This window comes from Kitasatospora fiedleri (genome assembly GCF_948472415.1).
In the GTDB taxonomy this organism is placed as follows: domain Bacteria; phylum Actinomycetota; class Actinomycetes; order Streptomycetales; family Streptomycetaceae; genus Kitasatospora; species Kitasatospora fiedleri.
Map to the genome: position 1 here is coordinate 342,847 of NZ_OX419519.1, position 49,913 is coordinate 392,759.

General features: G+C 72.0%; 84 protein-coding genes and 2 pseudogenes (2 of these 86 only partly in view). 78 read left to right on the plus strand and 8 right to left on the minus strand.

Annotation, left to right across the window (positions count from 1 at the left end):
- Both aceB and QMQ26_RS01715 read left to right on the plus strand, forming a co-directional pair.
- Positions 1-1,440, plus strand: partial view of a malate synthase A gene (aceB, locus tag QMQ26_RS01710; RefSeq protein WP_282204484.1) — the 3' portion only. The gene continues 222 nt to the left of window position 1, outside the view; 1,440 of the gene's 1,662 nt are visible here — the last part of the coding sequence; its start codon lies off the left edge, out of view; it ends in the stop codon at positions 1,438-1,440.
- The gene (locus tag QMQ26_RS01715; protein ID WP_282204485.1) at positions 1,437-2,306 is read left to right on the plus strand and encodes a 3-hydroxybutyryl-CoA dehydrogenase; all 870 of its coding nucleotides are present in this window, start codon (positions 1,437-1,439) and stop codon (positions 2,304-2,306) included. The genes aceB and QMQ26_RS01715 overlap by 4 nt, the downstream gene beginning before the upstream one ends.
- A gap of 83 nt (positions 2,307-2,389) precedes the next feature.
- Here the strand turns inward: QMQ26_RS01715 and QMQ26_RS01720 are convergent, their stop codons facing one another.
- The 3 genes from QMQ26_RS01720 to QMQ26_RS01730 form a co-directional block, all read right to left on the minus strand.
- Positions 2,390-3,655, minus strand: a complete 1,266-nt coding sequence (locus tag QMQ26_RS01720; RefSeq protein WP_282204486.1) for a tyrosine-type recombinase/integrase — start codon at positions 3,653-3,655, stop codon at positions 2,390-2,392.
- Positions 3,625-4,059, minus strand: a complete 435-nt coding sequence (locus tag QMQ26_RS01725) for an ImmA/IrrE family metallo-endopeptidase (protein ID WP_282204487.1) — start codon at positions 4,057-4,059, stop codon at positions 3,625-3,627. The genes QMQ26_RS01720 and QMQ26_RS01725 overlap by 31 nt, the downstream gene beginning before the upstream one ends.
- A 121-nt stretch (positions 4,060-4,180) precedes the next feature.
- Positions 4,181-4,768 carry a helix-turn-helix transcriptional regulator gene (locus QMQ26_RS01730; RefSeq protein ID WP_282204488.1) on the minus strand — a complete coding sequence of 196 codons (588 nt, stop codon included), beginning with the start codon at positions 4,766-4,768 and terminating at the stop codon, positions 4,181-4,183.
- 144 nt (positions 4,769-4,912) lie between these two features.
- On the opposite strand from QMQ26_RS01730, the gene QMQ26_RS01735 reads away from it, so the two are divergent.
- The 16 genes from QMQ26_RS01735 (at position 4,913) to QMQ26_RS01800 (ending at position 13,553) form a co-directional block, all read left to right on the plus strand.
- A complete protein-coding gene (locus tag QMQ26_RS01735; protein WP_282204489.1) occupies positions 4,913-5,140 on the plus strand; it encodes a helix-turn-helix domain-containing protein in 228 nt (75 codons plus the stop codon).
- Positions 5,141-5,156: 16 nt separating this feature from the next.
- Positions 5,157-6,383, plus strand: a complete 1,227-nt coding sequence (locus tag QMQ26_RS01740) for a phage antirepressor N-terminal domain-containing protein (protein WP_282204490.1) — start codon at positions 5,157-5,159, stop codon at positions 6,381-6,383.
- Positions 6,380-6,793 (plus strand): DUF6197 family protein, encoded by a 414-nt coding sequence (locus tag QMQ26_RS01745; protein WP_282204491.1) that lies wholly within the window; start codon positions 6,380-6,382, stop codon positions 6,791-6,793. The genes QMQ26_RS01740 and QMQ26_RS01745 overlap by 4 nt, the downstream gene beginning before the upstream one ends.
- On the plus strand, positions 6,790-6,948 hold the full coding sequence (locus QMQ26_RS01750; RefSeq protein ID WP_282204492.1) for a hypothetical protein: 159 nt from the start codon (positions 6,790-6,792) through the stop codon (positions 6,946-6,948). The genes QMQ26_RS01745 and QMQ26_RS01750 overlap by 4 nt, the downstream gene beginning before the upstream one ends.
- The gene (locus QMQ26_RS01755) at positions 6,945-7,106 is read left to right on the plus strand and encodes a hypothetical protein (protein WP_282204493.1); all 162 of its coding nucleotides are present in this window, start codon (positions 6,945-6,947) and stop codon (positions 7,104-7,106) included. Before QMQ26_RS01750 ends, QMQ26_RS01755 begins: the two co-directional genes overlap by 4 nt.
- A gap of 141 nt (positions 7,107-7,247) precedes the next feature.
- Complete coding sequence (locus QMQ26_RS01760; RefSeq protein WP_282204494.1) at positions 7,248-7,634, plus strand: hypothetical protein; 387 nt, start codon at positions 7,248-7,250, stop codon at positions 7,632-7,634.
- Positions 7,631-8,515, plus strand: coding sequence for a PD-(D/E)XK nuclease-like domain-containing protein (locus tag QMQ26_RS01765; protein WP_282204495.1), 885 nt, complete (start codon positions 7,631-7,633; stop codon positions 8,513-8,515). Before QMQ26_RS01760 ends, QMQ26_RS01765 begins: the two co-directional genes overlap by 4 nt.
- Positions 8,516-9,572: 1,057 nt before the next feature.
- Positions 9,573-9,728 carry a hypothetical protein gene (locus tag QMQ26_RS01770; protein WP_282204496.1) on the plus strand — a complete coding sequence of 52 codons (156 nt, stop codon included), beginning with the start codon at positions 9,573-9,575 and terminating at the stop codon, positions 9,726-9,728.
- Between the two features lie 414 nt (positions 9,729-10,142).
- Complete coding sequence (locus QMQ26_RS37845) at positions 10,143-10,385, plus strand: WhiB family transcriptional regulator (protein WP_404814036.1); 243 nt, start codon at positions 10,143-10,145, stop codon at positions 10,383-10,385.
- Entirely contained in the window at positions 10,334-10,468 is a 135-nt protein-coding gene (locus tag QMQ26_RS01775) for a hypothetical protein (RefSeq protein WP_282204497.1), read from the plus strand. Before QMQ26_RS37845 ends, QMQ26_RS01775 begins: the two co-directional genes overlap by 52 nt.
- A complete protein-coding gene (locus QMQ26_RS01780; protein ID WP_282204498.1) occupies positions 10,465-10,818 on the plus strand; it encodes a hypothetical protein in 354 nt (117 codons plus the stop codon). The genes QMQ26_RS01775 and QMQ26_RS01780 overlap by 4 nt, the downstream gene beginning before the upstream one ends.
- A gap of 1,251 nt (positions 10,819-12,069) precedes the next feature.
- Positions 12,070-12,471: an ATP-binding protein gene (locus tag QMQ26_RS01785; protein ID WP_282206388.1), complete on the plus strand. Its 402-nt coding sequence runs from the start codon at positions 12,070-12,072 to the stop codon at positions 12,469-12,471.
- Positions 12,472-12,582: 111 nt separating this feature from the next.
- Entirely contained in the window at positions 12,583-12,714 is a 132-nt protein-coding gene (locus QMQ26_RS38610) for a zinc finger domain-containing protein (RefSeq protein WP_449768975.1), read from the plus strand.
- Positions 12,715-12,726: 12 nt separating this feature from the next.
- Entirely contained in the window at positions 12,727-13,017 is a 291-nt protein-coding gene (locus QMQ26_RS01790) for a hypothetical protein (protein WP_282204499.1), read from the plus strand.
- On the plus strand, positions 12,948-13,286 hold the full coding sequence (locus QMQ26_RS01795) for a hypothetical protein (RefSeq protein WP_282204500.1): 339 nt from the start codon (positions 12,948-12,950) through the stop codon (positions 13,284-13,286). Before QMQ26_RS01790 ends, QMQ26_RS01795 begins: the two co-directional genes overlap by 70 nt.
- Positions 13,287-13,298: 12 nt before the next feature.
- A complete protein-coding gene (locus QMQ26_RS01800; protein WP_282204501.1) occupies positions 13,299-13,553 on the plus strand; it encodes a response regulator transcription factor in 255 nt (84 codons plus the stop codon).
- Between the two features lie 169 nt (positions 13,554-13,722).
- Here QMQ26_RS01800 and QMQ26_RS01805 read toward each other — a convergent pair whose 3' ends face one another.
- Positions 13,723-13,953: a type II toxin-antitoxin system prevent-host-death family antitoxin gene (locus tag QMQ26_RS01805; RefSeq protein WP_282204502.1), complete on the minus strand. Its 231-nt coding sequence runs from the start codon at positions 13,951-13,953 to the stop codon at positions 13,723-13,725.
- Between the two features lie 84 nt (positions 13,954-14,037).
- Here QMQ26_RS01805 and QMQ26_RS01810 point away from each other — a divergent pair, with 84 nt between their 5' ends.
- The 16 genes and pseudogenes from QMQ26_RS01810 (at position 14,038) to QMQ26_RS01885 (ending at position 21,294) form a co-directional block, all read left to right on the plus strand.
- The gene (locus tag QMQ26_RS01810; protein ID WP_282204503.1) at positions 14,038-14,415 is read left to right on the plus strand and encodes a hypothetical protein; all 378 of its coding nucleotides are present in this window, start codon (positions 14,038-14,040) and stop codon (positions 14,413-14,415) included.
- A 224-nt stretch (positions 14,416-14,639) separates the two neighbouring features.
- Positions 14,640-14,906: a hypothetical protein gene (locus QMQ26_RS01815; protein ID WP_282204504.1), complete on the plus strand. Its 267-nt coding sequence runs from the start codon at positions 14,640-14,642 to the stop codon at positions 14,904-14,906.
- Positions 14,907-15,001: 95 nt separating this feature from the next.
- A complete protein-coding gene (locus tag QMQ26_RS01820; protein WP_282204505.1) occupies positions 15,002-15,259 on the plus strand; it encodes a hypothetical protein in 258 nt (85 codons plus the stop codon).
- Between the two features lie 335 nt (positions 15,260-15,594).
- On the plus strand, positions 15,595-15,825 hold the full coding sequence (locus QMQ26_RS01825; protein WP_282204506.1) for a hypothetical protein: 231 nt from the start codon (positions 15,595-15,597) through the stop codon (positions 15,823-15,825).
- Position 15,826: 1 nt separating this feature from the next.
- Positions 15,827-16,078: a hypothetical protein gene (locus QMQ26_RS01830; RefSeq protein ID WP_282203947.1), complete on the plus strand. Its 252-nt coding sequence runs from the start codon at positions 15,827-15,829 to the stop codon at positions 16,076-16,078.
- 3 nt (positions 16,079-16,081) lie between these two features.
- Positions 16,082-16,348, plus strand: coding sequence for a hypothetical protein (locus QMQ26_RS01835; RefSeq protein ID WP_282203948.1), 267 nt, complete (start codon positions 16,082-16,084; stop codon positions 16,346-16,348).
- Positions 16,349-16,541: 193 nt separating this feature from the next.
- The gene (locus QMQ26_RS01840) at positions 16,542-17,330 is read left to right on the plus strand and encodes a hypothetical protein (RefSeq protein WP_282204507.1); all 789 of its coding nucleotides are present in this window, start codon (positions 16,542-16,544) and stop codon (positions 17,328-17,330) included.
- Positions 17,331-17,352: 22 nt separating this feature from the next.
- On the plus strand, positions 17,353-17,811 hold the full coding sequence (locus tag QMQ26_RS01845) for a hypothetical protein (RefSeq protein ID WP_282204508.1): 459 nt from the start codon (positions 17,353-17,355) through the stop codon (positions 17,809-17,811).
- 235 nt (positions 17,812-18,046) lie between these two features.
- Positions 18,047-18,097: pseudogene (locus tag QMQ26_RS37850) on the plus strand (hypothetical protein); the annotation flags it as partial.
- A 541-nt stretch (positions 18,098-18,638) separates the two neighbouring features.
- Complete coding sequence (locus tag QMQ26_RS01855) at positions 18,639-18,854, plus strand: hypothetical protein (protein WP_282204509.1); 216 nt, start codon at positions 18,639-18,641, stop codon at positions 18,852-18,854.
- 232 nt (positions 18,855-19,086) lie between these two features.
- Positions 19,087-19,272, plus strand: a complete 186-nt coding sequence (locus QMQ26_RS01860) for a hypothetical protein (RefSeq protein WP_282204510.1) — start codon at positions 19,087-19,089, stop codon at positions 19,270-19,272.
- On the plus strand, positions 19,269-19,466 hold the full coding sequence (locus QMQ26_RS01865; protein ID WP_282204511.1) for a hypothetical protein: 198 nt from the start codon (positions 19,269-19,271) through the stop codon (positions 19,464-19,466). The genes QMQ26_RS01860 and QMQ26_RS01865 overlap by 4 nt, the downstream gene beginning before the upstream one ends.
- A complete protein-coding gene (locus QMQ26_RS01870) occupies positions 19,463-19,954 on the plus strand; it encodes a hypothetical protein (RefSeq protein WP_282204512.1) in 492 nt (163 codons plus the stop codon). The genes QMQ26_RS01865 and QMQ26_RS01870 overlap by 4 nt, the downstream gene beginning before the upstream one ends.
- Positions 19,951-20,118 carry a hypothetical protein gene (locus QMQ26_RS01875; RefSeq protein ID WP_282204513.1) on the plus strand — a complete coding sequence of 56 codons (168 nt, stop codon included), beginning with the start codon at positions 19,951-19,953 and terminating at the stop codon, positions 20,116-20,118. Before QMQ26_RS01870 ends, QMQ26_RS01875 begins: the two co-directional genes overlap by 4 nt.
- Before the next feature lie 100 nt (positions 20,119-20,218).
- Entirely contained in the window at positions 20,219-20,956 is a 738-nt protein-coding gene (locus tag QMQ26_RS01880) for a hypothetical protein (protein WP_282204514.1), read from the plus strand.
- Between the two features lie 68 nt (positions 20,957-21,024).
- Positions 21,025-21,294: a hypothetical protein gene (locus QMQ26_RS01885; RefSeq protein WP_282204515.1), complete on the plus strand. Its 270-nt coding sequence runs from the start codon at positions 21,025-21,027 to the stop codon at positions 21,292-21,294.
- A 62-nt stretch (positions 21,295-21,356) separates the two neighbouring features.
- Here QMQ26_RS01885 and QMQ26_RS01890 read toward each other — a convergent pair whose 3' ends face one another.
- The gene (locus tag QMQ26_RS01890) at positions 21,357-21,656 is read right to left on the minus strand and encodes a helix-turn-helix domain-containing protein (protein ID WP_282204516.1); all 300 of its coding nucleotides are present in this window, start codon (positions 21,654-21,656) and stop codon (positions 21,357-21,359) included.
- A gap of 174 nt (positions 21,657-21,830) precedes the next feature.
- Here QMQ26_RS01890 and QMQ26_RS01895 point away from each other — a divergent pair, with 174 nt between their 5' ends.
- The 16 genes from QMQ26_RS01895 (at position 21,831) to QMQ26_RS01970 (ending at position 31,431) form a co-directional block, all read left to right on the plus strand.
- Entirely contained in the window at positions 21,831-21,965 is a 135-nt protein-coding gene (locus QMQ26_RS01895) for a hypothetical protein (protein ID WP_282204517.1), read from the plus strand.
- Positions 21,965-22,129, plus strand: coding sequence for a hypothetical protein (locus QMQ26_RS01900; protein ID WP_282204518.1), 165 nt, complete (start codon positions 21,965-21,967; stop codon positions 22,127-22,129). Before QMQ26_RS01895 ends, QMQ26_RS01900 begins: the two co-directional genes overlap by 1 nt.
- 96 nt (positions 22,130-22,225) lie before the next feature.
- Positions 22,226-23,281: a protein transporter Sec31 gene (locus QMQ26_RS01905; RefSeq protein WP_282204519.1), complete on the plus strand. Its 1,056-nt coding sequence runs from the start codon at positions 22,226-22,228 to the stop codon at positions 23,279-23,281.
- A gap of 11 nt (positions 23,282-23,292) precedes the next feature.
- Positions 23,293-23,442: a hypothetical protein gene (locus QMQ26_RS01910; RefSeq protein WP_282204520.1), complete on the plus strand. Its 150-nt coding sequence runs from the start codon at positions 23,293-23,295 to the stop codon at positions 23,440-23,442.
- A gap of 2 nt (positions 23,443-23,444) precedes the next feature.
- Positions 23,445-23,609: a hypothetical protein gene (locus QMQ26_RS01915; protein WP_282204521.1), complete on the plus strand. Its 165-nt coding sequence runs from the start codon at positions 23,445-23,447 to the stop codon at positions 23,607-23,609.
- Complete coding sequence (locus QMQ26_RS01920; protein WP_282204522.1) at positions 23,606-23,926, plus strand: hypothetical protein; 321 nt, start codon at positions 23,606-23,608, stop codon at positions 23,924-23,926. Before QMQ26_RS01915 ends, QMQ26_RS01920 begins: the two co-directional genes overlap by 4 nt.
- The gene (locus QMQ26_RS01925; RefSeq protein ID WP_282204523.1) at positions 23,923-24,471 is read left to right on the plus strand and encodes a hypothetical protein; all 549 of its coding nucleotides are present in this window, start codon (positions 23,923-23,925) and stop codon (positions 24,469-24,471) included. Before QMQ26_RS01920 ends, QMQ26_RS01925 begins: the two co-directional genes overlap by 4 nt.
- Complete coding sequence (locus QMQ26_RS01930; RefSeq protein WP_282204524.1) at positions 24,468-25,145, plus strand: hypothetical protein; 678 nt, start codon at positions 24,468-24,470, stop codon at positions 25,143-25,145. Before QMQ26_RS01925 ends, QMQ26_RS01930 begins: the two co-directional genes overlap by 4 nt.
- A 139-nt stretch (positions 25,146-25,284) precedes the next feature.
- Positions 25,285-25,443 (plus strand): hypothetical protein, encoded by a 159-nt coding sequence (locus tag QMQ26_RS01935; RefSeq protein ID WP_282204525.1) that lies wholly within the window; start codon positions 25,285-25,287, stop codon positions 25,441-25,443.
- Between the two features lie 60 nt (positions 25,444-25,503).
- Positions 25,504-25,995: a Pycsar system effector family protein gene (locus tag QMQ26_RS01940; protein WP_282204526.1), complete on the plus strand. Its 492-nt coding sequence runs from the start codon at positions 25,504-25,506 to the stop codon at positions 25,993-25,995.
- A gap of 57 nt (positions 25,996-26,052) precedes the next feature.
- The gene (locus QMQ26_RS01945; RefSeq protein ID WP_282204527.1) at positions 26,053-26,586 is read left to right on the plus strand and encodes a hypothetical protein; all 534 of its coding nucleotides are present in this window, start codon (positions 26,053-26,055) and stop codon (positions 26,584-26,586) included.
- Positions 26,587-26,590: 4 nt separating this feature from the next.
- Positions 26,591-26,800 (plus strand): hypothetical protein, encoded by a 210-nt coding sequence (locus QMQ26_RS01950; RefSeq protein WP_282204528.1) that lies wholly within the window; start codon positions 26,591-26,593, stop codon positions 26,798-26,800.
- Positions 26,801-26,974: 174 nt separating this feature from the next.
- Complete coding sequence (locus QMQ26_RS01955; protein WP_282204529.1) at positions 26,975-29,263, plus strand: hypothetical protein; 2,289 nt, start codon at positions 26,975-26,977, stop codon at positions 29,261-29,263.
- A gap of 23 nt (positions 29,264-29,286) precedes the next feature.
- Positions 29,287-29,601 (plus strand): hypothetical protein, encoded by a 315-nt coding sequence (locus QMQ26_RS01960; RefSeq protein WP_282204530.1) that lies wholly within the window; start codon positions 29,287-29,289, stop codon positions 29,599-29,601.
- Positions 29,602-29,619: 18 nt separating this feature from the next.
- Positions 29,620-30,186 carry a helix-turn-helix domain-containing protein gene (locus QMQ26_RS01965; protein ID WP_282204531.1) on the plus strand — a complete coding sequence of 189 codons (567 nt, stop codon included), beginning with the start codon at positions 29,620-29,622 and terminating at the stop codon, positions 30,184-30,186.
- Positions 30,187-30,513: 327 nt separating this feature from the next.
- A complete protein-coding gene (locus tag QMQ26_RS01970; RefSeq protein ID WP_282204532.1) occupies positions 30,514-31,431 on the plus strand; it encodes a PBSX family phage terminase large subunit in 918 nt (305 codons plus the stop codon).
- A 948-nt stretch (positions 31,432-32,379) separates the two neighbouring features.
- On the opposite strand, the gene QMQ26_RS37855 is transcribed toward QMQ26_RS01970, so the two are convergent.
- Positions 32,380-32,766, minus strand: coding sequence for a hypothetical protein (locus QMQ26_RS37855; RefSeq protein WP_404814039.1), 387 nt, complete (start codon positions 32,764-32,766; stop codon positions 32,380-32,382).
- 214 nt (positions 32,767-32,980) lie between these two features.
- Between QMQ26_RS37855 and QMQ26_RS01980 the strand changes: the two genes are divergently transcribed.
- The 16 genes and pseudogenes from QMQ26_RS01980 (at position 32,981) to QMQ26_RS02055 (ending at position 41,283) form a co-directional block, all read left to right on the plus strand.
- Entirely contained in the window at positions 32,981-34,111 is a 1,131-nt protein-coding gene (locus QMQ26_RS01980; protein ID WP_282204533.1) for a phage minor capsid protein, read from the plus strand.
- Between the two features lie 325 nt (positions 34,112-34,436).
- Complete coding sequence (locus QMQ26_RS01985; protein ID WP_282204534.1) at positions 34,437-35,207, plus strand: hypothetical protein; 771 nt, start codon at positions 34,437-34,439, stop codon at positions 35,205-35,207.
- 15 nt (positions 35,208-35,222) lie between these two features.
- Positions 35,223-35,885, plus strand: a complete 663-nt coding sequence (locus tag QMQ26_RS01990) for a P22 phage major capsid protein family protein (RefSeq protein ID WP_282204535.1) — start codon at positions 35,223-35,225, stop codon at positions 35,883-35,885.
- Positions 35,882-36,076 (plus strand): annotated as a pseudogene (locus tag QMQ26_RS01995) (P22 phage major capsid protein family protein); the annotation flags it as partial. The gene QMQ26_RS01990 and the pseudogene QMQ26_RS01995, both read left to right, overlap by 4 nt.
- A 151-nt stretch (positions 36,077-36,227) precedes the next feature.
- Positions 36,228-36,608, plus strand: coding sequence for a hypothetical protein (locus tag QMQ26_RS02000; protein ID WP_282206721.1), 381 nt, complete (start codon positions 36,228-36,230; stop codon positions 36,606-36,608).
- Positions 36,605-37,021, plus strand: coding sequence for a hypothetical protein (locus tag QMQ26_RS02005; protein WP_282206722.1), 417 nt, complete (start codon positions 36,605-36,607; stop codon positions 37,019-37,021). The genes QMQ26_RS02000 and QMQ26_RS02005 overlap by 4 nt, the downstream gene beginning before the upstream one ends.
- Complete coding sequence (locus QMQ26_RS02010) at positions 37,018-37,224, plus strand: hypothetical protein (protein ID WP_282204536.1); 207 nt, start codon at positions 37,018-37,020, stop codon at positions 37,222-37,224. The genes QMQ26_RS02005 and QMQ26_RS02010 overlap by 4 nt, the downstream gene beginning before the upstream one ends.
- A complete protein-coding gene (locus QMQ26_RS02015) occupies positions 37,224-37,580 on the plus strand; it encodes a hypothetical protein (RefSeq protein WP_282204537.1) in 357 nt (118 codons plus the stop codon). The genes QMQ26_RS02010 and QMQ26_RS02015 overlap by 1 nt, the downstream gene beginning before the upstream one ends.
- 261 nt (positions 37,581-37,841) lie before the next feature.
- Positions 37,842-37,994, plus strand: a complete 153-nt coding sequence (locus tag QMQ26_RS02020) for a hypothetical protein (protein WP_282204538.1) — start codon at positions 37,842-37,844, stop codon at positions 37,992-37,994.
- 1 nt (position 37,995) lies between these two features.
- Positions 37,996-38,313, plus strand: a complete 318-nt coding sequence (locus QMQ26_RS02025; protein ID WP_282204539.1) for a hypothetical protein — start codon at positions 37,996-37,998, stop codon at positions 38,311-38,313.
- Between the two features lie 11 nt (positions 38,314-38,324).
- Positions 38,325-38,681: a hypothetical protein gene (locus QMQ26_RS02030; RefSeq protein ID WP_282204540.1), complete on the plus strand. Its 357-nt coding sequence runs from the start codon at positions 38,325-38,327 to the stop codon at positions 38,679-38,681.
- Positions 38,674-39,099, plus strand: coding sequence for a minor capsid protein (locus tag QMQ26_RS02035; protein ID WP_282204541.1), 426 nt, complete (start codon positions 38,674-38,676; stop codon positions 39,097-39,099). The genes QMQ26_RS02030 and QMQ26_RS02035 overlap by 8 nt, the downstream gene beginning before the upstream one ends.
- A gap of 12 nt (positions 39,100-39,111) precedes the next feature.
- Entirely contained in the window at positions 39,112-39,564 is a 453-nt protein-coding gene (locus QMQ26_RS02040) for a phage tail tube protein (protein ID WP_282204542.1), read from the plus strand.
- On the plus strand, positions 39,561-40,073 hold the full coding sequence (locus tag QMQ26_RS02045) for a hypothetical protein (RefSeq protein WP_282204543.1): 513 nt from the start codon (positions 39,561-39,563) through the stop codon (positions 40,071-40,073). Before QMQ26_RS02040 ends, QMQ26_RS02045 begins: the two co-directional genes overlap by 4 nt.
- Positions 40,074-40,111: 38 nt before the next feature.
- Entirely contained in the window at positions 40,112-40,288 is a 177-nt protein-coding gene (locus QMQ26_RS02050; protein WP_282204544.1) for a hypothetical protein, read from the plus strand.
- 17 nt (positions 40,289-40,305) lie between these two features.
- Positions 40,306-41,283, plus strand: a complete 978-nt coding sequence (locus tag QMQ26_RS02055; RefSeq protein ID WP_282204545.1) for a hypothetical protein — start codon at positions 40,306-40,308, stop codon at positions 41,281-41,283.
- Here QMQ26_RS02055 and QMQ26_RS02060 read toward each other — a convergent pair.
- Positions 41,252-41,668, minus strand: a complete 417-nt coding sequence (locus QMQ26_RS02060; RefSeq protein WP_282204546.1) for a hypothetical protein — start codon at positions 41,666-41,668, stop codon at positions 41,252-41,254. The two genes, QMQ26_RS02055 and QMQ26_RS02060, sit on opposite strands and share 32 nt — an antisense overlap.
- A gap of 51 nt (positions 41,669-41,719) precedes the next feature.
- Between QMQ26_RS02060 and QMQ26_RS02065 the strand changes: the two genes are divergently transcribed.
- From QMQ26_RS02065 to QMQ26_RS02100, 8 genes are read left to right on the plus strand one after another with little or no spacing between them, the layout of a single operon-like run.
- Positions 41,720-43,594 (plus strand): phage tail protein, encoded by a 1,875-nt coding sequence (locus tag QMQ26_RS02065; protein ID WP_282204547.1) that lies wholly within the window; start codon positions 41,720-41,722, stop codon positions 43,592-43,594.
- A 4-nt stretch (positions 43,595-43,598) separates the two neighbouring features.
- Complete coding sequence (locus QMQ26_RS02070; RefSeq protein ID WP_282204548.1) at positions 43,599-43,823, plus strand: hypothetical protein; 225 nt, start codon at positions 43,599-43,601, stop codon at positions 43,821-43,823.
- Positions 43,823-44,530 (plus strand): phage distal tail protein, encoded by a 708-nt coding sequence (locus QMQ26_RS02075; protein ID WP_282204549.1) that lies wholly within the window; start codon positions 43,823-43,825, stop codon positions 44,528-44,530. Before QMQ26_RS02070 ends, QMQ26_RS02075 begins: the two co-directional genes overlap by 1 nt.
- A gap of 15 nt (positions 44,531-44,545) precedes the next feature.
- Positions 44,546-45,028, plus strand: a complete 483-nt coding sequence (locus QMQ26_RS02080) for a hypothetical protein (RefSeq protein WP_282204550.1) — start codon at positions 44,546-44,548, stop codon at positions 45,026-45,028.
- Positions 45,025-45,711 (plus strand): hypothetical protein, encoded by a 687-nt coding sequence (locus QMQ26_RS02085; protein WP_282204551.1) that lies wholly within the window; start codon positions 45,025-45,027, stop codon positions 45,709-45,711. The genes QMQ26_RS02080 and QMQ26_RS02085 overlap by 4 nt, the downstream gene beginning before the upstream one ends.
- Positions 45,708-46,637 carry a hypothetical protein gene (locus QMQ26_RS02090; RefSeq protein ID WP_282204552.1) on the plus strand — a complete coding sequence of 310 codons (930 nt, stop codon included), beginning with the start codon at positions 45,708-45,710 and terminating at the stop codon, positions 46,635-46,637. Before QMQ26_RS02085 ends, QMQ26_RS02090 begins: the two co-directional genes overlap by 4 nt.
- The gene (locus tag QMQ26_RS02095; protein WP_282204553.1) at positions 46,625-46,804 is read left to right on the plus strand and encodes a hypothetical protein; all 180 of its coding nucleotides are present in this window, start codon (positions 46,625-46,627) and stop codon (positions 46,802-46,804) included. The genes QMQ26_RS02090 and QMQ26_RS02095 overlap by 13 nt, the downstream gene beginning before the upstream one ends.
- Positions 46,804-47,544, plus strand: a complete 741-nt coding sequence (locus QMQ26_RS02100) for a hypothetical protein (RefSeq protein WP_282204554.1) — start codon at positions 46,804-46,806, stop codon at positions 47,542-47,544. Before QMQ26_RS02095 ends, QMQ26_RS02100 begins: the two co-directional genes overlap by 1 nt.
- Here the strand turns inward: QMQ26_RS02100 and QMQ26_RS02105 are convergent, their stop codons facing one another.
- A complete protein-coding gene (locus tag QMQ26_RS02105) occupies positions 47,545-48,015 on the minus strand; it encodes a hypothetical protein (RefSeq protein WP_282204555.1) in 471 nt (156 codons plus the stop codon).
- Positions 48,016-48,123: 108 nt separating this feature from the next.
- Between QMQ26_RS02105 and QMQ26_RS02110 the strand changes: the two genes are divergently transcribed.
- The 4 genes in view from QMQ26_RS02110 to QMQ26_RS02125 are tightly spaced (at most 16 nt apart) and all read left to right on the plus strand, a layout consistent with a single transcriptional unit that may run on beyond the window.
- Positions 48,124-48,951: an N-acetylmuramoyl-L-alanine amidase gene (locus QMQ26_RS02110; protein ID WP_282204556.1), complete on the plus strand. Its 828-nt coding sequence runs from the start codon at positions 48,124-48,126 to the stop codon at positions 48,949-48,951.
- A gap of 1 nt (position 48,952) precedes the next feature.
- On the plus strand, positions 48,953-49,333 hold the full coding sequence (locus tag QMQ26_RS02115) for a hypothetical protein (protein WP_282204557.1): 381 nt from the start codon (positions 48,953-48,955) through the stop codon (positions 49,331-49,333).
- Between the two features lie 16 nt (positions 49,334-49,349).
- Positions 49,350-49,805, plus strand: a complete 456-nt coding sequence (locus tag QMQ26_RS02120) for a DUF7620 family protein (RefSeq protein WP_282204558.1) — start codon at positions 49,350-49,352, stop codon at positions 49,803-49,805.
- Positions 49,805-49,913, plus strand: partial view of a putative phage holin gene (locus tag QMQ26_RS02125; RefSeq protein ID WP_282204559.1) — the 5' end (the start) only. The gene runs 218 nt beyond the window's last position; the window shows 109 of its 327 coding nt (coding positions 1-109); the start codon lies at positions 49,805-49,807; its stop codon lies off the right edge, out of view. The genes QMQ26_RS02120 and QMQ26_RS02125 overlap by 1 nt, the downstream gene beginning before the upstream one ends.

Here is a 49,913-nt window from a genome sequence, read left to right on the forward strand (position 1 = left end):
GCCGCCGTCCGGGCCGACGACAGTTGGCGGGTCGCTGGAGCCGGCCCCGGACTGACCGACCGCCGGGTGGAGATCACCGGCCCGCCCGAGCGCCGGATGGCCGTCAACGCGCTCAACTCCGGCGCGAAGGTGTGGCTGGCGGACTTCGAGGACGCCACCACCCCCACCTGGCACAACCTGGTCACCGGCCAACTCAACCTGATCGACGCGATCGAACGCCGGATCGACGACACCACCCCGGAGGGCAAGCGCTACCGGATCGGCGACGACCCGGCCACCGTCGTGGTCCGCCCGCGCGGCTGGCACCTGGAGGAGCACCACCTGCTGATCGACGGCCGGCCCGCCGTCGGTGCGCTGGTCGACTTCGGGCTGTACCTCTTCCACTGCGGGCAGCGGCAGATCGACCGCGGCCGGGGCCCGTACTTCTACCTGCCGAAGCTGGAAAACCACCTGGAAGCGCGGCTGTGGAACGACGTGTTCGCCTTCGCCCAGGCCGCCCTCGGCATCCCGTACGGGACGATCCGCGCCACCGTGCTGATCGAGACCATCACCGCCGCCTTCGAGATGGACGAGATCCTCTACGAACTGCGCGACCACGCCGCCGGGTTGAACGCCGGCCGGTGGGACTACCTGTTCTCGATGATCAAGAACTTCGCGCAGGCCGGGCCCCGGTTCGTGCTGCCCGACCGGGCCACCCTGACCATGACGCAGCCCTTCCTGCGCGCCTACACCGACCTGCTGGTGCGCACCTGCCACCGGCGCGGCGCGCACGCCATCGGCGGCATGGCCGCGGCTGTCCCGCAACGCGACCGGGCCGCCAACGAAGCCGCGCTGACCCGGGTCCGGATCGACAAGGAGCGGGAGGCCGGGGACGGCTTCGACGGCTCCTGGGTCGCGCACCCCGCCCTGGTCGACACCTGCCGCACCGCCTTCGACGCCGTCCTGGGCGAGCGCCCGCACCAGCTCGACCGCGCCCGCGAGGACGTCCAGGTCACCGCCGCCGACCTGCTCTCCGTCCACCGGCTCACCGCCGGACTGCCGACAGAGCAGGGCCTGCACGCCAACGTCTCCGTCGCGCTGCGCTACCTGACGGCCTGGCTCGGAGGAGCTGGCGCGGTCGCGGTGTTCGGCCTGATGGAGGATGTCGCCACCGCCGAGATCGCCCGCTGCCAGCTCTGGCAGTGGCAGCACCACCGTACCCGTCTCATCGGCGGCTCGCTCGCCACCCCCGACGCCGTCCGGCGGCTGGTCGACCGCGAACGCGCCGTGCTCATCGCCGAAGGCGCCGACCCGGGCCGGCTCGACGACGCGGTGCGGATCCTGGAGGAGACCGCGCTCGGCGCCGAGCTTCCCGCCTTCCTCACCACCGCCGCCTACGCCCGCCACTTGGTGCGCACCACCGTCCCGGTCGGCACCGGCCCGGACGGAGCGGTCGCATGAACGACATCCGCCGGGTCGCCGTCGTCGGCGCCGGACAGATGGGCTCCGGCATCGCCGAGGTCTTCGCCCGCGCCGGGCTCGACACCGTCGTCTGTGAGAACGGAGCAGCCGCGCTCCGGGCCGCCCGCCGCCGGATCGACCGCTCGCTGCACCGGGCCGCCGAACGCGGCCGGATCAGCGAGCAGCAGCGCACCGACGCCTGGGCGCACCTGCTGTTCGCCGACGACCTCGACGCCCTGGCGGACCGTCAGCTCGTCGTCGAGGCCGTGGTCGAGGACGAGCGGGCCAAGACCAGCGTCCTCGGCGCCCTGGACAAGGTGCTGTTCGCGGAGGACGCCGTGCTGGCCACCAACACCTCAGCCATCCCGGTGACCCGGCTCGGCATCGCCACCGGACGCGCCGCCCACGTCCTGGGCCTGCACTTCTTCAACCCGGCACCGGTGATGCCGCTGGTCGAACTGGTCTCCTCACTGCACACCGCGCCGGCCGTTCTGGACCGGGTGGAGTCCTTCGCCCGGGACGTGCTGGGCAAGCACGTCGTCCGCTCCCGCGACCGGGCCGGTTTCGTCGTCAACGCCCTGCTGGTCCCCTACCTGTTGTCCGCGATCCGGATGGCCGAGGCGGGCCACGCCGACCCGGCCGACATCGACGCCGCCATGGTCCACGGCTGCGCCCACCCGATGGGCCCGCTCGCCCTGGCCGACCTGATCGGCCTGGACACCGTCGAGGCGATCGCCCGCTCCATGTACGAGGAGTACAAGGAGCCGCTGTACGCGGCCCCGCCGCTGCTGTCCCGGATGGTCGACGCGGGCCTGCTGGGCCGCAAGTCCGGTCGCGGCTTCTACGACTACACCGCAGCTTCCTGATCTGCGATTTCCTGCCGGTCGGCCCGCTACGGGGGTGAGCCGACCGGCATCCCCGGCCTCGTGACGTTCGGTCACATCAACTGTCAGTGCGGCTCCTGGGGAGAATCTGGGGAGTTCTGCCGGCTCCCCGCGCTGAGCCAGTTGTCGACCGCCGCCCGACCGCGCTGAGCGTCCTCGGGGATGAAGTGGGCGTAGACCCTGAGCGTGATCTCCGGCGAGGCGTGGCCCATCCACTTCGACACCGCCACTGGGGCCTCGGTCCGGAGTTGGACGCTGGCGTAGGTGTGCCGGAAGCGGTGATACATCTCTTCCCGCGTCCCCGACCACCCCCACCCCTCTTCGCCCTTCGCCGGGATCAGGCCGGCTGCGGCGAGCGCCGGCTTGAGGATTCGCTGGTTGTATCCCGAGGGGTTCAGCCGGTGACGCCACTGCGTCGTCACCAGCAGATGGGCGGTGGCCGTCTCCCGCTTGCCGTTGCCGGGCCCCTCCCACGGCAACTTCGTCTCCACCGGCGGGAAGCGCTCCACGTGCTCCCGGATCAGCTGCAGCAGCCCGGGCGACAGCGGGATCAACCGCTCCTTCCGCCCCTTCGGCAGCTTGAAGTAGGGCCTCGTACCGTTCGCCCACAGCAGTTGACGCCGCAGGCGGATGACCATGGCGTCCTCGTCGATGTCGTCCAGGCCGATCCCGATCATCTCGGCCTGACGCAGGCCGGCGTGCAGCCCGAGGTCGGCGGTGATCCGGTAGCGCTCCCGCATCTGCTCCCGGATCTCGACGAACTCGCGGGCCGACCATGCGCGGGCCGTACTACTCCCCCCTCCGATCGGCCGCAGGTGACCGTGGGCCCGACACGGGTTGGCGGCCAGCCTCTTGCCGACCGTAGAGCCCAGGATCGACCCGAGGTGAATCCAGACCACCTCCAAGGTGCCTTCCCCCAGCTTTGCCTGCTCCCGCCGGCCCTTGAGCCACAGCCGCAGCACCTCTTCGTCGATCTGGCGAAGCTGCAGACCGCCGATCGGGTCGAGGATGTGGTTCCAAATCTTCGACTGCATCGGCCCGGCCGTGTTCGTCGGGTCGGACCGGCCGGGCCACCAGATCGTCTCGACGTACTCCCGCAACGTCATCTCTCCCTCCCGCGGGTCCATCCAGGTCAGACGGCGCGTGTCGGTCTCGGCCGTCGACTTCCACGTCTTGGCGTCCTCCAGCGTGGCGAAGCTGGCGTCGCGCACGCCGGGGATACCCGCGACCCGGTACCGCTTGCCCTTCCCGTAGCGCTCGGTCCGCTCGCGCTTGTTGGTCTCCGGGTTGGGCCGCTTGTTCAGCCAGCGATCTTCGATGTACCCAGCCACTGGGCACCCCCCTGCAGGTCGGCGTGGCGGGCCCTCAGGGCCCAGGTGGTGACGTTGAGTTCGGCGGCCAGCTCGTGCTCGTCGGCGGCCCACTGGCGGGCTCGGGCCCAGTCGGAGAGGGCTATGAGCTTGCGGGCGGCCCGGGTCTCGGCTCGGCGCTCGGCTTGCAGGCCCGCGGTGCCGCCGCAGCCGCTGTCGCCGGCGAGGACGTGTTCGAGTTCGTGCGCGAGGACGCACCGCTCTTCGATCGGGGTGAGGCCGTCGGCCACGACGACGGCGTGGCGCTCGGGGGACCAGATGCCCCACGTGTCCCGCAGCCAGCAGCGGAGGATGGGGATGCCCATCTCCTCCAGTTCGGCGGCAGGGTTGTACATCAGCCCGACGACACCAGCGGCGATGGGCATACGTCTCCCCCAGGTTCTGACAGGTGTGGGAGACGTGTCGGACCTTAAGTCTGGCATATGACCTGAGGAATTGTGAGGAGAAAAGCAAGTAGAGCGACGCGTGTCGCGTGCCGCTGGGGAGTTACTCGCCCTTGCCTCGGGCGTGCTCGTCGAGGGCCTGCCGGATGCGCTCGGCGTCGTCCTCGGGGATGCCGGGGTCGCCCTCGGCCCAGGCGTGCGGACGGTACGCGGCCAGGCCGTACGAGGACTGGTGCGCCGGGGACGGTTCGGTGCGGGCCGGCACCGACTGCAGCAGGCGGTCGGCCACGTCCTCCAGGAGATCACGCAGGCGCGGGTCCCCGCCGGCTGCCACCGCCGCCCGGGCGAACCGGCCAACCGCAGGGAACAGTTCGGCCGGACTCCCGCCGTGGAAGGGCGCCGCGGGCTGAGAAGCTGGCGCCGTCTGGGTGGGCGTGATCACTTCGCCGCCCGCAAGCACGCGGGCGAGAGTGCCGGCCGACCAGCCGAAGAACGTGGCGGCGGCGTAGTACCCGTCCGGAATTCGGCCAGGGGCTGGAACCCTGCCGTTTTCGTAGTGCCCGATCGTCTTGCGATCGAGCCCGAGTGCGTTGGCCAGCTGTTGCTGGCTCAGGCCGCGGGCGAGGCGTGCTCGGCGGATCTCCTCGCCAAGGTGTGCCCAGTCGAGCTCGGGCTCGGCGGACTTCCCCATGACTGCCCCTCGGCTCCCCCTGTTGGACAACGTTAGGCAACAGCATCGCAGATGCCGCATGACCGTGCACAGCCGGGTTCGCGCCATTCCCGCAGGTCGGACACCATTACCCATCGGTTTCCCTAGATAGCCTTGCCATTGCCCATGATTACCCATATCGTTGGTCATGTGAGAGCGCGAGGGCAGGACATTCGACGCAAGCGCGAACAGATGGGCTACGGCCTTCGACGGTTCGCAAGCCAAGTCGCCATCTCTCCCGCTCACTTGTCCCGGATCGAACGTGGCCAGAGAGGTGCCCAGCCCGAGGTGATCAAGAGGATCGCCGACAAGCTGCAGGTCACCATGCTGGACATCGCCGATCCCCTGGAATGAGAAACGAAGGGAAATCATGGACGCCATGCAGGTCCCCGTTCCGGCGGTGCTGACGCTGGAGCAGGCGGCGGCCTACATCGGCCGCACCCCGAAGGCTCTCCGCGGCCTCCGAGAGCGTCGCAGCGGCCCGGCCGGCTTCCGGGCTGGCGGCCGCGTGATGTACCGCATCGCGGCGCTCGACCGGTGGCTCGCCGAGCACGAGGCGCAGGACTCCCGGTCGAACCTCGAACTCGACCCCACCCGCCGGGCCCCGAGCCGCGCCGCGCGAAGACGCGCCCGCAGCCGCTCGCCGCCTGACGCACCCCCAAACGGGTCGGGCCCCCGCCCGGTAGCCGCCGGTCGAGAGCCCTACGGCCTGCCACCACACCACGAACTACCAGTACGAGAGGTGGAGACCTTGAGTCCCATCATGCCGCAGAAGGTCGTGACGATCGACCTCTCCGCCGGCCGACTCCACACCGTGGACGTCGACGGCACCCCCCACATCGTGCTCCGGCCCGCCATCGAGGCGCTCGGCCTGGACTACTCCACCCAGCTCCGCAAGCTCAAGGGCCGGTCGTGGGCCTGCGTGGGCCAGAAGACCACGCAGATGCCGGGCGACGACCAGGAGCGCACGGTCACCACGGTGACCACCGAGACCTTCCTGATGCTGCTGGCAACCGTGCACGAGGCGCGGGTCCCCGAGCAGATCAAGCCGGTGCTGGTCGCCTTCCAGAAGGAGTCGGCTGAGGCTCTGCGTAAGTACTGGACCGAGGGTGGCGCGGTGAACGAGCGCGCCTCGGTCGAGCAGGTCGCCGCGCTGCGGGCCGAGTTGGACGACGTGGAGCGCGCCTCCGTCGCCCGGGCCCGGCTGGACGCGATGGCCGTGGCCAAGCAGGCCGGCCTGGTGAACACCTCGTACATCGAGGGCATGGCCAAGCACGAGCTGGCTCGGATGCTGGGCCAGGAGCCGGAGTTGGACCCGCAGGAGATCACGATCACCTGCGACGAGTACCTGACGGACCGGGGTGTCGCGCAGGCGGACCTGGGGTCGGCGCGGACGCGGCTGGGCCGGACGGTCGCGGCGCTGTACCGGGCCCGGTACGGGCAGGACCCGCAGAAGGTGTCGCGTCCGATCCACGGGGTGCACCGCGAGGTGTCCGTATACACCCACCGGGACATCGACCTGTTCCACACGGCGTGGGCCGAGGTCGGCCGCCGCTACAACGTCCAGGGCGGCCTGGAGTTGGGCGGTGCGGCGTGAACGCCATCAAGGTGCGGGTGGGCCGTTCCCTGTTCGCTGGGGTGTCGCCGACGGTGATTCCGGCGGTGTCGTCGCCGCTGGCGCTGCCGGTGCGTGAGCGGGTGTCGGTCGAGCAGGTGCTGGAGCTGGCGGCGGCGTACATCGAGGTGCACGGCCACCACAAGGGCGACTTCGGGTCCGAGAAGGACCGGTCCGCGTGTGCGGTGGGTGCGATCCGGGCGATCGTCACGGGCCGCCGGGACGTGCAGCACCCGCTGGCGGACGCCGCAGTGCTGGCCCTGTCGCAGCAGCTGCCGGACGTCATGGCCGAGGTGCTGGAGAACGTCGCGGAGTGGAACGACGCGCTGGAGCGGACGGCTTCCGAGGTGGTTCGGGCTCTGCGGGCGGCTGCGTTGGCGGTGGCGGCGTGAGCGCCGGGTCCGCCTGCGGGCTGTGCGGGATCGCCCGCCGTGAGCACGACCGCCGCTGGGTGGACACGGTGCCGCACCGCTTCGTGCCGCCGACCGCCGCGCAGGTCCGCGCCCGCATGGAGCGGGCCAACTCCCGGAAGCAGGTGGCCCAGTGATCGACATCGCCATCATCCTCGCTGCGATCGCCGTGCTGGTGCTGATCGGGCTGGTCTCCGAGTGGCGGGCCCGTCGCCGGGTGCAGGCCGTCGAGGCCCGCACCGTCAGCCCCGAGGCCGTCCGCTACCTGATGACCCGCCGGGAGGACCGGCCGTGACGTTCCCCGCCTCCCGCGCCAGCGCCGCCGGCTGCCTCTGCGCCTGGTGCGCATCACCGACCCGATCCCCGCCCTGGAGCTCGTCCGGCCCGACGGCCGCGGCTGGCTGATCTGCCCGCTCAGGGCCCGCAAGGAGACCCGATGACCGACTACGCGCACTACGGCCCGCTGGTCCGGCTCGCGGCCGCGCACAGCACCGAGGTGGAGATGGACCAGTCCCTGTGGTCCTGCCTCTACGAGTACGACACCTCTGGCAAGGCCCCGGCCCCTGCGTCGATCGCCGAGATCACGCACCTGCGGGCCACCAGCCCGAAGGGCTGGAGCAGCACCGACATCGCACTGGTCGGCCGTCTCGCCGACGGGCGGTGGGTGACCTGCGTCGCCTGGTCCGACACCGCCGGGTTCGGCTGCCGGGAGCAGGTGGACTGGTGGGTCGGGGAGACCCGCGAGGACGCCATCAAGTTCGGCCTCGACGAGGAGTCGCGGCGCGCCCTCGGCTTCCCCTCGATCGCGGGGGAGACCCGATGACGATCACCGAGTTGCCGGGGTCGAGCGCCCCGGCCGCCGGGCCCATCATCACCGAGCCTGGCATCTACGACATCACCAACGAGCAGTACCACGCCGACCCCGTCCCGGGCGGTTCGCTGTCCTCCACCGGGGCCCGGAAGTTGCTGGCCCCGTCGTGCCCGGCCCTGTTCCGGCACGAGCAGCTGAACGGCCAGAAGCCGCGGCGGGTCTTCGACTTCGGCACCGCGGCCCACGGCCTGGTGACCGGCTCGGGCCCGAAGCTGGTGAAGATCGCCGCTGACAACTACCGCACGAAGGCCGCGCAGGAGCAGGCCGCCGGGGCCCGCGCCGATGGCGCTGTGCCGCTGCTGCCCTCCGAGTGGCAGCAGGTCCAGGAGATGGCGGCCGCGCTCCGCCAGCACCCGATTGCGTCCCGCCTGTTCGCTCCGGGCAGTGGCCTGCCGGAGCGGTCGCTGTTCTGGGTGGACCAGGCGACCGGCGTGTGGCGGCGGGCCCGCCCGGACTGGCTGCCGCACCCGACGGACGGCCGGCTGATCGTCCCGGACTACAAGACGTGCGTGTCCGCGGACCCGCGGGCCATCGAGAAGGCCGTGTACGACCACGGCTACTACCAGCAGGACCCCTGGTACATCGACGGGATTCGCGCGGTGCTCGGCGTCGAGAACGCCGTCATGGTGTTCGTCTTCCAGGAGAAGACGCCGCCGTACCTGATCCACGTGGTGCAGCTCGACCTGGCGGCGATCCGCGCCGGACGGCGCCGCAACCGTGAGGCGATCGCCGCCTACCAGCAGTGCACCCGCAGCGGCGAGTGGCCCGGCTACTCGGACCGTGTCGACATCGTCTCCCTGCCCGCGTGGGCCGAGAAGCAGGAGAACCAGTGAGCGTCGAGCAGTTCATGCCCGCGGCCCCGGCCCGGATCGGGCAGGGCACCGCGGTGGAGCAGTCCCGGGCGGTCGCCGAGGTGCAGGCCGCGATCGTCGTAGCCCAGCAGTGCCCGCGCAACATCCAGGCCGCGCTGGCCGAGATGCGCCAGTCGTGCCAGCAGACGGCCCTGGCTGAGCGGGCGTTCTTCCGATACTCCCGTGGCAGCGGCACGATCACCGGTCCGTCGGTTCACTTGGCCGCGCGAGCTGGCCAGATGCTGGGGCAACGTCCAGTACGGGCTGATCGAGCTGCGGCGCGACGACGAGTTCGGGCAGTCCGAGATGCAGGCGTTCGCCTGGGACGTGCAGACCAATTCCCGCAACAGCTCGACCTTCGTGGTCCCGCACCGCCGCGACACCCGCGACGGCGTCAAGGAGCTCAAGGACATGCGGGACATCTACGAGAACAACGCCAACAACGGGGCCCGCAGGGTCCGTGAGGCCATCTTCGCGATCCTGCCGCCGTGGTTCGTGGAGGAGGCGAAGGAGCTGTGCAACAAGACCTTGAAGGGCGGTGGCGGTCGGCCTCTGGCCCAGCGGATCGCGGACGCCATCCGGGCGTTCGGCAGCATCGGGATTTCCGAGGACCAGTTGCAGGACAAGCTCGGCCGGCCGTCGACGAAGTGGACGGAGCACGACACCGCACAGCTGCACGTGTCTTCCAGTCGATCCAGCGTGGCGAGGTGCGGGCGGACGAAGAGTTCCCTGCGCCGCGGGTCACCGCCGACGAACTCGCCGCCCCGGCGGTGCCGAGTGAGCTGGCACCTGGGGCCCCTGGCGGCCCTCGACTTGGAGACGACGGGCTTGGACCCGTTGTCGGCGGCGGTGATCGTGGTCCGCGGCCAGCGCGGCACGGTCGTGGAGGACGACCCGTCGCGCTGGCTGACGATGGACCGGTCGGGCTGGACGGTGTCGACGTGGAGATCCCGGCGGAGGCGACCGCGATCCACGGGATCACGCAGGAGCAGGCCGCGGCTGAGGGCCGGCCGGGCCAGTGGGTGGCGGGGCGGTCGGTGTGACGCTGGCGCGGATCGTCGAGCAGTGCATCCCGATCGTGATCATGAACGCGCCGTACGACCTGACGGTGCTGGACCGGGAGTTTTGGCGTCACGGCTGGCCGTCGCTGCCGCTGCGGGCGGGCCGGGAGCCGCTGGTGTTGGACCCGCAGTGATGGACCGGCACGTCGACCGGGTCCGCCAGCGGGCCCCGGAACCTGGGGGCCCTGGCGGCGCACTACCGGGTGCCGCACACCGCCCCGCACCAGGCCGCCGCGGACGCGCTCGCCGCGGTGCGCGTCGTCGACGCCATCGCCCGCCTCCACCCCGAGATCGCCGACATGCCGCTCGACGAGCTGCACCAGCGGCAGGGCATCTGGGCCCGGCGGCAGGCCTCGGAACGTGCCCGCCGGTACGAGGCCGAGGGCCGTGTCGAGCGCGTCAACGGCCAGTGCCGATCATCCCCCGCCCCAGGAACGGAGGCCCGCGATGACCACCAACGACTGGCGGGACGACGCGTCCTGCATCTACGTCGACCCGGAGCTGTTCTACCCGCTCACCTACAGCATCGAGCGCATCGCCGAGCCCTGATGGTCTGCAACGGCTGCCCGGTTGTCGCCCAGTGCCTGCGGGAGGCGATGAAGGTCGAGGGCGACGCCGGCGAGAAGACCCGCCACGGCATCCGTGGGGGCCTCTCCCCGAAGGGCCGCAAGAAGCTGGGACCGCACCCACCAGCGCGGCATGAGCCCCCGTCACCGCCTGGCCGCGTGACGTGCCGGCAGTGGCTGCCGCGGACGACGCGTACTGCGGGCAGCCCGCCCGGCCCTACCTGATCGGCGCCCGCTGCGTGCGCCACACCCCGGCCGCGCAGGCCGGCACCGACGAACCCCCCAGCACCCCCATGGAGCCCCGATGAGCACCGCCACCATCGACCACATCGTCCTGTGCCAGGCCGGCCCGGTCACCGTCGAAGCCCAGCCCGCCACTCCCGGCCTGTACGTCTACGAGGGGCCCGACGCGATCAGCGGCGGGGCCTGCCGGTGGCGGCTCGGCCACCACTCCGGGCTCCAGGTCGCCCGGTTCCAGACCAGCGAGGCGGCGCACGCCGTGGCCGCCGAGATCGCCGACTTCACTGACTGGACCGCCCCGGCCGCCGTCCTCAAGGCCGCCGCCACCGCCCGCAACCAGGCCGACCGGCTGGAGTTCCTGCGGATCGTCGAGGACGGCGGAGGCCACTTCGACACCTGCACCAACTGCCCGGCCTGACGGCCCGCCAGACCGCCCGGTGCGGGGGATGACCTCCCCGCCCCCGCACCGGGCCCCAACCCTCACCCCACCGAACTACCGGAAGGCCGATCGTGACCCTCGACGCCATGCACTGGGTGTGGAACCACTCCCAGACCCGCGGGAACTCGCGGCTGGCTGTGCTCGCGCGCGCGACGCGACAAGGTGCGGACTCCGGCGTGCGAGATCCGGGTGAGCTATCCGGAGTTCATGCAGGCGCTGAACGTGTCGTCCCGCACGGTGGTCCGCGACGCGATTCGGAAGGCGGAGGAGCTCGGCGAGTTGGCGACGCTCGAGGAGGGGAAGGGGACGCGTCCGGCTCTGTACCGGTTGCCGAAGGCGGTCGGGTGGCTGCGCGGGACGGACGCTAGCAGTACGGATTCCGGACCTCTAGACGCTGATTGCCCTGCCGGTAGCAGTCCAGATTCCGGACCTCTAGCGCCTGCTAGTGGTACGGATTCCGGACCTCTAGCCGAAGACCATGATCACGCTAGAGGTACGGATTCCGGACCTCAGAGGTACGGATTCCGGACCTCTAGAGGTACGGATTCCGGACCTCACTCTCCATCCCACTCTCCCAAGAGGGAGAGAGCGATCGACGCGGACGCTTTCCCCGCCTTCGCCCGGCCCCTCTCCGACCAACTCGGCCTCGCCGGCATCAACGTCCGCTGGCCCTTCACCGAGACCGAGTGGTTCAAGCTCGACGCCGCCATCAAGAAGTCCGGCATCCCCGCTCGTCGACTACGCCCGCCGCTCCTACGAGCGCCAGCACGGCCACATCGACTCCGCCCGCTACTTCCTCCGCGGCTGGATCGAACTCCCCCCGCTGCCCAGCCCCGACGCCGAACGCCCCCCGCTTCGCGCCGTCGCCGGCGGCCAGCCCGGCTGGCAGCCCTACGCAACCCCACCGACCACACCGTCTACAAGAACGGCTGGTGACCCCGATGCCCGAACCCGCCCGCCTCGGCGCCGCATCCGCCATGGCCGCCCTCCGCGCCCGCCTCGAACGGCGCGGCATCGTCCTCCCCCCCGGCCCCGTCGACGACGCTCCCAGCCCCGACCAGCCCGGCCACCCCGAATACCACCCGGGCCCGCGCCGAGTTCGCCCTCACCCGCTGGCACAACGCCGTTCCCTACCGGTACGCCGACGCCGCCCCCATCGCCGCCGACCCCCAGATCGGGGCCTGGGCCCAGCGCGTCGCCACCAAGCCCAGCGAAGCCAACTCGCTGCTGCTGACCGGCAGCACCGGCACCGGCAAGACCCACCAGGCGTGGGCCGCACTGCGGATGATCGCCGAAGCCGGGCCCGTCGACTACCAGGTGATCGCCACCACCGCCGCCGACCTGTACGGCCGGCTCCGCCCCGGCGGCTCCGACCAGGGCACCGAGCACGAACTCCGCCGCTACACCCGCGTCCCCATCCTCCTGCTCGACGACCTCGGCTCCGCCAAGGCCAGCGAGTGGGTGGAGGAGATCACCTACCGGCTGATCAACGAGCGGTACAACGCCTGCCGGCCGACGATCTTCACGTCGAACTACTCGACCCAGGCCCCCGTTCCGAGACCGGCCAGGTGCTCGGCCCCGGGCTCGACATCGTCCTCGGCGACCGCATCGTCAGCCGCCTCGCCGAGATGACCACCGTCGTCGTCATGGCCGGCCGCGACCGCCGCCGGGCCGCCTGATGGGCGCCCCGATGCCCGCCAAGCTCCGGGCCGCCCTCCAGCGCGAGCACCCCCGGAGTGGGCGATCGCCTGCCCCCTCGACTACTGCGCCGCCAAGCCCGGCACACCCTGCCGCAGCCCCCGCGGACGCGCCGTACCCCTCGGCGTCCACCCCAGCCGCGCCGACGCCTGGATCACCCACCAGCCTGCCGCCTGAACGGAGCCATCCATGACCGACCTGACCGCCGCCGCCACCCGCCTCAACGAGGACCTCGCCGAACTGTTCGAGGACTGGGAGATCCCCCGCGGAGCCAACCTCCGCGACCACCCGTACGCCATCGACAGGCTGGTCGAGATCCTCAACGACCACGCCGAGCGCATCGCCCCGCACCGGTACGTCGAAGGCGACCGCTACCCGGTCGTCATCACCACCACCCAGCGCTACATCGTGTGGGTCGAGGCCGAGACGCCAAGGACGCCGTCGCCAGCACCAAGGACAACTCGGAGTGGTACGAGCTGATCTCCGGCCAGACCGCGATCGACGCCGACTACGAGATCGAGGCCCCCGACCGCTGGAAGAACCACCTCGTCTACGAGCACCGGATGGGCCCCAACCAGGGCTGCCAGACCTGCAACGCGCCCCAGATCCAGGAGCAGGTCGTCCACACCGTCCTGCACACCGAGGCGTGCCCGATCGGCCAGGCCGAGCGCGCCGAACGCGAAGCCCGCTGGGAGCGCGAACGCCAGGAACGCCTCGCCGCACAGGCCGCGAAGCGCGCAACCGCCTGAACGGAGCCTCCGATGGAGATCACCGAACCCGCCGTCGCCAGCCGCGACCTGACCGACTACGAGCGCCGCCTGCTCCGCCACGTCGCCGCCGGCGGCACCAACCCGTCGATCGCCCGAAGGCTCAGCACGACGACCTGCACCGTCCAGTCCGCGCTCGCCTGCGTCTACCGCAAGCTCGGCGCCCGCAACCGGGCCCACGCCGTCGCGATCGCCGTCCACAACGGCTGGATCACCCTCGACCACGTGACGCCCGCCAGAGAGCCCTGACGGCCCGTCTGCGACCCGCGTCCGGTCCCGGTGGACTCCGCGCACCTGCCCCGCCCCTGCGCCCGCCCTAGACCCCCTGGAGCGATTCCGTGAACACCAGCTATCCGACCGCCCCCGGCAGCACGAAGAGCCGCGCGGCGTCGGCCGGCGGCTCGCGGAGCGGGGCGGGTCAGGAGGCGGGCGGCGCTTCGGCCAGGTAGTCGCGGAGGATCTGCGCGGCCCGGCCGGGCCCGCCGGCCTGGTCGACGAGTTCGCCGATGTCGACGGGCAGCAGGGCGGCGACCCGCTTGCTGCGGCTGGTCAGGTAGTAGCCGCGCCTCAGCAGGCGGACGGCGGACAGCAGTTCGCTGAGGTTGGCGCGGGCGTCGGCGATGGGGTGGTCGGTCTGGTCGGTGTCCATGGAGCCGAATTTACCAAAGCGCCTTGATGTACATAAGGCCGCGATGTACATTTTGAGAGTCGAGAACACCACCAAGGAGTCCTGATGCCGAACCTGACCGCCGACGAGTGCAGCAACTGCAACGGCTACGACAGCTCCACCTGCCCGGCCTGCCTCGGCACCGGCGAGCAGCCACCGCCAAGGACGCCACCCCCTGCGGCCTGGCCGGCCCGCACCTCGCGCACCGCGCCTGGACCCCCCGACGTCGGCGTCTGCCCCGGCATCCCCGCCACGACAGCGAGGACGCCGATGACCGACACCCAGCCCACCGCCGACGAACTGGACGAGCGCGAACGCCGCCTCCGTGCCGACTTCGAGGACGCCCGAACCACCCTCAACCGCGCCCGGGCCAACTTCGACCGGATCGCCGACGAACTCCGTGACATCCGGCTCCTGCGCCACGAGATGGAGAGCAACCAGTGAGCAACCAGCCCCAGCGCCCCGACCTCGACACCCTGCTCGCCGCCATCGACAAGCCCGGCGTGGACCATGAGCCGCCCGAACGCCGAACTCCTCGTCGCACGCATCCGAGAGCTGGAGACCGAACTCGACGGCCGCGACGAGGAAGCCCGCGAACGCTGGATCCAGAAGCAGCTCGACAGACCGGCATCCGCGCCATGGACTTCCGCAACGGTGCCACATGGACCTTGAGCCCGCCCGCGAACTCGTCGCCCACTGGGTCGCCGCCGCGCGCACCATGCTCGGCGACGCCCCGAACTACACCCGAGACCAGGCTGGAGTTCGACGTCAAGGTCGCCGAGTCGCCCGAGATATACACCCTCGTCGTCCAGCGGCACGCCCCCGGCGCGCTCACCCCGCACGAGGCCCGCCAGCGCGCCGAGGCCCGCGTCGCCGAGCTGGAGCGGGACCTCGCCGGCGCGCCGCTCGCCGACCCAGCCCGTGACGGCCGCTGACACCCGCGCCACCCGCCCACCAGGAGCCCCAGTGCAACCGCCGACTACCCGAGGACGCGCACCTCAGCTACGTCCGCCACACCGGCACCGGCACCGTGCACCTCGTAGCCGACCAGCCCGACAGCGACGACGACGGCCCGGCCATGTCCATCGCGGCCGGCCTCGCCGCCTGGGCCGCCGGTGCCCGACCGGTCATCGTCCGTTGCGGCCGGCCCACCTACCCCGTCATCACCCCGCGGTGGGAGCCCGTCGGCGAGTTCGCCGACGACGACCTCTGCCGGGCCTGCTACCGCACCCTCCACCCCGACGACCAGCACCGCGCCTTCGACCACCCCCAGCCCACCGCCGCCTGACACCCCGCCACCCGCCCACACCAGACCCGGAGAACACCACCATGACCGACCCGCTCACCGGCCGCACGCCACGCGAGGAGCTGTACCGCGCCGTCGCCACTGGCGGCACCCTCATCCGGCAGCCCGGCCAGGACCATGGCCAAGCCGCGAACGCCCCTGCTCGACGCCTACCGCGACCAGGTGCTCGCCGAGGCCGCCGAGATGCTGCGCTCCCGGCACGACGAGTTCTACGACGCTGCCGGTGGTGGCGTCGCGGCCGGGATCACCATCGCCGCGGACCTGCTGGACGCCGCCCGCACCAGCCAGGGGGCCCCGCCCCGGACGCGCCCGGCTACGTGTGCGACGTCTGCGAGGACGAGATGTGCGGACACTGCTCCGGGTGCGACTGCCCGGCGTGCACCGAGGTTCGCCAGATCTCGGCGGCGACGGTCTCCGCCGAGCAGCAGGTGCTGGCCGCCGCCCGGGCCCGGGTCGAGCAGCTACCGACCGCGAACGACGGCCAGCTGATCTGCGCGACCCGCGAGCAGATCCTCGACGCCATCACCCGCACCGGCCAGGAGAGCTGACATGACGACCAGCCCGCGGCCCTCCGCCCGCCAGCACCTCGCCTCGCTCCTGGACGACGTCGGCGTCGATCACGCCGTCGCGGACGCCGCGATCACCGCCGTGCTCGCCGAGATGATCAGCCTGTCCGCGCACACCCTCGAACTCGCCAACCCGGACCGCTCCCCGGAATTCAGCGACGGCGTCGACTGGGCCATCGACACCCTGCGCTCCGCCGCCGCCAAGCTCGCCGTCCGCACCGGCCAGGAGGACTGAGCGATGGGATACGCCCACTACGAAATCAGCCGCAACGGCCAGATCATCGAGGCCGGATACGCAGTCGAAGCCGAGTGCGAGACGGACTCCTGCGTCGCCCGGATCGATCGAGGGCTCGGCCACCTCTGCGGCGAGACGCCGGGCGGGACCGAGCACGGATGCGGCGGCTACTTCTGCGGCGAGCACCTGTACTCCGCGCTGCCCGGGCAGATCGGCTACCTGTGCGGCCCGTGCTGGGACGCCGTCGCCGAGCTGGCGGCCGCCCGGTGAGCGCGCCCGGGCAGCAGGCCGCCTGGCCCCCGCCCGTCGGCACCCGGGTTTCCGTCGAGGTCGCCTGCTGTGGCAGGACCACTGAGGTCCGCGTCACCTGGACTGGCGAGGAGCAGCCCGTCACCGTTCCCGGATGCCCAAACAGCACCCGGCTCCCGCACGAGCCGCGCATCACCTTCACCTGGAGCAAGTCGTGACCGAACAGCCCGCCGCGCCCGTGCAGCCCCCGGCCGACCTCCGCCAACCCATCGAGGCCGCCCTCCGCACCACCCCCATGCCCTGGCGCGGCGCGAGGCCGAGCCGACACGGCGGCCCGAACGGCCACCGGTACGACTCGGACTGCGCGCTCTGCCAGGCCGACGCCCCGGCCCTCGCCGACGCCGTGCTGGACGGGGTGGTGGAGCCCGAGCTGGCCGCCCTCCGCCAGCAACTCGCCGACCGCGACGCCGAGAACGCGCAACTCCGCGCCGACCTGGACGCGACCGACGACGAGCTGACCGCCCAGCACGAGCACAACGACGCCACCTGCGAGGCCGTTGTCGAACGCGACCAGCTCCGCCAGCAACTCGCCGACTCCCGCTGGGCCTGGCGGCGCGTCAAGAGCCGCCTCGTCGCCAGCTCCGACCGCCTCACCCCGCCGTTCACCAACTCCCCCGAAAGCCCCTGGACGCTCATCAAGCGCGAGGTGACCCGACTCGACAACGCCCTCAAGCCCACGACCACCCGACCACCACCCAGGAGCCCTGATGTCCGACTACCTCAGCATCCCCGCGATCCGTGCCCGCCACGAAGCCAGCACCCACCCCGACTGGCGCGCGCCAGCAGCGACATCGGCGTGCTGCTCGCCGAGATCGACCGGCTCAACCAGCAGCTCGCCGCCGTCGCCGAGTTCGCCGCGTCCGTCCTGCCGTGCGGGGTCTGCTGCGCGCACGCCCAGCAGACGATCCGCACCATCCTCACCCCGCCCACGCCGACCACCTGACCACCCGCCACCAAGGAGCGACATGACCGACCACCCGCACACCGCCTACCACGACGCCGTCACCGAGGCGCTCGGCGACCAGGCCCACGACTCCTGGACCGCCCGCGACGAGGACATCGAATGCCCCTGGGACGGCGGCCCGGACATCATCACGGTCACCGAGTCCGTGATCGAGCTGTACGCGCCCGACGACGACGAGGGCTACGTCCTGACGTGGCGCCAGTACACCGGCTGGACCTACTACCTCGCCGACGACGGCCGCAGCCTGATTACCGAGCCCGACCTGCTGCTCTACGGCGCCGTCCCCACCCCGCCGCCGTGGCCGCCGCCGTGCGCACCCTCTTGGCGGGCGGCACGCTGCCCGCCACCGGCGACGACACCCCGGCCGCCACCGGACCGCTGCCCAAGGTCATCCAGCGCGCCATCGAGGACTTCCCCGGGACCGTCGCGGCCCCAGCTCGCCCACTACGCCCGAACCTGACCACCCGCCGGCCGCCCCACCCCAAGGCGGCCCCGTCCGAAGGAGACACCGTGACCGACCAGCCCGAGACCATCCGCTACACCGCCGACGTCGTCTGCGTCCGCGACAACCACGTCCTGCTCATCGAACGCGGCTGGCCGCCCTACCAGGGCTCCCTCGCCCTGCCCGGCGGCCACGTCGACCCGGGCAGACCTCCCGGGAAGCCGCCGCCCGCGAACTCGAGGAGGAAACCGGCATCCGCGTCAACCCGAGCGACCTGGTGTTCGTCGGCCTCTACGACGCGCCCGAGAGGGACCCGCGCGGCCGGTACGTCAGCGCCGCCTACGCCCCGTCCAGGTCCCGCCCGGCACCGAGGCCGCCGCGGGGGACGATGCGGCCTCCGTGCAGTGGCTGCCGCTGTCCAGCTACCCGCACCTGGCGTTCGACCACCACTGGATCGTCGGCGACGCCTACCGGACCGTCCTCAACCGCTGACCCCGCCCCGGCCGCCGCCCCGCGCGGCGGCCCCCACCCACCCGGAGCACACGCCATGCGCCTACGCATCCCCTACGCCCCGGCCGCGCCATCAGCATCGGAGGCCACCCTCACCCCGGAGCCGTCCAGGTCCAGCTCGCCAAGCTCGGTCACCCGCCCCGCAGCCAGCCGCACAGCCTGGTCCGCGTCGCCTCCGCGCCGGCTGGATGGTGCTCCTCGTCCGCTACGACCGGAAGGCCGCCCGGTGATCGTCTTCCTCGCGGCCTCGCCACCGGCACCACCCTCGGCGCCACCGCCGCCGTCCTCCTCCTCGCCCTCTGCCGCGCCACCGCCCCGACCGAACAGGACCAGCCGTGACCCCCGCTGACCGCGAGCACATCGCAGCCGCCATCGCCTCCGCCGCCCGCACCGTCCCCCTCCAGTTCGGGCCAAACGCCATCGCGCTGGCATGGCACGGCGAGACCGTCGCCCTGTCCGCCATCGCCGCCGCCGAGGTCGGGCGGGTCGTCCTCGACACGCTCGAAGCGATGGGCGTCATCACCATCACCAGCCCGAAGGACCAGCCGTGACGCCCGAGCAGACCCTCACCGCCGCCGCCCAGAAACTCCGCGAGCACGCCACCGCAGCCGACGCCCAGCACCCGAACCCTGGCGCGCCCTGCCCCGGTTCCCCGAGCTCGCCGACGCCGGCAACCGCGCCCACAGCCTCCGCGACGCCAACGAAGGAAGGCTGCTCGGCGGCGGCGCGGCCCGCGGGCCCGGCCCGTTCCTCCTCGCCCCGACCGCCCGGTACATCGCCCTCATGCACCCCGGCGTCGGCCTCGCCATCGCCGACTGGCTCGACCGGGCCGCTGCCAGCGAGCGGGCCGCCGTTGCTGCCGTCGCCCGCGTCTACACCACCCCCGCCGAACAGAACGCCTGGCTCGACGACCACCGCGACCACCAGGCCCTCGCCGTCGCCCGCCAGATCCTCGGAGACCAGCCGTGACCCGCCCCCTCCAGCCCGACGAGACCCGCCTCCTCGACCAGCTCGCCGACGGCCACACCCTCGGCCAGCTCACCAGCCGCTCCCCGTCGGACGCCGCCGACATCCGTCGCACCGCCGCCCGGGCCCGCCGCGCACTCGGGGCCCGCACCCTCGACCACGCCGTCCAGATCCACCGCACCCAGGACCAGCCGTGACCGCGCCCGCAGACGACCCGCTGGCGGTCCTTGTCGACCGCGCCTGCCGCAGCGCCCTCAGCCCCGACGAAAGCGCCGCACTCCGCGCCGCCGTCGAAGAGCTGCGGCAGCAGCTCGCCGCACTCCACCAGGGCGAAGAACCGTACAACGACGAGCACGTCGTCCCGACCCCGGGCCAGTGGGTCTGGCAGTGGAACCGGGCCACGCCGGAGCAGCGCCTCGCCAAGGCCGCACAAGTCCTGGACATGCACGACCGGCTCGACCTCGTACGGCAAGCGCTGCTGTGCTACAGCGACCGACCCAACCTAGCCGGCGCCATGCGCGCCGCACTCGACGGCCGCAGCCCCGACGTCCAGGTGAAGCAGGCGTGCGACCACCGTGACCCGAACCGGCTCGGTATGCGCCCGCGGGACCTCGCGACGGTCTGCGTCTGCGGCCACGTGCTCTTCCCGCCGGTCCTCGGGCTGCGGTCGGACGGCCAATCGTGACCGGCCCGGACGCCGGCCTGTACGCCGAGCAGGCCCGCGCCGACGCCGAACTCGCCGGCGACGACTGGCCCGACCACGACACCCGCCGCCACCAACTCCGCCACGGACGGTGGAAGCCCATCGACGACCTCCCCGACATCAACGACTACCAGCCCGCCGCCTGACCCCCGACATGCAGCAGGGGCGCCCCCACAGCCTGCCAGCCAGGGACGCCCCACACGGTGCTCGCCACACTACCCCCAGCACACGCACAGGAGTACGACCGTGACCAGCACCCACACCAACCCCGCCACCACCGACCTCCAGCACATCGCCGACAACTGGCCGCTCCTGCGCGAGCTGCTCGCCGCCCGCACCCCCGCAACCTGGCCCCCCGCCGGCCGCATGGCCGACCACCAGCGCGACCTCGACGAAGCCAACGACGCCGACCCGATTGAGCAGCTGAACCAGCTCGCCGCCCTGGAATGGGCCGAGCGCAGCGACATCGCCCCCGGCCAGCGCCCCGTGCCCCTCCGCGTCGCCGTGTTCGACCTGCTCGCCGACCTCGACGCCGCACTCCTCGCCCTCGCCGACGAGATCGCCTCCGCCATTCAGCGCCCCGCGTTCAACACCCAGTTCCGCTCCGCCTCTCCGAACGACGACGTGGCCCGCTCCCTCGCCCTCATGGGCCTCAAGGACCAGCAGGATGGCCGCCGTTGGCGGTTCAACATGGCCGACCGCAACGGCGGCACCGCTGCCGCCTGGCTCGCCGACCGCATGACCACCACAGGCGGCCCGTTCGCGCCGATGTCCATCGAGCAGTCCGCGCGCATCGACCGTGTCGCCGCGCAGGCCCGGGGCCGCCTCGACCGCGTCCTCGGCGCCGACGGCCCCACCCGCACCCCCCTCGGCCAGACCTGCGGCTGCGGCGGCCAGCTGGAGATGCTCACCGGGCCCGCCGCGCCCGTCATCCGCTGCACCCGCTGCCCGGAGTACGCCGCGTTCCCCGGCGCCGTCGCCTGACGGGCCGCATCACCATCCGCCCGGGTGCGCCCTCCCGGGGTGGCCCGCCGTTCCGGGAGGATGCCCCAATGGACACGTCGTACAGGGATGAGGCGGAGCCCGAGCAGGGCCCGGACTGGTACTGGATGATCACCGGCACGTGGGGGGACAGCGCGACGACACAAACGATCACAAAAAGCGGGCTGTGCCAGTCCTACGTTGGCGACACCTACCAGGAGATCGCGCAGCGGGCGATAGGCCAGTACCAGTACGAGGTCGGAGCCCCGCGCCGGTTCATCGTGCTGATGCTCCACCTCGCGCCGAACACCGCAGTCCGGCAGGCGTCGGCCGCCGGCTGATTCGGCACACCACAACGGCCCCGCCCGAGCGATCGGGCGGGGCCGTGACGCGTGGCGGTGCGTCAGGCAGGAGGCTCGGCGGTCGACTTCTTCGGGCGAGCCGTCCCTGAGCCGGTGTAGCCGCGAAAGACGTCCTGCACTGTACTCAGCTTGATCTCCAGCCGCGCCGCGATCTCGCGGTACGACAGCCCGCCTTCGTGCAGCTGCTGGATCAGTTGCTTGCGCTCTTCGGCCCAGACCCGGTTTCGCCTGACCTGGTCAGCCATGATCCGGCTCTTCACCCGGACCCGTTGCTCCAGGTCTTCGATTCGCTCGACTACGTCGAGGGCTTCGGTCACCTGCTGCACCTCCTCGTCGCCCACTTCGGCCCCTTCCCTTCGGTGGGCCGCTTGCCATCATCGTAGGGGACCCCTACAGTGAGAGCAATGCGGCACCCACAGTGCTTGCAGCAACACAAAGGCCCCGGCCGGCGCTCGAACGCCACATGGCCGGGGCCAGTCCCACCCTCAAGCCGCTAAGCCGAGGAGAGCAGGACCATGCAGCAGAGTACCCATACCGCGACCAGCAGCAACAGCACGCCGCTGCCCCGCCGCAACCCCGGCGAGACCTTCCGCCAGCCGCCCGCCACCGTCGGCAAACCGCTCTCGGCCCCGCGGCCCAAGGCCGCGTGATGGACACCATCACCGTGCTGCACCGTGACGCCCCCGGCGCGCCGGCCCGCATCGCTGCCGCCGCCGACGAAGCCCAGGCCAACGGCTACCAGAACGTGCAGACCCACTACGAGCCGGCCACCGGCCTCCACACCGTCACGGGCGAGCCCCCCGCCGGCCAGTAGGCCGGCCCGCCGCCACGCTGCGCCCAACGCCGCCCGACCGCCCGGGCCGAGGTGAACACCAGCCCTCGGCCCGGCCCTCTTCCCCGGAGCCACACCGTGAGCCTGCTCACCCGCACCATCACCCGCACCCGCCTGGTGCCCTTCGCCCCCCACCCCGACGCGCCCGTCGAGATGGTCCCCGAGGAGTACACCGTCGAGGTGCCCCGCGACTGGGACCGAGCCGTCCTCGGCGCCGTCGCCGCCGGCACCGGCCTGCTCCTGGCGCTGGCCGTCACCTGGTCCACCGCCAGCATCGGCGGCCTGCTCGCCCTCAACGGCGTCATCGCCGGCGTCGCGTACGCCGTCGCCGCGGTCTTCGACCTCGCCTGGATCATCTGCATGGCCCTGGAGTGGGCCGCCCGCTACGACCCCCGCCGCGCCGCCGCACCCCGCCGCGCCGGGGCCGCCTTCCTGGCCGTCTCCATGGCCGCCATCGCCACCCGCGAGATCCTGCCGCACGGCAAGGCCGGCATCGCCCTCGGCGCGATCGGCGCCGCGGTGTCCCTCGTCGCCAAGGGCGTGTGGACGCTGGCGATCCGGGCCACCGCGCGGGACCTCACTCCGGTCGCCCAGCAGTACGTCGCCCGCCGCCAGGCCGCCGCCGGCGCCGAACTCGCCATGGCCCAGGTCGACCGCCAACTGGCCCGCATGCGCGGTCAGCTGGACGCCTACCGGCAGGCGTACGCCACCAGCACCGCCGTCACCCTCGACCGGCCCCAGCCCGACCCGGACCGGCCGGCCCGACAGCCCGACCGCGCCACCGCCACCGTCCGCTCCGCCGTCCGCGCCGCCCTCGCCACCACCCCCGGCGCCCGCACCGAAGAGCTGGTCGAGCAGCTCGCCCGCCTGGGCATCGACACCGACGCGAACACCGTCCGGACACTGTCCGAAGAGCTGTCCGGACAGCACCCGGACAGGACGGACAGCAGGTCAGCCACGGTGCTCGCCCTCGCGCCCCACGAGCCCGACGACACCATCACCGACACCGTCCGGGCCGCTGTCCGGACAGCCGGAGACGACCTCGACGCCGTCCTGGCCGCTGTCCGCCGCGTCCACGGCACCGGCGTCGAGCGCGACACCGTCCGCCGCCTCCTGTCGCGCGTCGCCGGTTGAAGGGGCGCCCGATGCCTGCCCTCCTCCTCGCGTGCACCGCCGCCGCCGCGTTCGCCGGCGCCTACCGCCTCGCCGACCACCCGGCCCGCCAGGCGCTGCGCACCGCCGGCACCGCCGCCCTCTGCACCACCCTCCTCGTCCTGATCCTCACCTGGAGCTGACCATGCGCCTCTTGGACCTGCTGACCGGCAGCAAGAGCACCGCACCCGCCACCGGCCGCACCCCGCGCGTTCGCGGCGGGCGCGAACGCGAGATCCGCAAGATCGACGCCGACACCAGCCGCTGGCTGCGCGGCGGCGGCCTCGCCCCGAAGCGGGGCCGGCGATGACCGCCCTCGCCGCCCTGCGGCCCGGCTACAACGGCACCGCGCTCGCCGCCGCGCTCGCCGCCGGCGCCCCCGCCTGGTCCCACCTGCTCACCAGCGTCGCCACCATCGGCGACGGCACCGGCCCCCTCGGCGCCACCGCCATCGGCCTGCTCGCCGCCGCGATCGCCGACCGGGCCGTGTGCTGGTACGACCGCGACGGCCAGCGCCACGACCTGTGGCTGCCCCGCGTCGCCCTCCTCTCCATCGCCACCGCCCCGCTCTACAACCACCACACCACCACCCTGCTGATCAACTTCCTCACCGGAGGCACCCCGTGAACACCACCGTCACCCTCGGCGGAGTCGTCGTCGGCACCGCCCTCCACATCCGCGAGTTCGCCCCCGCCGCCTGGGCCACCTTCGCCAAGAAGGCCGCCAGCAAGACCGACGGCGCCCCGCCCGCCGCGGCGGCCGCCAAGTTCAACCTGCGCGACCACGTCCCCTTCCTCGTCGGCGACGCCATCGGCATGCTCGCCATCTCCTGCCCCGGCGGCCTCATCGGCACCGCCGCCGGCAAAGTGCTCGGCTTCTCCAACACCATCGGCGACAAGGTCCTCTCGTCCGGCGTCGGCGGCAGCACCGTCGCCGCGACCCGGGACGCCGCCCACGCCATGGACCAGGGCGGCGCCGCCGTCGTCGTGCTGCTCGTCTTCACCGCCTTCGTGCTGCGCAAGACCATGCAGAAGCCGCAGAAGAAGGCGCTCGGCACGGGCATGTGGTCCGGCGCCACCCTCGGCCTGTCCTCCGCCGCCTCCGGCATCGCCGCAGCCGCCCTCGTCCCCGTCGCCGAGCAGCTCGGCCACACCCTCGGCGGCGCCCTGTGAAGCCGGGCTGGCGCATCCGCCGCCTCACCGACGGCTCCGCCACCGTCACCCGCCGCCTCGGGCGGTCCTTCGTGCCGCTCGACGCCGACGGCGAGACCCGCCTCATCGCCTCCGGCATCCGCATCGGCGCCGGCCTGCTGCTCGGCAACGGCCTGCTCACCCTCGCCCACCAGTCCCCGGCCTGGCTCATCGGCGGCACCTGCACCTGGTGCTGGGCGGCCTGGCGCGCCGGCGCCCCTACCCCCGCGGTCGCCCCCCAGCAGGCCGACGAGGACGGCCGGGACGGCGAGGACGTGGCCGTCGACGACCCGGGCGACGACGTCGAGGCGGAGCCGGAGCCGCTGACCCTCGCCCCGGCACTCCTGGCGGACTCCATCGAGCACATGGTCGCCACCCGCGCGCAGAGCGACGGCGGGGCGGGCAACGTCCTCCTCGCCGAAGCGCTCGCCGTGCTCCAGCGCCACGGCTGGTACCAGGGCTGCGACAGCCGGGCGTTCGGCGCCGCCGTTCGGGCCGCCGGAGTGCCCCCGAAGCCCTCGGTCGCGGTCGGCTCTGGGGCCGACCGGAAGACCTCCCCCGGGTGGTCGGTGGCCCACCTCCAGCAGGTCTTCGGGCGGCCACCTTCCCTGCCCCCGCAGGGGGCCGTCGACCGCACCCCCGTCGAAGCCGCCTGACCGCCGCCCGCCGGGCCCCTCCCCCGGGAGAGGCCCGGCCTCCTGTAGCCCGACTACAGACCAGACCTGACCTGCACAACTACCGACTACCGGCCCCGACTACAAGCCCGACTTCACCCCGACCCGAGAGGAGCCAGCCATGACCTACGCCTGGCCGAACAAGATCATCCACGAGTTCACCGACGACGAACTCGCCGACGCGATCGAGCGCAACGAGGCCGACCGAGACCCCGTGATCCGGGACCTGGTGCGCGACTGCACCCGCGAGTGGGAACGCCGCCGCGGCATCACCGCCTGACCCACCACCAGCCCGCCGCCCCGCGCACACCACGCGGGGCGGCCCCTTGAGGAGAACCCGATGACCACCCAGCCCGACACCACCACCGTCACCCCGGACGAAGCCACCACTGTCGACCCTGCCGTCGACCGGGCGCTCGACCGGGCTCAAGCCACCGTCGCGGCCGAGATGACCCGCACCGACGCCAAGGCCGCCGCCCTCCTGTCCGGCGGCGGCATCCTGGGCGCCGTACTCACCGTGCTCGCCGCCAGCGGCCGGGCCGAGCCCATCTCGACCGCGCTCGCCGGGCTGCTGCTGGCCGCCGCGCTGGTCGCCTCCGTCCTCGTCATCCGGCCCCGCCTCGGCGGCACCGACAAGGCCAGCTTCCCGCACTGGGCCACCCGCACCCCGCAGCAGCTGCGGGCCGACCTCGCCGAAGACCGGCGCGCCAACTGCGTGACCGCCCTGTCCGACCTTGCCGTCGACAAGATGACCGCGCTGCAGCGGGCCACCGACCTGACCATCGCCGCCGTGCTGGCCCTCGCCATCGCGGCGGTACTCGCCGCGACCTGACCGACCAACTGCCCCGACTGCCGGCGCGGGGCAGTCGCACTGCGAGAGGATGACCCCATGACAGCACGTTCCGAAGCCGTCGCCGCCGCGTCCTGGTGGGCCCTGCGGCTGGCCGAACCGAGCCACCAGAACGTCGGCCACCCCGACGCGAACACCCTGCTCGCCGCGCTCGCCAACACCAACGCCCGCGCGTACACGCCCGACCAGGTCGAGGCGTACCGCGTCGCCCTCACCGCCCGCATTGAGGCCCATCTCGCGCAGAGCGAGTGGTCCCTGGCCGAGCCGATCTTCGGGTCCGAAGTGCGGTGCCTGTACAACGACTACAGTCTCGACCCGGTCCTGACCGAGGCTGCCGCTACGGCGGGGATCGAAGTCGGAGTGGCCGACCTGCCACTCAAGACGGTGATGTGGATCGACCCGGGGAAGGTGTCGGTGCGCTCCGGGTACGGCAGTGAAGTGGAAACAGTCTGGGACTGGAGGTGGCCGTGGCCGCCGACCACCCCGGCGACCGGCGCGAATGGGCACCCGGAGCCTGACCAGTCACAGCTCGGCAACATCTCCGACACGCCACCCACACCACCGGCAGGGTAGCGACATGACCAAGACCACCGTCGTCACGAAGCGCGGCGCCAACCACGTCCTGCACATCGTCCTCACCATCTTGACCGGCGGACTGTGGGCGATCACCGGCTGGCCCATCGCCGCGATCATGGGCCGGAAGACCAAAACCGTCACCTACGCGGCCCCGCCGCCCGGCTACCAGCAGGGCCAGCAGCAGCCTCAGCAGCCCTGGCCGCCCCAGTAGTTGCCCCCAGCGATTACCTGTGGCATCCTGACCCCACGTCCGCCGTGCCCGGACACAACAGACACCGAGAGCCCCGCAGCCGAGCAGCCGCGGGGCTCTCGCCATTCCACAAACCAGCGGCCCGCCACCAACCCCCCTCGCGGCGGGCCGCTGCATATCCCGACGGAGGTGACCATGGCCTTCCCGCCCGGCATCCCCACCGTCACCCTGACCGGCCGCCTCCAGAACGTGGCCGGCCACACCGGCTACGGCATCGCCACCATCACCCCCGACGCGCCCATCCTCGCCTCCGCCACCGCCAACACGCTGTGGGCCGGCCCGGAGGCCGTCAGCATCGACCCGGCCACCGGCCAGTGGTCGATCGCCGTGATCCCGAACGACGCGGCCGGGGTGTCGCCGGCCGGCTGGACGCTGCACGTCGTAGTCGAGGCCAGTGGCGGCGTCGTGATCGACCGTCACGTCAGCATCCCCACGTCGCTCGGGCCGACCGTCGACCTGGCGGACCTGATCAGCGTCGGCCCCAACCCGGGCAGCATCGCGCTCGTCCCCGGACCGCCCGGGCCGCAGGGGCCGCAGGGGCCCGCCGGACCTGCCGGTGCGACAGGAACGACGGGAGCGACCGGGCCCGCCGGGGCCACCGGCCCGCAGGGACCGCAAGGGCAGACCGGCATCACCGGCGCTACCGGGCCCGCAGGACCGAAGGGCGACACCGGCGCCCAGGGGCCTACAGGGGCCGCCGGTGCGACCGGCCCTCAGCCGCCCCTCGGCGCGGCCGGCGCGGGCAGCACGATCGCGCTCCGGTCCGACGACCCCAGCACCACCAACTCCCGCACCCCTACCGCCCACGCGAGCAGCCACGCCACCGGCGGCAGCGACCCGATCACTCCGGCCAGCATCGGCGCGGTCGCCTCTTCGGGGCTCGACACCTCGGTGGCGTACCCGCCCGCGTACCGGCTGCCCCGCTACCCGCAGCCCGCGCAGATCCTCACCGAATGGCAGTCCGGGCACGGCTTCACCGTCCCCGGCGCGACCCTCGTCAACGACACCAGCACCTACGTTCGCGGGTCGCAGTGCGTGCGCCTCACCACCCCCGGCGACTCGCTGACCTACAGCATCACCGGGGCCACCCTCGTCACGGCCGACGCCACCGCCCGGGCGCTGCGAATCCTGGTGCGTGTCGACGACATCGCGACGCTGAACAGCCTCGTCGTCCAGCTCGGCACTGACAACACGTACGCCAACGGGTGGACGTGGACCGCGCAGACCGGCGCGACCGGCAGCAACTTCATCACCAGTGGCGACTGGGTCCTCATGACGCTGGGATTCGCCGACGCCACCGCACTGGGCACCGGCCCACGCACCGGCCTGACCTCCCTGCGCGTCCGCATCCGCGACACCGGAGCACCCGTCACCGTTCGGCTCCAGGCCGCCGAGCTGGTCGCCGACGGCTCGGCGGTGTTCCCGAACGGCTGCGTGATCATCACCGCTGACGACGGCTTCCAGTCGTTCGTCGACCTCGGCCGGCCGATCCTCGACCAGTACGGCGTCGTCGCCACCCTGTTCCTGATCATCGACCGTCTCGGCCTGTCTGGCCGCCTCACCCTCCAAGGTGCGCAGGACTTGCAGCGCGTCAGCGGCTGGGAGTTGGCCTGCCACGCCTACGCGGACTCGGTGCACGGTGCCACGTTCAACGGGGTCGCCGCCGCCCAGCTCGATGCGGACTGCCGCGCTTCCAAGGCGTACGCGGTCGCCAACCACTTCCGCGGCGCCGACATGATCGCCTACCCGAAGGGCCAGAACGGCAAGACCAGCGACGGCGCACAGATCAGCGACATCCTAGAGCGCTACTTCCACTCGGCGTTCACCACCGTCAACAAGACCCGCGAGACGTTCCCCCCGCCCCGCTACGACGGGATTCGCCGGATCTCCTCCATCAGCTCGTACACCGGCGGCTACGACCCGGCGCTGATCACCGGCGCGGGCGGAGACCTAGACAAGGTCAAGGCCGCCGGCGGCGTCCTCGTGCTGACGTTCCACCAGATCACCACCGGCACGCCCGGCGACACCGCGACCGTCAGCCAGACCGACTTCAACAGCATCATCTCCGGCATCGCGTCCCGCGGCATGACGGTCCTCACCGCCGGCGAGTATCTGCGCTACGCGCTCACCAGCGCCAGCAGCAGCGGGACCACGGTCGACAGCACCACGGTGCCGAAGAAGATCGGCACTCCGGCCGCCGCGGGCTCCTCGACGCTCGCGTCCCCGGCCGACCACATCCACCCGCGCGCTTACTGGGCGCCGGAGGACCACGGCCTGATCACCTGGACCCAGGACCCGGCGACCTGCGCGGGCGGCACCATCCTCGGCGCGGCGGGCACCCTCAACGTCGCCCGGGTGCACCTGCCCGTCGCGGCCACCGTCACCAACGTGGTCCTGTTCGTCTCCACCGCGGGGCGACCCTGACGAGCAGCCAGTGCTTCGCCGCGGTGTACACCGCCGCCGGATCGCTGATCGCCTCGACCGGCGACCAGTCCGCCGCCTGGACGTCCACCGGCACCAAGACCATGGCTCTCAGCAGCGCACAGGCCCTCGCGGCGGGCGACTACCTGATCGCCTGGTACGCCAACGGCACCACCCTGCCGACGTTCCTGCGCGGCCTCGGCCAGTCCGCCGTCAACCTCGGCCTCAACGCGGCTGGCTCCCGGTACGCCACAGCCGCGACCGGCCAGACCACCGCCATGCCCGCCAGCATCGGCACCCTAGCCGGCGCCTCCACCGCCTGGTGGGCCGGCCTGTCCTAACCTCGGGAGGAGGCAGCCATGGCCGCGAACATCCCGCGGAGACAGGAGGACTACGACGACGTCCGGCGCCTGCACGCCCAAGGGTTCGGCCGCAACGAGATCGCCGACCAGATCGGTCGATCCAGGCACCTCGTATCCATGCTCGCCGCCGAGATGGGCCTGGCGTTCGCCCGCGCGGGCGAGGTCGAGGTAGCGATGGAGACCCGGCGCGCACAGCTCGCCGACCGCCGCCTCACCCTCGCCGAGCAGCTGCAAACCGACGCCGAGAACCTGCGCGCGCAACTCTGGCAGCCCGCCACCGTGTTCGCGTTCGGGGGCAAGGACAACACCTACGAGGAGCACACCCTCGACGAGCCGCCGGCCGCCGACAAGAAGAACCTGATGGCCACGGCCGGGATGGCCCTCGACCGCTCCCTCAAGCTGGTCCCGCCGGTGGAGTCCAGCGGCATCGAGGAGGCCGGCACGATGCTCGGCAACCTGATGCTCGGTCTCAAGCGGGTCCATGACCAGGTCAAGGCCGACGCCGCCGGTAGCGGAGAGGCTGTCGACGATGCTGCAGGAGATGCCGATCCCGATCGGGCGTAAGCAGCTCGACTACGTGGTCAACTCGACGGCGTTCGTGAACCTCGCTGAAGGATCGATCCGGTCCGGGAAGACGCTGATCTCGCTGCTGCGGTGGCTGGTCTACGTGGCCACCGCGCCCCGTGGCGGGGAACTGGTTGTCGTCGGCCGTACAAGGGACTCGCTGTACCGAAACGTCTTCGCGCCACTCATGGACCCAGCTCTGTTCGGCGCGCTCGCCCGCCTCACCAGATACACCAACGGCGCTAGCACCGCGACCATCCTCGGCCGGACCGTGCACGTCCTCGGCGCGTCCGACGCCAAGGCCGAGAAGGTGCTGCGCGGCCTGACATGCGCGGCGCGTACGTCGACGAACTCACTGTCATCTCCGAGGAGTTCTTCCAGCAGCTCCTCGGCCGCTGCTCCGTCGACGGCTCGCAGATTTTCGCCACGACCAACCCCGACTCGCCGGCTCACTGGGTGCGCCGCCGGTTCCTCGACCGGCTCGGCCAGCTCACCGACTGGCGGGTCTGGCACTTCCAGCTCGACGACAACCCGGCCCTGTCCGACACCATCAAGGACAGGTACAAGCGGACCTACACCGGGCTCTGGTATCGGCGCTTCATCCTCGGCGAGTGGGTCGCCGCCGAGGGCGCCATCTTCGACATGTGGGACCCGGCCCGGCACGTCATCGGCTGGCACCAGATGCCGGCCATGCAACGGGTCCTCGCCCTCGGCGTCGACTACGGCACCACCAACCCCTCCACGGGCCTGCTGCTCGGCCTCGGCATAGACCGCCGCCTGTACCTGATGGACGAGTGGCGCCACGACCCGCAGCACTCCCAGCACCGCCTCACCGACGGACAGTTGTCCGCGTCGATGCGGGACTGGCTGCACACCACCGCCCACGCCCCGCACGCGGGCAGTCAACTTCCCGAGTGGGTGGTCGTCGACCCGGCCGCGGCCAGCTTCCGGACGCAGCTGCACTACGACGGGCTAACCGCAGCCGAAGCCGACAACGACGTCTCACGCGGGATCAGCCTGCTCGCGACCCTGCTGACCGAGGGCCAGCTCCTCGTAGCCGACCGCTGCGAGGGCTTCATCCGCGAGGCCCCCGGCTACTCGTGGGACCCGAAGGCCACCCTCGACGGCAAGGACAAGCCGATCAAGGTTGCCGACCACTCCCTGGACGGCGGCCGGTACGCCATCACCACCACCGAGACGCTGTGGCGCCCCCACATCATCACCCCGCTGGAGATGGCGGCCTGACCTGATCGGAGGTACGTCGTGCCCCTGCCCGACCGGGACATCCCCTGGCCGCCGCCGCCCATCCAGCCAGCGCTGCTGGCCATCAACGAGTGGGACACATGGTGGGCCGGCGATCCCGCCCGGCTCGCCGCCCTCTACGGCGGCAGCACCGGCGGCCTGCCCGACGCCAAGACATCGCAGTACCGCGGTGGTGTCGTCGGCCGCATGGCCCGCTGGTGGTGGGGCACCCCGCCCGCCCCCGGCGAACAGCGCTCCCACACCCACATCCCCATCGCCAGCGACATCTGCTCCGCCTCCGCGAACCTGCTGTTCTCCGAGCCGCCGCGGATTGTCATGCCCGACGGCAACGACGCCACAACGAAGCGCCTCACCGCGGTGGCCGGCGACCGCTTCCACGCCACACTGCTGCGCGCGGCCGAACTGGCCGCCGCCCTTGGCGGGATCTACCTGCGCCCCGTCGCGGACAAGGCGATCGCCGACGAGCCCTGGCTGGACGCCGTCCAACCCGACCGGGCGGTCCCGGAATTCACGTGGGGCCGACTGTCCGCGGTGACGTTCTGGCGGATCGTGGCCGAGCAGGACGGCCAGGTGTGGCGGCACCTGGAGCGGCACGAACCCGGGGTGACCCTGCACGGCCTCTACCAGGGCACCGCCGACAAGCTCGGCCGCCCGGTGCCGCTGCAAGACATGGACGAGACCGCGCCACTCGCAGGAAAGGTCGACGACCAGGGCCGCATCGAGATGGCCTACCCGAAGCTCGGCGTCGCGCACATCCCTAACCAGCCGACACGGAAGTGGCGGTCCCTGCCACTGCTGGCGAACCTCGGCCGTGCCGATCTCGACGGCGTCGAGAACCTGATGGACGACCTCGATCGCACCCACGCCTCGTGGATGACCGATGTCCGTCTGGCCAAGGCGCGGATCGTCGTTCCGCAGTCGATGCTCACCTCAAACGGCCCGGGCCGCGGCACGTCGTGGGTAGACCGCGAGGTCCTCGCCGGCCTCGACATGCTGTCCAAGCCGGGCGAGAACCCGCTGACGCTGGTGCAGTTCGACATCCGGGTGCAGGAGCACAGGGACACCTGCGACGAACTCGTCAAGAAGATCATCTCCTCGGCTGGGTACTCGGAGCAGACGTTCGGCGGCTCCGGCGAGGTCGCCGTCACCGCCACCGAGATCCGCGCCAAGGGCCAGCGGTCCATGACCACCCGAGGCAACAAGATCCTCTACTGGCGGCCCGGCCTCTCCGATGCCGTCCAGGCGCTCCTCGCCATGGACGCCGAGCTGTTCGGCAGCGGCGCCAACTGGCAAGCCCGCCCCACCATCGAGTTCCAAGACGGAGTCCAGGACGACCAGCTGACCCTGGGCAACACCGCCAACGTCCTCGCCCAGGCCGAAGCCGCGTCCATCGAGACCCGGGTAGCGATCGTCAACCCCGACTGGACCGACATCCAGGTCAAAGACGAAGTGCGGCGCATCCTCGCCGAAACCGGCCGGGTTGTCACCGACCCGGCCGCCCTCGGGACGAGCAGCCCATGCCCTGAAGGGGGTGACCCCGGTGCCGGTGTCCCCTGCCGACGGCGAAGACCTCGCCCGGGCCGTGGCCGACCTCTACCGCGAGGCCGAGCTGGCGCTGCTGGAGCTGATCGCACGCCTGCTCGGCTCCGATCTGGAGTCCCCGCGCTGGGTGGAACGCAAGCTCGCAGCGGTGAGGGACCTGCGCTCTGGCGCCGAGACCCTCACCGCTGCGCTCCGCGACGACGCCACTGGCGCGATCGGCACCGCGGTAGCCGCCGCCTACGCGCGTGGCAGGCAGGCGGCGGTCGCCGAACTGGGCATGTTGCCGGAGGGCCTGCGGGCGTTCGCCGAGCGGGCCGTGCCGAACGCCCCCGTGGTGGATCGGCTTGCGGCCGCGGTTGTTGTCGAGCAGGACCCCGTGTGGGTGCGAATCCTGCGGGCGGTCGAGGACATCTACCGGTCGGTGGTCGCCCGAGTGTCCGGCACCGTGCTGACGGGAGTCATGACGCGCCGCCAAGCCGCGCAACGCGCCCTCGACCAGCTCACCGCGCGCGGCGTGGCGGGGTTTGTCGACCGGGCAGGGCGTTCGTGGGACATGGCCAGCTATGCGGAGATGTCGGTACGCACCGCGACCGGCCGGGCTGCGATCCAGGGCCACACCGACCGGCTGGCCGCGCTCGGCCAGCGTTACGTCACCGTCTCGGACAGCCCGCTGGAGTGCCCGCTGTGCCGCCCCTGGGAGGGCGAGGTCCTGGCACTGCCCGGGCCGGGCGGCGAGCGCGACGTGACGCTGCCTCACGCCACCGACGACGGCCGGCAGGTCGCCGTGCGCGTGGCCGGCAGTCTGCCAGAGGCGCGCGCCGCCGGGCTGCTGCACCCGAACTGCCGGCACTCCATCAGCCTGTACCTGCCTGGAGTGAGCACCCGGCCTGTCTCGCCGCCGCACCCGGGCGGCGCGACGTACGAGGACACCCAGCACCAGCGCTACCTGGAGCGCCAGGTCCGGCAGTGGAAGCGCCGCCAGGCCGTCGCGCTGGACGACACTGCACGCCGGGCCGCGGGCGCGCGGGTGCGCGCCTACCAGGGCCGCATCCGGGCCCTCACCGCGGAGAAGCAGCTGCCCCGCAAGAGTGCCCGCGAGCAGATCGGCACCGCACGCTAGGCGTCGGGCCGGATGTGGTGGACGTCGTAGTCGGAAGCGTTCGGATCGCATCCGCCCGGACACTGCGGTGGGCCGCTGGGCGTCCATGGGCCCCAACCGTCTTCCTCGGTGTACGTCTGGTAGCCCTCCTGGACTTCCCCGTATCCGGTCAGCCTGCACTTTCGACCTGTCGGCCGCTCACTCACACGGTTCCTCATCCCTCGACGATAGGCCGCCCTCAGACTTCCGGCCGCCGGGCGCGGCCGGGTGAACCACGGCCCGCCAGGAGCGAGCCGCCCTTCCGGCCGGCCAGGAGCCGGCCACCGACGCGCCCCAGGAGGGCACGATGCGACGTCCCACCCTGCCCCGCCATGGCTGGGCCCACCCCTATGGCCACAGCCCTTTCTCCCCGTTCCTCTACGCAGACGGAGGGGACGGCGGCGACTCCGGGTCCGACAGCACCGGCGGCGGCGCTGACACCGGAGACTCCGGCGGCGAGATCGACACCGGTCCGGATGGCGGCGGCAGCAGCGAGAACACCGACGAGAAGCCCAAACCCGGCCCCGCTAAGGGGACGTCCGGCGGGGACCAGGTGGCGGAGATCGCCAGGCTCACCAAGGAACTGGCCGACGCCCGCAAGGAAGCTGGCAAGGAACGCACCAGCGCCAAGGAGACCGCGGCAGCCGAGGCCCGAACCGCCTTGGTGCAGGACCTCGGCAAGGTGCTCGGCCTGATCAAGGATGAGAAGGATGCGCCGCCCGACCCGGCCAAGCTGACGGCCGAGATCGAGCGGGCACAGGCCGCCCACCGAGAGACCAGCATCGAGCTCGCCGTGTTCAAGGGCGCGGCCAAGGCTGGTGCCGACCCGGGCGCCCTCACCGACTCCCGGGCTTTCATGGCCAGCCTCGGCAAGCTCGACCCGGCCGCCGAGGACTTCGCAGTCAAGGTCGGCAAGGCCATCGAGAAGGCCATCGCCGACAACCCCAAGCTCGCCGCCGCCCCCGCCAAGTCCGATTCCGGTGCGGCCGACTTCAACGGCTCCACCGGCGACAAGCCCGGCGGCCCCCAGACCATCGACGACATCCGAGCCGAGCGCCGCAAGCGCCGCACCGGGTAAGGAGAACCAGCCCCCATGGCCAACACGTTCCTGACCGCGCAGCAGATCGCGCAGCAGGCCCTCGCCAACCTCTACGAGACCACCGTCATGGCCTCACTCGTGCACCGCGACTTCGAGAACGAGTTCGCCCGCAAGCAGGGCGACGCCATCACCATCCGCAAGCCCGCCGTGTTCACCGCCAACGAGTACAACCGGGCCTCCGGCATCACCGTGCAGGACGCCACCGAGGGCAGCGTCAACATGACGCTCAACCACTTCGCCGACGTCAGCTTCGCGGTCACGTCTGAGGACATGACCCTCAAGATCCAGGACTTCGACCAGCAGCTCCTCACCCCCGCGATGGAGGCCATCGCGCAGAAGATCGACCGGGACCTGCTCCTGCTGCGCTCCGACATCGTGCAGGAGGTCGGCAACACCGCCCCGAACGCGGCCGGCGAGGACTACAACGGCTACAACGGGTCCTACCCGTACAGCGACTCCCGGGTCCTGATCCAGGCCGCGCCGTCCTCGACCGGGCGAAGGTTCCGATGGCCGACCGCTCTGTCGTTATCGGCCCCACCACCAAGGCGTTCTGGGTGGCGGAGAAGACCTGGCGGCAGGCAGACCGGCGCGGTTCCACCGAGGGCCTGCTGGAGGCGTCCCTCGGCGACAGGGTCAGCGGCTTCGACCCGTACATGACCCAGAACGTGGGGCAGCCCGCCCAGTCTCCGGCCACCGGCCAGCCCACCACCGAAGTCGACGTCGCCTTCCACCGCACCGCGTTCGCCCTGGCGTTCCGCCCGCTGGAGCTGCCGCAGGGCGCCCTGGACGCGGCGATCGTCAACTACAAGGGCTACGGCCTGCGCGTCATCCGCGACTACGACATGGACAAGAAGCAGATGGTGGTCAGCGTCGACTGTCTGTACGGCACCAAGACCATCGACGCCAACCGTGCCGTCCTCATCAAGGGCCCAACGCCTGACCCTGCGCGCCCGCGCGGGCGGGCGCACCCCTCAGCCCCCTTCCAGGAGAGGAACCCCCATGGGCTACAAGGTCCACACCGTGGACGGCCGGTCCGGCGAGGTCGACCTGTCGACTGTCCGCACCTACAGCAAGGAGGTTCGCGTGCCGTCCGGCACGGCGGGCACCTATCAGCTGTTCAAGGTCCCGGCCGCGGCCAACGTCATCGCGGTGCGCGCCTACCGCACCGGCGGCACCGGTGGCACCGTCCAGGTCAAGCACGGCGCGCTGGACGTTCTGGCGTCCGTGCTGACCACCAGTACCGACGCGTGGGCCGGCAGCACCACCGTGCAGAACGCTACCTGCGCGGCCGGCGACAACCTGTCCGTCGTGCTCGCCTCCCCGGCCGGCTCCCCGACGGAGATCCTCGTGCAGGTCGACCTCAGGACGGTGGCAGCGTGAGCATCACCTACTTCAACCGCAACACGGGCGACACCGCCCAGTACGACGAGCCGAACTCCCGGCTGGAGGCCCTCGACAACTGGGTGCGTCTGGCCGATGGGGAGCCGGTGCCCTCGCTGGTCTCCGACGGCGTCCTGTCGCGCCCGCACCTGCTCGTCGACAACCCGGTGCGAGTCCTCAACCCGCCCGACGGTGGCGAGCCGATCCGCGAGGACGGCAGCCGCGGCCCCGCCCCCGAGGCCGCGGTCGGGCAGGCGGGCGCGCCTCTGCGCACCACCGAGCACGACGGCGAGGGCGGCGCCGCGCCGCTCCTCGCCCAGCGTCCGGCGGACGACGCCCCCTCGACCAGTGGCGCGACTACGCCAACTCCCTCGCCCAGACGCCCGAGGAGGAGGCCGACATCGCGGGGATGACCCGTGATGAACTCGCCGCGAAGTACGGCGCCGCCTCGGGCCTGTCCGGTGACGCCGGGCCGGAGGGCAAGATGCCCGCCCGGTCCGCGTCGAAGGCCGACTGGGTCGCCTACGCCACCGGGGCGGGCCTCGACCGGGCCGAGGCTGACGCCATGACCCGGGACCAGCTGGTCGAGCGCTTCACCACGAAGGGGGCGAGCTGATGGCCCGCGCCGACATCTCCGCAGTCCAGACCCTCACCAGCAACGGCCTCACCCCGACGTTCGACAACGCCAACGCCTCCGGCGGCCAGCAGTTCGCCAACAACGGCCGCCGGATCGTCCGCGTCACGAACACCTCCGGGTCGGCCGTCACCGTCACGGTGAACATGCCCGGCACTCTCGACGGCGTCGCGCCGGCCAACGGCGGCAAGCAGGTCACGATCCCGGCGACCACCGGCGACGTCACCATCGGCCCGTTCCCGGCGACGATCTACAACCAGACCGACGGCAAGGTGTACCTGGACTTCTCCGCCACGACGAACGTCAAGCTCGCCGTGATGGAGATGCCGCAGGTATGAGCCGCGTGTACGCCACCGCCTCGGACTGGACGGCGTACACCGGCCAGAGCGCGACCGCCAGCACCGACCGGCTCCTGCGCGACGCCTCCCGCTTCCTGGACCGCGAGGTGCTGCGGGTGTGCTGGTTCGACGCCGACGCCAGCGGCATGCCCACCAGCACGGTCGTGCTGGCCGCGGTGAGGGATGCCGTGTGCGCGCAGGTCGAGTGGTGGGGAGAGCTCGGCGACTCCACCGGCGCGGGCGGGCGTGGGGTGGGGGTCGGTGGAGATCGGCAGTGCGAAGCTCGCCCGGTCGGTGACGGCCGTCAGCGGTTCCGACGCCCCGTCACGCAAGATCGCCCCGAAGGCGTGGGACGCGCTGCTGTCCCCCGATCTGACGCCCGACCTGTTCGTCCTCGGTGCGGTGGAGGGCTGACGTGGCCGCCCTGCCGCAGTGGCTGATGCGCCACCTGATCACCGTTGAGCCCTACCTGGGCAACTCGGCGTACGGCCCGAGGTATGGGCCGCCCGTCCAGGTGCGCTGCTTCCTCGACGAGCAGACCCGTCTGGTGCGGGCCTCCAGCGGCGACCAGGTCACCAGCACCAGCACCGCCTACAGCCCGCTCGCCATCAACGCGCCCGCCGAGAGCAGGGTGACGCTCCCCGGCGGGCGCCAGACGACTGTTATCGCCGCACTGCGGCGCGACGGCGGCGGCCTCGCCACACCCGACCATGTCGAACTGCAGCTCGTGTAGGGGTGGTGGCGGTGTCGCATCTGCACTTCGACCGGGCGCGGGCGCTGGAGGCCGTCCGGCGTGCTGCCGCGCACGGGCTGGAGCTCGGCATGGAGCACGTCCTCGCCGAGGCGAAGAAGGTCGTGCCGCTGGATGAGGGAACGCTGGAGCGCTCCGGCCGGGCCCGGGTGGACGCCACCCGGCTCCAGGGCATCGTCTCGTTCTCGACGCCGTACGCGGTGCGCCAGCACGAGGAGCTGGACTACCGGCACGCTCCCGGCCGGCAGGCCAAGTACCTGGAGCGGCCGTTCTTCGCCAACCGCGAGGTGGTGCTGGCGCTGGTCGGAGCCGAGATCCGCCGGGCTCTGGCGGGGGGTGGCGGTGGCTGACCTCCTCGACGGTATCGCCCGCTACCTGGACGGCCTCGGCCTGCTCACCTACGACCCCGACGGCACCAGCGGCGACACGTTCCCCGACCTGATGCCGCCGACCCCGGACGAGGCGGTCGCCCTCGGCTCGTACGGCCTGGGTGAGCCCGACCCGGTGACCGCCGACGACGAGTCGGGGCTGCAAGTGCGCTGCCGGGGCCCGTTGTCGGGCGACCCGCGTCCGTCCAGGGCCAAGGCGATGGCCGTCTACGGCGCTCTGCACGGTCTGACCGACACGGCGCTGCCCGACGGTACGTGGCTGGAGCTCGCTGTGGCCCAGCAGACCCCGTCTCCGATCGGCCAAGACGCGCTCGGCCGGCACGAGCACGTCGTCAACTTCCGCATTCACACGGTCAATCCGACCGCCAACCGCACGTAGGAGGTGGCCGGAATGGCCGCAACCAAGGTGGCCGCGCGCGGCTACATCTTCCAGATCGGCGTCGGAGCGGCTCCGACGTGGACCAACATCGGCGGCCTCACGTCGTTCAGCGTGAACCCGGGCGACCACGACGCCCACACCGAGAGCACCGATTTCGACAGCAACGGCCAGTACGAGGAGATCGTGCTGCAGCGCGGCGGCTCCATCAAGCTCGAAGGCCGCCGCAAGATCGACAAGGCGACCGGCGTCGCAGACGCCGGGCAGGCCGCCCTCGATGCGCTCGCCCAGGGCCTCGCCGATAACAGCGTCGGCCAGATCCGCTTCCGGCACTCCAGCGAGACCCAGTGGCGGGTGTGGTCCTGCACCGCCAAGAGCAGCGAGCTCGGCGGCGGCACCAACGACCTCGGCAAGTGGGGCATGGAGGTCGCCCGCACCGGCGCCGAGGCCTTGGTGGCCGCCCCGTGACCGACCTGCCCTACGGCGACGGCGAGGAGCTCGACGGCGAGTTCGAGGACGACTTCGACGACGAGGAGGGCGCCGCGCCGGACTTCACCGACGCCGACGCGTTCTTCGCCGCGGAGGTCTCCCCGGTCGAGCCCGCCGTCCTGGTCCTGTACGACCGCACCTACACCCTGCCCACCCGGGTGCCGCTGGCGTTCACCATGCTCTCCGAGCGACACGCCGCCGACGAAGACCTCGCGTCGATCCGCACGGTGCTGGCGCCCGTGTTCGGCGCTGACGCGCTCGACCACTGGCTCGAACGGGGCATGAACGACCGCCAGTTCGCGATCATCCTGATCTGGGCCACCCAGAACATGCACTCCCCCCGCTCGTGCACCCTTGCACAGGCCGCCGACCGCTACGACCAGCAGCAGGCCCGGGGAAAAGCCGTGGCGCCGCTGAACAGGGCGGCCAGGCGGAGCGGTTCTGGCGGGCGGTCCTCACCCGGTGGGCGCTCCTCGAAGCGGATCTGATCCGCGAGTACCACCTCACTCCGGCGCTGATCGCGGGCATGTCGACCCGCGAGTTCATGGTGCTGCTCGGCGGCCTGTCCGAGCAGGCCCGCTGGCCGCGCGCGTACGCGGATACCCCGCTGGTCACCAGCAGCCCGGCGGACATCGCAGCCGCCCTCGGCTCGTACTACGGCGACGCCGACCCACCACCTGGCGGTGATCCGCCCGAGCAGTAGGCGGGCGGTGGTCGCGGGTGAACGTCGGCGATCTGACGGCAACCTTCCAGGTCGACGTCGATGGCACCGGGCTCGCCTGGGCCGAGGCCGAGCTGCAGGGGTTGCAGCGCTCCGCCGACGGCCGCCTGCGCGACATGCGGGGCCGGTTCGCGTCCGAGTCCCGCCTCATGGGCGAGGCCCTGCGCGACGGCATCCGCCTCGGCACCGAGGCCGTCGAAGAGGGCGCTACCCAGGCGGGAGACGAACTCGCCCGCGGGCTGGGTGAAGGCGGCGAGGAGGGGGCGCGCCGCCTGCTCGGCTCGATGTCGGATGCCGAGCTGGCAGTCAACGGCTTCACCCGCTCCGCGGACGGCCGAATTCGGGACCTGCGCGGCAGGTTCGTCGCCGAGAGCACCACCATCGGCGACGCCCTGGAGCAGGGCCTCGGCGAGGCGGGTGAGCGCGGCGCCCGCCGCCTGGAGGAGGGTGTCGGCCGGGCCCGACACGAGCTGGCCGACGGCGGCGACGACGGCAACCGATTCGGCCGGATACTGTCCGGCATCGGAGACGCCGCCGGTCCGATCGGCTCGGTCGCGGGCCGCATCGCGATGGTCGGCGGCGCCATCGGCGGGGCGCTGCCTCTGGTGGCCGGCCTGTCCGCGGCACTGGTCGCCATCGCCCCCGCCGCGGGTGTTGCGGTGACCGGCCTGCTGGCCGTGGCGTCGGCCGGCGCCGCGATCAAGATCGGTACGTCGGGCATTGGCTCCGCCATCAAGGCCGCGTTCGCCGACGCGCCGCAGCCGCGGGGGCCGCGAGCGGGGCGGCGAACCAGTACGCCAACGCCCAGCGGGCCGTCAAGGACGCGGTCGAGAACGCGGCGTACGCCAATGAGCAGGCCGTACGCCGGGTCTCGGACGCCGAGCGTAACCTGGCCGACGCCCAGCAGGCAGCCCTTAAGGTCCAGCAGGCCCTTGATGACGCCCGTCACCAGGCCGCGCAGGACCTGGAGGACCTGAACAACCGGCTGGCCGATGCCGGACTGTCCCAGCGGGACGCTGTCCTGCGGGTCCAAGACGCGCAGGATGCGCTGACCGCGGCCACGCCGAGGGCAGCACCGCCACCGAACGCCAGCGGGCCCAGGCCCAACTGGCGCTCGACCAGGCCCAGCAGCGGCTGCTCGAGCAAGGCGTCTCCTACGAGCGCCTGCAGCAGCAGGCCGCGTCCGCGAACGCGGCTGGCGTCGAAGGGTCGGCGCGGGTCGTCCAGGCGCAGGACCGCATCGTCCAGGCTCAGCGCCAGGTCGAGGACCAGACGCGCGCTCTGCAGGACGCTCAGGTCCAGCAGTCCCGGACGGCCGCTCAGGGCGCGGAGCAGGTCCAGCGGGCCATCGAGGCGCTGCACCAGGCCGGTGCGGGCGCGGCGGCCGGCGGGGTCGACCCGCTCGCCGCGGCGTTGGCGAAGCTGTCGCCGAACGCGCGGGCGTTCGTCGAGGAGCTGATCCGCCTCAAGCCCGCGCTGTCGGACTTGAAGTTCGACGTCCAGCAGTCCCTCTTCGAGGGCTTCGCCGGTTCTCTGCGCGCGGGGGCGACGTCGGTACTGCCGGTGCTGCACGACGCGCTGGTCGGTTCCGCGCAGCAGCTCAACGCCATGGCCAAGGGCGCCGTCGCGGCGGCCGTGGAGATGTCGGACAGCGGAGTGCTGGGCAAGGCGTTCGCGGCGGCGAACGCGGGCCTGGGCGGCCTGACCCGGCTGCCCGCGGTCTTCATCCAGGGTGTCGCGCAGATCGGTGCGGCGGCCGGTCCTGCGTTCGAGCGGCTCGGCGCGGCGGCCGGCGGCGGTCTGGACAAGCTGTCACAGAAGCTCGACAGCGCGTTCAGCAGCGGCGGGATGCAGCGGGCGATCGAGACCGCGATCGACCTGCTGGGCCAGCTCGGCACCGCGGTCGGCAACGTCGGCCGGTTCATCGGCGAAGTGCTCGGTGCCGCGCAGCAGTCGGGCGGCGGCTTCGTCAACACCCTGGTCGTCATCTCGGGTGCGTTGGCGGCGGCGTTCGCCGATCCGGCGATCCAGTCCGGCCTGCAGGCGCTGTTCAAGGCGACGGCCGCGCTCGCGTCGACGGCGGCGCCGCTGCTGATCTCCGCGCTGCAGGTGATCGCCCCGGTGCTCACCGCGCTCGGGCCGCCGGTGCAGGTGCTGATCGCCGCGCTGGGCGCCGGGCTCCAGCCCATCATCGTCGCTCTCGGCCCGGTGCTCCTGGCCGCGGCCCAGGCGATCGGCGGCCTGCTGCAGGCGGTCTCGCCACTGCTGCCCGTCCTCGGGCAGTTGATCGCGATGATCGGCCCGATTCTGACGCCGATCATCGCGGCGATCGGGCAGATTTTCGCCCAGCTCGCGCCGATCGTCGCGCAGGTCGGGCAGATCATCGCCGCGATCCTGCAGCCGGTGCTGGCCGCGCTGCCGGCCGTGCTGCAGCCGGTGCTCGACCTGATCACCACGCTCACGGGCATCCTGCTGCCGGTTCTGGGCGACCTGTTGTCGATCCTCTCCCCGGCCCTGGGGCAGCTCGGGACGGCGTTCGGGCAGATCATGGTCGCGCTTGCGCCGGTTCTCACCCAGATGGGCGTTCTGCTGGGCGACTACCTGCGGGTGATGCTTCCACTGCTGACGCCGATCATCACGGCCGTCGCCCAATTGGCGGCCCTGTTCGCCGGGCAGTTGGCGGCTGTCATCCAGAACGTGGTGGTGCCCGCGTTCAGGATGGTCAGCCAGATCCTCAGCGGCGACTTCTCCGGGGCCCTGCGCTCCGGCAAGGAGCTACTGATCGGCATCGCCCAGACCATGACCGACATCTTCATGGAACTCCCGATGAAGATCGGCAAGATCCTGGGCGATCTGGCCGTCAGCATGTTCGATGCCGGGAAGAAGCTGATCAGCAGCCTGATCGACGGCATCAAGGCCATGGCGGGCAAGGTCAAGGACACCATCTCGGATCTCGTCGGCGGCATCGCCGACTTCTTTCCGCACAGCCCCGCCAAGACCGGCCCGTTCAGCGGCCGCGGCTACCCGCTGTACTCCGGGCAGGCCATCGGCCTCGCCCTCGCAGAGGGCATGGCCTCCAGCCAGGACCGGGTGCGCGCCGCCACCGCCTCCCTGATGGGCACCGCGCACGGCGGCCTCGGCCTCGGCCAACTCGCCGCCGGCCAGGGCATGCTCGCCGGCGCGGGCGGGGGCGGCGGATTCCACATCGAGCACTACCACGAGAGCAACAACGGCGACGCCCGGCGCACCGCCGCCGAACTCGCCTACCTCGGACGCGGCAGGGGGTGATCCGGTGGCGGGAGAGCTGGTCACCGGCCCCGGCCTCATCCAGTGGGGCACCCTCCTCCTCGGCCGCAGCCAGGCCGCGGGGGTCGTCACCCCCTACCGGTGGAAGGCGCCCAAGGGCTGGGAGGCGATGCCCGGTCTGGACTCCGGCACCGTCAAGCGCGCCCAGCAGTACGGGCGTGGCCCGGCCGGCTCCTCGCGCAGCCGCGCACGATCACGCTGGACCCGCTGATGGTGCGGGCCCCGGCTGGCCAGATGGGCGCGGTGATTGCCGCGCTGGAGGCCGCGTGCCCGATCGGCCAGGACGAGCAGCCGCTGGTCGTCCAGCTCGACGAGCGCGGCCCGCTGCTGGCGTGGGCCCGGGTCGTCCGCATGGACCTCCCGGTCTCCTCGTCCTGGCAGCTCGGCTACGCGGAGGGCGGCGCGATCCAGTGGGAGGCCACCGACCCGCGCCGCTACCAGTTGGTCGAGCAGGTCGCCCTGACCGGGCTGCCGCAGCAGGAAGCCGGATTGTCGTGGGGTTCCCCGACGGAGACGGGCCTGGACTGGGGCTCGCCGACGGAGACCGGGCTGGTGTGGGGGGCGCCGGGCAGCACCGGCGACATCACGTGCACCAACGCGGGGTCGGCGGAGACCCATCCGACGATCACCATCACCGGGCCGTGCACCACCCCGTCGGTCGCCCTGGCCGGGACCGGCACGGTCCTGGAGTACGCGCTGACGCTGGCCGCCACCGACCAGCTGGTCATCGACTGCTGGAACGGCACCGTCCTGCTGGGCGGCCAGGACCGGGCGACGTTCGCCACCGCCCGGTCGGTGCCGGAGGAGCTGATGGCCATCCCCCCGGGCGGAACCTCCACCCTCTCCTTCCGCTCCCTCGACGGGTCGCCCGACCCGGCCGCCAGCTGCACCGTGCGCTGGCGCTCCGCCTACTGGTAACCCCGGAGGGTCTCTGTGACCGCACGCGCCGCGTGGCTCTACAACCCGGGGCAGACCCGGCAGGACACCCGCCTCGCCCCGGTGTCCCCGATGTACCCCGTCGACGCGATGACCTCGCGCAGCGGGGTGATTCCGGGCGGCACCCCGTTCGCCCTGACCGGCTCCGGCATGTCCGGCACGCTCGCCGTCGGCCGCGCCTACATCCAGGGCACCAGCGCCCAGGGCGCCTACCCTGCGGCAATCACCGTGGCGGAGTCCATCTCCGTCGCCAACGGGCACGCCTCCCTATCTCGGATCGACTCGGTCTTCCTCACCGTCTACGACAACCTCATCGACAGCTCCGGGCTGACACTGACCCGGGTCGACTACGTGCAGGGCACCGCCGCCGCCTCGCCCACCGCCCGTCCGCGCCGGGCAACGCGTCGCTGCGGCTGTGGGACATCACGGTGCCCGCCGGCGCGTCCGCGGGCAGCCCCATCAACTGGGGCACCGCCTTGACCGACCGGCGCCTGTACACCGTCGCGGTCGGCGGGATCGCCCCCGCCGCGGCGGCCGGCGCCTACTCCGGACAGTACCGGGACATCAGCCCGACCAACGGCCTGGAGCGCTACAACGGTGCCGCATGGGAGTCCCGCCTGTACCTGGGCACCTCCGGGCAGGTCGTCATCGGAACCGACGTCAACCTCTACCGCGGCGCGGCGAACCAGCTGAAGACCGACGACGACCTGCTGATCGGCGGCGCGCTCGCCGGCGCCAGCAACGTCAACACCGGGGCGTGGACCGCCTACACCCCGACCTGGACGGCCGTCACCACCAACCCCACCCTCGGCAACGGCAGCCTGGTCGCCCGCTGGTGCCGCACCGGCCGCAAGGTGACCTTCGCCGGCAGCCTCACCTTCGGCTCCACCAGCAATGGCGGCACGGGCATCTGGTCTATGTCCCTCCCCGTGGCCGCGGCAGCCAACGGCATCCTCATGCTCGGGGACTGCGACTACATCGACGCCGGCAGCAACGAGTACCTCGGCAAAGCACAGATCGTTTCCGGTGCCAGCACAGTCGGATTCATCGTCAAGACCGCCACCAGTTCCTCGTCCTCCAACAACGTTTCCAACTCGGTGCCGGTCGGCGCCAGTTCCAACACGCGCTTGCACTGGAACATCACCTACGAGGCCGCGTCGTGACGTTCGGCCCGTATCAGCTGCGCGTCACCGACCTGGTGACCGATCGCAACATCGGGCTGATCCCCGTCCAGGACGTCGAGTGGGACGACTACATCGGCAAGACCGGCTCACTGTCGTGCATCGCGCCGGTCCCGAACCAGACGTTCGCCCGGCGCCTGCGCGAGCGGGTTCTGCCGGGCCGGACGATGTCCTACCTGGAACAGGGCCGGCGCATCGTGTGGGGCGGCCCGATCTGGACCCGCACCCCGACCGCGGACGAGCGCGGCTACATCACCTGCCCCATCCAGGGCGCGGGCCTGGAGTCCGTGCTGCGCGGGCACCGCCAGCTCACCGCCGACAAGACCTACGCAGCAACCGACCAGCTCGACATCGCCCGGGACTTGCTGGCCTGGGACGCCGCCCAGCCCGGCGGCAGCCTCGGCCTCGAGGTCGACGCCGCCACCTCCGGGATGCTGCGGGATCGCACCTACTCCCGCTACGACCTGCCGTACATCGGCACGTTGCTCGACCAACTCGCCGCCGTCGACGGCGGCTTCGAGTGGCGCATCCAGTGCTATGCGGACACGGGCGGCACCCGGCATCGGGCCGTACGCCTCGGCTACCCGCGGCTGCCGCAGGGCGACCGACCCACGATCTTGAACCGGCCCGGGCAGATATACCGCTACAGCCTGCCCGAGGACGCGACCCGGCAGGCCAACACGTGGGTCTCCCGCGGCGCGTCGGTGAACAACAACCTCGCCGCGACCTCGTACCCGCTGATGTCCGCCCAGCTCACCAGCCCGGACCTGATCGCCGCCGGCTGGCCCGCCTGGACGGCAGCAGCGACTACTCCACGGTGGCCGAGCAGGCCACCCTCGACGGCCACGCCGCCGCGGACCTCGCCCGCTCCCAGATGCCCGTCGCCATCCCGAGCGTGGACATCCTGACCGGGACGATCGAGATCCCGCAGCTCGGCACCCTGGTGCGTCTGCGGATTCGAGACGACTGGTTCTACGACGGCCTCGACGCCCAGTACCGGGTGGTCGGACTGCACGGTCGGCCGGCTCAGCGCGGCCGGCCCGACACCACGACGCTGTACCTGGAGGCCACCTGATGGCTCTGCCCAACCTGCCGCAGGACATCCTCGACCGGCTCGCCGCGCTCGAGGGCCAGGTGCGGGATCTGTCCGGGCGGGTCGGGCAGCGGCCCGCGCAGACCCAGATTGCCGGCGGCGACGTCAGCGTGTACGCGGGCGGCAGTTTCCGGATGCTGTCCTTCGACGGGGCGTTCACGCAGGCGTGGATCGGCCGGATCAGCCCGAACCATCCGGACGGGTCCGAGCAGCGCGGCATCCTGGTCTACCGCGAGGACGGGTCGCTCGCACTGTCCCTGTACAGCTCGGACACCAGCCCGCAGGCCCTCGCCCTGCGCGACAAGGCCGGCACGACGGTGTTGGCCGACGACGTGCAGGCCGGCGGCCTGGCCCGGCCCTACCTCAGCACCGACAACTGGGTGGGGGCCACCCAGGCGCCGACCTACACCACCAGCAGCGCCACGTTCACCGGCCTGCAGACCAACTACTTCATGAAGCAGCACCCCAAGGTGACCGCGAACTACCGGGTGCAGACCTCGGCGGGCACGACGGGCGAGATCAGGATGATCGACGAGTACACCGGCACCGTCGTCGTCCCGCCCATCTCGATCGCCGCCGCGGCGTTCTTCGACTCGGCGGCCACTGGCACGCTGACGGGCACCCACGAGCAGGCGCTCAAGCTGGTATGGCAGGCCCGGGTCACCGCCGGTGCGGGGACGATCGGCGTCATGGGCCTGTCGACGTACGGGGTGCAGTCCTGATCACGGCGCTGATGTCGCCGGGTACGGGTCCGGCATGACCGTGTTGGTCATGTTGCTGCTCGGGTAGGGCCCGTTGTCGACGGTGCCGTGGCCGCCGTTGTTCTGGTTGTTCGGGTTGGTCGGGTCGACGCGGTTCGGGTCGGCGGGCGCCTGGGTGCTGCCCGGGCCGTCGGGTGCGGGTGTGCTCACGCTCTTCGCCTTCTTGGTGCTGGTCGGGATGGCCGCCGGCGTGGTGGCGGCCGGGGCCGTGGTGGTCTCGGGCTCGGTGGTGGCCGGCGCCGTGGCGATGGCGGTGCCGGTGGCGCTCGGGCTGGGCGTGCTGGTGTCGGCGACGTCGGCCTGCTGAACCTGCTGCTGCCCGCCGCTGTTGTTGTCGCCGCTGGAGTTGAGCGCCCACGCGCTGCCGCCGGCGATGGCGAGCACCGCAGCGACGGACGCCGCGATCCCCGCGGACTGTCTGCTGATCTTCATCTCTCATACCCCCCTTGGGTGTTGGCCTCTCAACGGTAGCGCCCAGCACCCCCACATCCACCCTGACTCGGTCGAGTTCAGGGAGTTCAGCATGCCCTGGAGGCACTCATGGCCCGGATGGCCGGGACGGCCTGGATCGGTCCGACTCCCAATCAGCGCGCCGGCGGCATGTCGGAGTTCCGCGGTCTCGTCCTGCACATCCAGGACGGCACCGAGGCCGGCAGCGAGGCCTGGTTCAAGAACCCCGACAGCCAGGCCAGCGCGCACTTCCTCAACCCGAAGTCCGGCGGCCTGCGGCAGCTCGTCGACACGGCCGACCGGGCGTGGACGCAGGGCGCCGGCAACGCGTACTGGATCTCGGTCGAGAACGAGGGCCGGGGCGGCGACGCCTTGACCTCGTCGCAGGTCGAGAACTGCGCGCAGCTGCTGGCGTGGCTGCACCGGACGTACGGCGTGCCGCTGCAGCTCGCCGACGACCCAAACGGTCGCGGCTTGGGCTGGCACGGCATGGGCGGCGCGGCCTGGGGCGGTCACTACGACTGCCCGGGTAAGGCGGTGCTCGCCCAGCGCGGCCAGATCCTGGCGCGCACCCAGCAGATCATCAACCCCACTCCCACTACTCCCGTCCAGGAGGACGACATGCCCAGTGCTCAGGAAGTTGCGGAAGCGGTCTGGAGCTTCCGGCTGCCGGACCCGGACACGCCGGGGCGCGGTGTCGCCGCGGGCGACATCCAGGCGTACTCCGACCACCGCCACAACGTGCTGTACGGCCAGCTGGCCGGGCTGTCCGCGGCGGTGAAGACGTTGGCGGGGCTGGTCAGCCAGGGCGTCGACACGGCGGCCGTGGTGGCCGCGGTCGAGCAGGCCATCGCCAAGGCGACCGTCAACGTCCACGTGGACGTCAACTCCACCAACTCGACCCCGAAGGGGAACTGACATGGTGCGTATCTTCGGCCGGGAGCCGGCCTTGTGGCTGGCGCTCGTCGCGTCCGCCGTCAAGCTCGTCGCCGCGTTCGGCCTCGACCTGTCCGTCGACCAGCAGGCCGTGCTGAACGCCGCGGCGGCTGCGGTCGTCGGTGTCGTGGTGGCGTTCGTCGCGCGTGACGCCCTGTTCGCCCCGGTGCTCGGCGCGATCCAGGCTGTGGTGGCGCTGGCGGTCGGTTTCGGGCTGAACTGGAGTTCGGACCAGCAGGCCATCGTCATGACCGCCGCTACCGCGCTGGTCGCCATGTTCACCCGCACCCAGGCCATCGCGCCGGTCTCCGCGTCCGCGGCGCCCGCCCCGTCGACCACCGAGGCGGACGTCTACGGTGGATGAGGCTGGGGGGATCAGCGTGCTCCAGGGTGGCGCGGCCGGCCTGCTCGCTCTGGTCGTCCTGCTGATCCTCACCGGCCGGCTTATCCCCAGACGTACGTACGACGACGTGCGCGAGGAGCGGGACATGTGGCGGGCCGCGTTCCGGGAGTCGGAGGCGGCCCGCGCGGTGGAGCACGAGCACGCGGTGACGGCGGTGGAGGTCGGCCAGACGGCGGTGCAGGTGCTGCGTGCGCTGCCCACCCCGGAGGGGTGGACCATGCTTCGGCGGATCAGGGCGTGGTGCGGTCGTAGTCGCCGGGTGACGCCGGGGCAGCAGGCGGCCCGGTCGGCGTTGTATCGGGCGGAGTGTGACCGGTTGGAGGCGGAGGGGCGGGCGCCGGTGGCGGCGGAGGTGGCGCGCGAGTTGCGTGCACTGCGGGTTGAGAACCACTTCGCAGAGCGGATTCGCCTGAGCTTGGAGGGAGGGCGCTGATGGTGGCGTTGGATGCGGCTCAGCTGGCGAACGTGTCGGCGTCGGCGCTGGTGGCGGTGGCTGCCGGGTCGGCGGCGGTGATGTACCACGTGCGGGCGCCGTGGCGTA

Bases quoted from the DNA above. Each gene is read 5' to 3' on its own strand.
- QMQ26_RS01910 (WP_282204520.1), top strand. From the start codon at position 23,293: ATGCCTGCCCTCCTCCTCGCGTGCACCGCCGCCGCCGCGTTCGCCGGC.
- QMQ26_RS01760 (WP_282204494.1), top strand. From the start codon at position 7,248: ATGACCGACTACGCGCACTACGGCCCGCTGGTCCGGCTCGCGGCCGCG.
- QMQ26_RS01725 (WP_282204487.1), bottom strand. From the start codon at position 4,059: ATGCCCATCGCCGCTGGTGTCGTCGGGCTGATGTACAACCCTGCCGCC.
- QMQ26_RS01765 (WP_282204495.1), top strand. From the start codon at position 7,631: ATGACGATCACCGAGTTGCCGGGGTCGAGCGCCCCGGCCGCCGGGCCC.
- QMQ26_RS02115 (WP_282204557.1), top strand. From the start codon at position 48,953: ATGGTGCGTATCTTCGGCCGGGAGCCGGCCTTGTGGCTGGCGCTCGTC.
- QMQ26_RS01900 (WP_282204518.1), top strand. From the start codon at position 21,965: ATGGACACCATCACCGTGCTGCACCGTGACGCCCCCGGCGCGCCGGCC.
- QMQ26_RS01810 (WP_282204503.1), top strand. From the start codon at position 14,038: ATGCCGAACCTGACCGCCGACGAGTGCAGCAACTGCAACGGCTACGAC.
- QMQ26_RS02050 (WP_282204544.1), top strand. From the start codon at position 40,112: ATGTCGACCCGCGAGTTCATGGTGCTGCTCGGCGGCCTGTCCGAGCAG.
- QMQ26_RS01915 (WP_282204521.1), top strand. From the start codon at position 23,445: ATGCGCCTCTTGGACCTGCTGACCGGCAGCAAGAGCACCGCACCCGCC.
- QMQ26_RS02075 (WP_282204549.1), top strand. From the start codon at position 43,823: ATGGTGCGGGCCCCGGCTGGCCAGATGGGCGCGGTGATTGCCGCGCTG.
- QMQ26_RS02100 (WP_282204554.1), top strand. From the start codon at position 46,804: ATGGCTCTGCCCAACCTGCCGCAGGACATCCTCGACCGGCTCGCCGCG.
- QMQ26_RS01860 (WP_282204510.1), top strand. From the start codon at position 19,087: ATGCACCCCGGCGTCGGCCTCGCCATCGCCGACTGGCTCGACCGGGCC.
- QMQ26_RS01950 (WP_282204528.1), top strand. From the start codon at position 26,591: ATGACCAAGACCACCGTCGTCACGAAGCGCGGCGCCAACCACGTCCTG.
- QMQ26_RS01730 (WP_282204488.1), bottom strand. From the start codon at position 4,768: ATGGGGAAGTCCGCCGAGCCCGAGCTCGACTGGGCACACCTTGGCGAG.
- QMQ26_RS01895 (WP_282204517.1), top strand. From the start codon at position 21,831: ATGCAGCAGAGTACCCATACCGCGACCAGCAGCAACAGCACGCCGCTG.
- QMQ26_RS01845 (WP_282204508.1), top strand. From the start codon at position 17,353: ATGACCGACCACCCGCACACCGCCTACCACGACGCCGTCACCGAGGCG.
- QMQ26_RS37845 (WP_404814036.1), top strand. From the start codon at position 10,143: ATGGTCTGCAACGGCTGCCCGGTTGTCGCCCAGTGCCTGCGGGAGGCG.
- QMQ26_RS01735 (WP_282204489.1), top strand. From the start codon at position 4,913: ATGATTACCCATATCGTTGGTCATGTGAGAGCGCGAGGGCAGGACATT.
- QMQ26_RS01940 (WP_282204526.1), top strand. From the start codon at position 25,504: ATGACCACCCAGCCCGACACCACCACCGTCACCCCGGACGAAGCCACC.
- QMQ26_RS01935 (WP_282204525.1), top strand. From the start codon at position 25,285: ATGACCTACGCCTGGCCGAACAAGATCATCCACGAGTTCACCGACGAC.
- QMQ26_RS01945 (WP_282204527.1), top strand. From the start codon at position 26,053: ATGACAGCACGTTCCGAAGCCGTCGCCGCCGCGTCCTGGTGGGCCCTG.
- QMQ26_RS02110 (WP_282204556.1), top strand. From the start codon at position 48,124: ATGGCCCGGATGGCCGGGACGGCCTGGATCGGTCCGACTCCCAATCAG.
- QMQ26_RS01920 (WP_282204522.1), top strand. From the start codon at position 23,606: ATGACCGCCCTCGCCGCCCTGCGGCCCGGCTACAACGGCACCGCGCTC.
- QMQ26_RS01835 (WP_282203948.1), top strand. From the start codon at position 16,082: ATGGGATACGCCCACTACGAAATCAGCCGCAACGGCCAGATCATCGAG.
- QMQ26_RS02105 (WP_282204555.1), bottom strand. From the start codon at position 48,015: ATGAAGATCAGCAGACAGTCCGCGGGGATCGCGGCGTCCGTCGCTGCG.
- QMQ26_RS02000 (WP_282206721.1), top strand. From the start codon at position 36,228: ATGGGCTACAAGGTCCACACCGTGGACGGCCGGTCCGGCGAGGTCGAC.
- QMQ26_RS01985 (WP_282204534.1), top strand. From the start codon at position 34,437: ATGCGACGTCCCACCCTGCCCCGCCATGGCTGGGCCCACCCCTATGGC.
- QMQ26_RS01990 (WP_282204535.1), top strand. From the start codon at position 35,223: ATGGCCAACACGTTCCTGACCGCGCAGCAGATCGCGCAGCAGGCCCTC.
- QMQ26_RS01805 (WP_282204502.1), bottom strand. From the start codon at position 13,953: ATGGACACCGACCAGACCGACCACCCCATCGCCGACGCCCGCGCCAAC.
- QMQ26_RS01740 (WP_282204490.1), top strand. From the start codon at position 5,157: ATGGACGCCATGCAGGTCCCCGTTCCGGCGGTGCTGACGCTGGAGCAG.
- QMQ26_RS01955 (WP_282204529.1), top strand. From the start codon at position 26,975: ATGGCCTTCCCGCCCGGCATCCCCACCGTCACCCTGACCGGCCGCCTC.
- QMQ26_RS01780 (WP_282204498.1), top strand. From the start codon at position 10,465: ATGAGCACCGCCACCATCGACCACATCGTCCTGTGCCAGGCCGGCCCG.
- QMQ26_RS01715 (WP_282204485.1), top strand. From the start codon at position 1,437: ATGAACGACATCCGCCGGGTCGCCGTCGTCGGCGCCGGACAGATGGGC.
- QMQ26_RS01970 (WP_282204532.1), top strand. From the start codon at position 30,514: ATGCGCGGCGCGTACGTCGACGAACTCACTGTCATCTCCGAGGAGTTC.
- QMQ26_RS01965 (WP_282204531.1), top strand. From the start codon at position 29,620: ATGGCCGCGAACATCCCGCGGAGACAGGAGGACTACGACGACGTCCGG.
- QMQ26_RS01790 (WP_282204499.1), top strand. From the start codon at position 12,727: ATGACCGACCTGACCGCCGCCGCCACCCGCCTCAACGAGGACCTCGCC.
- QMQ26_RS01885 (WP_282204515.1), top strand. From the start codon at position 21,025: ATGGACACGTCGTACAGGGATGAGGCGGAGCCCGAGCAGGGCCCGGAC.
- QMQ26_RS01800 (WP_282204501.1), top strand. From the start codon at position 13,299: ATGGAGATCACCGAACCCGCCGTCGCCAGCCGCGACCTGACCGACTAC.
- QMQ26_RS01830 (WP_282203947.1), top strand. From the start codon at position 15,827: ATGACGACCAGCCCGCGGCCCTCCGCCCGCCAGCACCTCGCCTCGCTC.
- QMQ26_RS02010 (WP_282204536.1), top strand. From the start codon at position 37,018: ATGACCCGTGATGAACTCGCCGCGAAGTACGGCGCCGCCTCGGGCCTG.
- QMQ26_RS02040 (WP_282204542.1), top strand. From the start codon at position 39,112: ATGGCCGCAACCAAGGTGGCCGCGCGCGGCTACATCTTCCAGATCGGC.
- QMQ26_RS02015 (WP_282204537.1), top strand. From the start codon at position 37,224: ATGGCCCGCGCCGACATCTCCGCAGTCCAGACCCTCACCAGCAACGGC.